A 56,723-nucleotide genomic window follows, 5' to 3' on the forward strand; every position below is an offset into this window, starting at 1 on the left:
GCAAGGCGAGGTCTACCAGATCAACCTGACCATGCGCCTGCAGGCGCCGATGTCCCATGGGGCCACGCCCCCGGGGGCAGGCACAGAGCACCCCACCGAGCCTCCCCGCACAGAGCCGCCCACCACCGAGGGCCTGCAGGCCTGCTTCGAGGCCTTGCGGCGCAGCCAGCCGCTGGGCTACACCGCTTTCCTGGACGCCCGGGCGGCCACCCGAGGCCCTGGCGCCGTGTTGAGCGTGTCACCTGAACTGTTTTTTGACTGGACAGGCCCTGCCCAAGGCGGCGTGCTCACCACCCGGCCCATGAAAGGCACCGCACCCCGCCTGCCCGACCCCCTGGCCGATCAGGCCCAGGCACACCACCTGACGGCCAGCGACAAAGAACGCGCCGAAAACCTCATGATCGTGGACCTGCTGCGCAACGACGTGGCCAAGGTGGCCAAGGTGGGCAGCGTGAAGGTGCCCTCGCTGTTCGATGTGCAGGCCCTGCCCACCGTGTGGCAGATGACCTCGACCGTGCAGGCGCACACCCGCGACGGGCGGCGCCTGAGCGAGGTGATGGGGGCGCTGTTCCCCTGCGGCTCGGTGACCGGAGCCCCCAAACGCCAGGCCATGCACCACATTGCACGCATGGAGCGCGCACCGCGGCATGTGTACTGCGGTGCCGTGGGTCTGATGCGCCCGGGCGGGCATGTCACCTTCAACGTGCCCATTCGCACCGTGGCCGTGCACACGCCCCCACCCGATGCGCCCTGGACCGCCCACTGCGGCGTGGGCAGCGGCATCACGCTTGACGCCACCCCCCAGGCCGAATGGCAGGAGTGGCAGCACAAGCAACGCTTCCTGGCGCGTGCCGTTGCGCCTTTCGAGCTGCTCGAATCGCTCCGCCTGGAAAACGGGCAACTGGCACGCCTGCCCCTGCACCTGGCCCGCCTGGCACGCGCAGCGGCACATTTCGGCCACCCCTTGCGGCTGGACGAAGTGAACGAAGCGCTGCGGCACCTGTGCCAGCAGCACCCCACCGGCGTGTTCAAGGTTCGCCTGCGGGTCGACGCCTCGGGCCAGGTGCTGGCCGAAGCCGCCCCCTTGCCGCTCCCCCCCGCCGACTCGGCCTTTCGTCCGGTTGCCCTGGCCACCCAGCCGATGCCGCCAGCCGATGATTTCGTCTGGCACAAGACCACCTGGCGCCCTCACTACGAGGCCTTCAAGCCGCCCTCGGACGCCTTTGACACCCTGCTGTTCAACGCGGCGGGCGAGCTCACCGAATTCACCATCGGCAACGTCGCCCTGCAACTCGGCGGCCGCTGGCTCACACCGCCTGTGCACTGTGGCCTGCTGCCCGGGGTGATGCGTGAACAACTGCTGGCGGAAGGCCGGCTGCACGAGCAGGTTCTGCAGGTGGCCGATCTGGCCCACGCCGAAGGGCTGGCCCTGCTCAACAGCGTGCGCGGCTGGGTGCCGGTTCGGCTGATCAGCGCAGCGTCAAGCGCCTGATCAGCGCGCGTCCAACCCGATCGACCCTGTCCTCCCTGGACAGGGGGACGTGAAGTATTCCCGCCAAAAGACTCCTTGGGCACAATAAATACCGTTCAGTATTTTTCTGAACATACAAGTGCATTCATAGGAGAAAGACCATGCGCAAGACCTTCACCGCACTGGCCGTGGCCAGCCTCTCGTTCCTGGGTGCAGTGGGCTCGGCCCAGGCCCAGGTCAACCTCAAAAACTACGTGCAGTGCCGCTCGACCGAGCTGGTGCAGTTCCAGGGCACCCTGGTCGATGCCGCCATCGCCACGCCCGAACTCAGCACCCTGACCAACCTGGTGGTGGCAGCCAACCTGGTCGGCGCCCTGTCGGGCCCAGGCCCCTTCACGGTGTTCGCACCCACCAATGCCGCCTTCGCCAAGGTGCCGGCGCCCCTGCTCAGCCTGATCGGCAGTGACACCGGGCTGCTGACCTCGGTGCTGACCTATCACGTCACCAAGGGCCATGCCGACCCGCGCAAGCCCATCACCCCCGTGCAGTTCAAGACCCTGCAAGGTCAGACCCTCTACGCAGGCTATGACGCCGACGGCGCCTCGGTGAACCAGTCGGTGGCCGCCTGCAAGGGTGTGCAGACCAGCAATGGCACCGTGTGGCTGATCGACAGCGTGCTGCTGCCCCAATTCAAGTGATCCCAAACTGATGGGCCCTGGCACCGGCCCATCATCACTTTCTGAAACAGTCTCGGGCGCCGCCATCGGTCACCGATCGCGGCACAATGCCCGGGCCTGCATCAGTTTCCTGTCTGCATGACCTCTTCGGTGCCCACGCTCTCTGTGACCGGTCTGAGCCACCAGTGGCCAGGTCAGCATCAACCCATGTTGAATGTGCCCACGTTGGCGCTGGCCCCGGGCGAGACCGTGTTCCTGCACGGCCCCAGTGGCTGTGGCAAAAGCACCCTGCTGGCTCTGTTGGCCGGCGTGCTGCCTGTGCAACAGGGCCAAGTGCTCTGGCAAGGCCAACCACGCCCTCAAGGGCTTGACGCCTGGCGCGGTCAGCACCTGGGCCTTGTGTTTCAGCAGTTCAACCTGCTGCCTTACCTCAGCGCCCTCGAAAACGTCTTGTTGCCCTGTCGATTGTCGGCGCCCAGGTTCCAGCAGGCGCAGGCAACCGCCGGCTCTGCCGCCGCCCAAGCCCGGGCGCTCCTGCGCGGCATGGATTTGCCAGCCGCCTTGCACACGCGGCCAGCGGCCCAACTGTCCATCGGGCAGCAACAGCGCGTGGCCGCTGCCCGCGCCCTGATCGGTGGCCCCGCCCTTGTGCTGGCCGACGAACCGACCTCAGCCCTGGACGAAACCACCCGCGACCTCTTCATGCACACCTGGCTCAGCCAGGCCCGTGAGGCGGGATCGGCCATGCTCTTTGTCAGCCACGACCTGCGGCTGGCTGCGCATTTCCAGCGACAGCTCACATGGCAAGACCTGCAGGGAGGCCTCGCATGAGCTGGTGGCCCCTGATCTGGCAAAGCGCCTGGCACCGCAGGCAGGTGCTGTGGCTCACCGTGATGTCGGTGGCCCTGTCGGCCGCCCTGCTGCTGGGCCTGGAGCGCCTGCGCGCCGATGTGCGCCAAAGCTTTGCCCAGGCGATCTCCGGCACCGACCTCATCGCAGGGCCCCGCACCGGTTCGGTCGAACTGCTGCTGTATGCCGTGTTCCACATCGGCCAACCCAGGGCCAACCTGCCTTGGGCCGCCGTGGAGCAACTGCGCGCCAACCCCGACGTGGCCTGGGTGATCCCGATTGCATTGGGTGACAGCTTCCGGGGCTTTCCGGTGGTGGCGACCGACGACAGCTTTTTCACGCACTTCCGGCATGGGGAACAACAAGCCTTGCATTGGCAAAGCGGCCAGGCGTTCGCGGGTGACAGCGAGGTGGTGCTCGGCGCCGAGGTGGCTCGGAGGCTGAATCTGCAGGTGGGTGACGCCGTGATCCTGGCCCACGGTGACGGCGCCATGGCTGAACACGACCACAGCGATCACCCCATGACCGTGGTGGGCGTGCTGGCCCCCACCGGCACCCCGGTGGACCGCGCCCTGCATGTGTCCTTGCAAGCCATGGCGTCCCTGCATGCGCATGGCAGCCTGGGCCCGGTCGATGGCCAAAGTGCCGCGGACATGCGCCAGCAACTGCAAGCCCTGATGCGGGCACCGGAGCAGCCCACCGCAGAGCCAGAACGCGCTCATGACCATGACCATGACCATGACCATGACCATAACCACGACCACGACCACGACCATGGTCGCGACGCTCGGCCCTCCTCCCACACCCAGGCAGCACCAGGACAAGCCGTGACCGCCGCCCTGGTGGGGCTGCACCAGCGCACCCGTGTCTTTGCCGTGCAGCAGCGCTTCCAGCAACAAGGTGACGGACGCTGGATGGCCGTGCTGCCGGGGGTGGCACTGGACGAACTCTGGGGGGTGATCGACCTGGCCGAACGCGCCCTGCAGGTGGTGTGCGTGCTGGTGGCTGGCGTGAGCCTGATCGGGCTGAGCGCCACCATCCTGGCTGGGCTGCAAGCGCGTCGACGCGAGCTGGCGGTGCTGCGTGCAGTGGGCGCCTCACCCCGACAGATCGCGGGCCTGATGGCCCTGGAAGGCGGCTTCATCACGGCCCTGGGCGTGGCCCTGGGCACAGCCCTGGGCTGGCTGGCCTTGTGGGCACTGAGCCCCTGGCTGCAGCGCCAGCACGGTCTGACCGTGCAGGCCCTGATCGAACCTGCACAATGGCAATGGCTGGCGCTGGTGTGGGCCGCTGGCTGGGCCGTCAGCCTGCTGCCCGCATGGCAGGCCTACCGCTGGTCCGTGCAAGATGGGCTCAACCCGGGCGCCTGACGCCCCCCCAACATCTCACACCATGCGCAGCACCCCGCCTCGCTCCACGTCAAGGCCCTCGCCCTTCATGCCCTGGGCGCCGACCCCATGGCTGCACCGCACAGTCCGCCACAAAGTCCGCCGCACAATCCGCCACGCAATCCGCCGCACCCTGGCGTTTGCGTTCACGGCCTGCATGGTGGGCGTGCTGCCCGCCACGTCATGGGCCCAGGCGACGTCGGCAAGCCCGGCCCCGCGTGCCAGTGCCACCGCACCTCGGCACCTGCTGTGGACCGATCTCACCCCGAAGGACTGGGACCCAGGCAAGCTGATGCGCGAGCGCTTCAAAGGCCAGAACTTCGATCTGCTCAGCGACGATGACCCCAAGGTTCAGGCCCTGATGGACGCCATGCGCGAACTGTGGGATGCCGCCCCGGTGAACGACGCCATGAATGGCGTGAGCGGTCGCCTGCCGGGCTACATCGTGCCGCTGGAAGAAAGCGCCAAAGGCCTCAAGGAATTTCTGCTGGTGCCTTACTACGGCGCATGCATCCACTCCCCCCCGCCACCGGCCAACCAGATCGTGCACGTGCGACTGGCCCAGCCCGTCAAAGGCTTTCGCACCATGGACACCGTGTGGGTGCACGGCACCCTGGAGGTGGCGCGCAGCAAGTCAGACATGGGGGTCAGTGCCTACCGCATCGACGCACGCAAGGTCGAGGCCTACACCCGAGAAAAGCCCCAGCCCGCACGCTGATCAGCGAGACTGGCAGACTGTGGCGCTGAATTCGCACCCTCCACCACACGACCACACATGCGCATCCTCCACACCATGCTCCGCGTGGGCAACCTGCAGCGTTCCATCGACTTCTACACCCAGGTCATGGGCATGAGCCTGATCCGCACCACCGAACGCCCGGAACAGCAATACACGCTGGCCTTCCTGGGCTACGGGCGCAACCCCGAGCACGCCGAGCTGGAGCTGACCTACAACCACGGCGTCGAGCAGTACGAGCTGGGCACGGCCTACGGCCACATCGCCATCGGTGTTGACGACATCGTGGCCACCTGCAACGCCGTGCGCGACAAGGCCGCCACGCTGGGTGGCGGCATCACCCGTGAACCCGGCCCGGTCAAAGGCGGCAACACCCTGATCGCCTTCATCACGGACCCCGACGGCTACAAGGTGGAGTTGATCCAGAGCGGCACGCTCTGAGCTTCACGCTGGCAGCCTGAAGCTCGACACGGCCTCGGCCAGCACCAGCGCCTGCTGGCGCAAGCCCTGAGAGGCTGCTGCGCTTTCTTCCACCATGGCGGCGTTCTGCTGGGCGTCGCGGTCCAGGTCGGACATGGCCTGGCCAACCAGGCCCACCCCTGCGCTCTGTTCGTGCGAGGCCTGCGCAATTTCCGACAACAACTGATTGATGCGCTCTGCGTGCTGCACGATGTCACCCATGGTGGCGCCGGCCGCCTCCACCACCGTGGTGCCACTGCCAATGCGCGCCACGCTGTCGGTGATGAGCCCCTTGATCTCGCGGGCGGCACTGGCACTGCGCTGGGCCAGTGCACGCACCTCGCTGGCCACCACGGCAAAACCTCGCCCCTGCTCGCCCGCTCGGGCCGCTTCCACCGCGGCATTGAGCGCCAGGATGTTGGTCTGGAACGCAATGCCATCGATCACATTGATGATGTCCGAGATCTTGCCCGAGGCGCCCTGGATCTCGCGCATGGTGCTGACCACCTGCCCGATCACCTCGCCACCATGCACGGCCACACCCGCGTTCTGGCGGGCCAGTTCGGCCGCGCTGCCCGCATGGCCTGCCGTGTTCTTCACGGTCGACCCGATTTCTTCGATGCTCGACGCCGACTGCTGCAGGTTGGCTGCAGCGTTTTCCGTGCGCACCGACAGGTCCTTGGCCGCATCGGCCATCTCCATGCTCGAGTTCACGATGGTGTCGGCCGAGGCCCGAACCTGCTGCACCAATCGGCGCAGCGACTGCTGCATGTCGGCCAAAGTGCGCATCAGACTGGCTGCCTCGTCGCGCCCCCAAGGGTTCGGTGAGGTGGTCAGGTCGCCCTCGGTCATGGCCTCCAGGTGCAGGCGCACTTCGTCCAGGCCGCCCTTGGTGACCATGTAAAAGCATTTGAGCAGGTAGCCCGCCAGCAACAGACAGCTGAGGGTCAGCACACCAGCGGCGGTCATGGCCTGCTGCGTGGCACGCTGACGCTCGGCCAGCAAACCGTCCAGGGTGCTCAACCCTCGCTGCATGAAGGCATCGGCCGCCGCTGCGGCGGCATCGCCCTGTGCAGTGAAGGCAGAGGCCTCCTGACCCACGCGTTCATCGGTCAGTGCCTGCACGGCCGGCTGCAACTGCGCCTGCACCGCCTGCTGCAGCTCACGCAAGGGCAGCGACTTGAGCACATCCGGCTCGGCACCGCCTGCTTTGCGCACCGACACCTCGATCTGTGCCATCCGGCGCTGCAGCAAGCGCACTTCGTCCTGCACCGCCATCCAGCCCTTGCGGTCCATCTGGCCTTCCATGGCCGCGGTGGACAACAAGGCTCGCAAGCGCCCTGCAGCCACGTACAGCTCAGGTGACGCCAGCACCGAGGCATCCATCAGGTAATAGCTGGCAATCTCTGGGTCCAGCGTCAGGCTGGACGTGTCCGCCACCCATTCCAGCAACTGCGTCAAGTGCGACAGGGTGAGGGTGTAGGCCTCGAAAATCTGCCGAGCGTCGTCGGTTTTCAGGGTTCGTGCCGCTTGCCAGGCGCGCGTGGCTTCGGCGTGCAGTGCATGGGTCTGCAGGGCGCCGCCCACTTCCTTTTGAGCCAGGGCCAGTTCAGCCCACAGCCCATCGGACTTCTGGCGCCAGGCCGGCAGGTCCGGGGCGGGTTGCCCACGGGCCTGGCGCCGGGCCTGTTGCCGCTCGTTGGTCAGGGCCACCATCAGGCCCATCAGCGGCTTGGCGTACCGGGTGCCCGCACGCTCCTGGGCCACGAACGTGGCCTGGTCTGTTTGGGCGCGCCAGAACGACACCCCCAGCACCAACAGCGGCAACAGGAAGGCCAGCGAAATGATGGCCGCCTTGGCCGGAAACCCGAGCTTGCGAAACAAGCGCACACCTGGCGCCCACACGCCGTGGTAGCGAAAAAATCCACCGAGGCCACGGTCCTGACCACGGCGGGTGGACACGGTGGTGGCAAGGGGCCCTGTCTGCGGCCCAGCACTGCGGGCCGATGCTTCCAGCGATGACATCGAGATCCTCCATCCAGGCGCCGCTCGGCACAGGGCCGGCCGAACAGGCAAGAATCAACACAGCCTTGCGGGCCGTTCAATTCCGAATTGGATCAGGGGGACATCGGCGACAAACCCGTGAACAAGGCCACGGATCCGGCCACTTGCAGGCGATGCACCATCATGAGACTGACCGCCGATCATGCCCATGACGCTGGCTGGTCAAGGCCTGATCAACACACCAATATGGTGCGTGATCCAGGCTTCCCGAAGCTCAGCCCCGGCGGGCGATGTCTGGGGTGGTCACTTGCACGTCACCGCATTGGGCGCGGTGGCGCAGCGCGTGGTCGATCAGCACCAGGGCCAGCATGGCCTCGGCGATCGGGGTGGCGCGGATGCCCACGCAGGGGTCATGGCGACCAAAAGTTTCCACCGTGGCCGGGTCACCGTTCAGGTCGATCGACGGGCGAGGCAGTCGGATCGAGCTGGTCGGCTTGATGGCCATCGACACGCGGATGTCCTGCCCGGTGGAGATGCCGCCGAGCACCCCACCCGCGTGATTGGACGTGAAGCCTTCGGGCGTGAGCGCATCACCGTGCTCGCTGCCCTTCTGGGTGACGCAGCCAAAGCCTGCACCGATCTCGACGCCCTTGACGGCGTTGATGCCCATCATGGCGAAAGCGATGTCCGCGTCGAGCTTGTCGAACAGCGGCTCGCCCAGGCCCACCGGCACGCCGGTGGCTTCGACATACAGGCGTGCGCCGATGGAATTGCCTTCCTTGCGCAGCGCGTCCATGTAGGTTTCCAGCGCTTCGATCTGCGACACATTGGCCGCAAAGAAGGGGTTCTGGTGTACGTGGTCCCAGCCTTCGTGCTGGATCACGACCTCGCCCAGCTGGGTCATGCAGCCGCGCACCTCGGTGCCGAACTGCTCGCGCAGCCATTTCTTGGCCACGGCGCCTGCGGCCACCATGGGGGCTGTGAGGCGGGCCGACGAACGGCCACCGCCGCGCGGGTCACGGATGCCGTACTTGTGCCAGTAGGTGTAGTCGGCATGGCCCGGGCGGAAGGTCTGCAGGATGTTGCCGTAGTCCTTGCTGCGCTGGTCGGTGTTGCGGATCAGCAGGGCGATGGGTGCCCCCGTGGTCTTGCCTTCGTACACACCCGACAAGATCTCGACCGCATCGGGCTCGTTGCGCTGGGTGACGTGGCGCGACGTGCCGGGGCGGCGGCGGTCCAGGTCACCCTGGATGTCGGCCTCGGTCAGGGCCAGGCCCGGGGGGCAGCCGTCGATCACGCAGCCGATGGCCGGGCCATGCGACTCGCCGAAATTGGTGACGGTGAAAAGCTGTCCGAAGGTGCTGCCGGCCATGTCAGAAGGAATGCGAACGGTCAAAACCCGTATTGTCCCCCAAGCGCCGCCCAAAAGCACCAACCCGGCCGAAGCCGGGTTGACAGGAGGGTGCAGGGCCAGGGGCACCAAGGCCCATGGCGCCTGAGATCAGAGCAGCGCCTGGCGCTCGCCTTCTTCGGCCGGCCAGTCGCGGATGTAGGCCTTGAGCATGCGGTTTTCGAAATCCTGACCATCGACCACGGCCTTGGCCACGTCGTAGAACGAGATCACACCGGCCAGCGTCTTCTGGTTCAGCACCGGCATGTAGCGCGCATGGCGTTGCAGCATCATGCGGCGCACCTCGTCGATCTCGGTGTCGGGGGTGCAGGTCATGGGGTGGTCGTCCATCACCGAGCGCACCGCCTGAACGCCAAAGGCGCCGCCATTGCGCACAGTGCCCTGGATCACTTCGCGGAAGGTGAGCATCCCGACCAGGTCGCCATGCTCCATCACCACCAGCGAGCCGATGTCGTGGTCGGCCATCGTGCGCGCAGCCTCGGACAGAAGGTCGTCAGGGCGCACGGTGAACAGGGTGTTGCCCTTGACGCGGAGGATGTCACTGACTTTCATGAAAGATTCTCCAGACGTTCGGAATGGGACACGGGGAATGACCGGATGCACAAGAGCGTGACCCCCGGTGTCATGCTGCAGGTCAATATACCCCCTTGTTTGAGGTGCACACAACGGAAAACACACACCCCAGGCCAGTCTTTGGCTGGGGTTTTACCCCTACAGCGCTTCACCGGGCGGCTGGCGGCACACCGTCGAGCACCTCGGCCAGGGTCAGGTGCTCGACGCCAGCCTGTCGCCAGAAACCGCGCGACCACGCGTCCGGGTGCAACAAGGTGCGGGCCACCAGCGGGGCCACGGGCACCTGGGCCGGATCGCACAACATCACGAACCGTCCGCCCTCATGCTGGTGGGATTCATCCAGCCGCCCAACCCAGCCCAGCGACTGCAACACGTCCAGCAAGGGCTCGATCTGGAGCGGGTCGGTGCGCAGCACATCCGACAGCGCGTGCGAGGTCAGCCCCACCCCCTGCCCTTGTCGGGCCTCGCGCAGCCGCGCCAGCAAGGCCAGGGCCAGCTGGAACCGATGCCCCGGCACATCGGGCCAACGCTGCACCCGCGCCAGCAGGCTCGGCGCATAAGCCGCCACCACCGCACCGGCCAGCACGATCAGCCAGCTCAGGTAGATCCAGACCAGGAAAATCGGAAACGCAGCGAAGGCACCGTAGACGGTGGCGTAGGCCGGTACCTTGGTGAGGTACAGGGCCATGCCACGCTGGGCCACCTCCAGCCCCAGGGTCACGAACAGCGCGCCCGCCCAGGCGTGCTCCCACTTCACATGCGTGTTGGGCACATAGCGGAACAAGGCGGCAAAACCGCCGGCCTGCAGGGCAAACACTAGCATGGACAGCAGCAGCCCGACGCCACCGGGCAAATCATCGACCCACCCTCTCGAGGCTGACAGCAGGTAGGAACTGAGCCACAGGCTGGCGCCCAGCATCAACGGGCCCAGGGTCAGGGCAGCCCAGTACACCAGCACCCGCTGCGCGATCGGCCGTGGCGTGCGCACGCGCCAGATGCCATTGAGGGTGCGGTCGATGGTCAGCATCAGGAACATGGCCGTCAGGCCCAGCACGATCAGGCTGACGCCACTGAGCTGGCTGGCCTTGCCCGCAAAGCGGGTCAGCACCAGCATCACCTGCTTGGCGATGAGCTCAGGCACCATTTCGGCCAGAAACTGCGTCTCCAGGGCCTTGCGAAACCGGTTGAACACCGGGAAGGCGCTGAACAGGGCCAGCATCATGGTCAGCAGGGGCACCAGCGCGATGGTGGTGGTGAAGGTCAGGCTGCCTGCGATCACGCCCAGGCGGTCTTCGCGAAAGCGCAGGCGCAGTGTCCTGAACGTGTTCATCCAGGGCCAATGCTGAAGAGAAGCCATCCAGTTCCGGTACCAGGTCATGGCGGCTATCATGCCAGCCTCTGCGCCCACTCCCAGACACCTTGCGGTGTTCTGCACCGGGCGTCCGCCCCTCCGCACAGCCCTCCGCACATGCCCGTTCAACCCATCGATGCCCCGGCTGCCGACCACGCCGTCCTGGGCAGCCACCCACCCGAGCGCCTGGCGCGCATCCGGGCTTTGCGCAACCTGTGCCTGGGCTGCGTGATCGGTCTGATCGTGCTGGGCATGGCGTGGGAACTGGTGCTGGCGCCTCTGAAAGGCGGCACGGGCGCCCTGGCCTGGAAGGTGTTGCCCCTGACCTTTGCGCTGGCCGGTCTGCTCAAGCACCGCATGTACACCTTCCGTTGGCTGTCGATGCTGATCCTGCTGTACTTCACCGAGGGCGTGGTGCGGGGCACCACCGAAGGTGGCATGTCACAGGCTCTGGCCTGGATCGAAACAGCCCTCAGCCTGGCCGTGTTCGTGGCCTGCTCGGTGTACGTGCGCTTGCGCCTGAAGGTCAAGAAAGAAGCCGATGCGGCCAGTCAGCAGCCGCATGCCCAGGCATGACCCTGTCTCGCCAGCCCGCCCTCGACGCACTGGCGCAACGGCTGGGGCCCCAAGGCCTGTGGCAGCGCCCAGGCGCTGAAGCCTCCACGGGCGCCGCACCCGCCTTCGACGGCTGGCCCGCCCACGAGCAAGACTGGCGGGGCCGCTACCGAGGTCGAGCGCTGGCCATTGCACGCCCGGCTTCGGTGGACGAAGTGGTCTTTGTGGTCCAGGTGTGTGCCCAGGCCGGGATTCCTGTGGTGCCACAGGGCGGGAACACCTCGCTGGTGGGTGGCTCGGTGCCCGACGAGACCGGCCTGCAACTGGTGCTGAGCCTGCAGCGAATGAACCAGGTGTTCGCTGTCGACCCTGTCAACCTGTCGATGACCGTGCAGGCGGGCTGCCTGCTGGCAACAGTGCAGGAATCGGCCCGTGCACAAGGCCTGCTGTTCCCGCTGAGTCTGGCCGCCGAAGGCAGCTGCACCATCGGCGGCAACCTGGCCACCAACGCGGGCGGCACGCAGGTCCTTCGCTACGGCACGGCACGGGAGCTGTGCCTGGGCCTGCAAGTGGTCACAGCGCAGGGCGAGGTGCTCGACCAACTCACGGCCCTCCGCAAGAACAACACCGGGTACGACCTGCGTGATCTGTTCATCGGCAGCGAAGGCACCTTGGGCGTGATCACAGCCGCCACCCTGCGCCTTCACCCCTTGCCCCGCGGCTCAGCCACCTGCCTGCTCCCCTGCACCACCCTGGCCGCAGCGGTGGCCGCACTGACCAGTGCACGCGAGCATCTCGATGCGGGCCTGACCGCCTTCGAAGTCATGGGCCAGTTGCCCCTGCAGCTGCTGCAAGCGCACGCCCCTCAGGTGGCGGCCCCCTTGAGCGCCTGGGCGGGCAGTGCCACCCTGCCCCCCTGGGTGCTGTTGATCGAGCACCAGAGCGCCACATCGGCCGACATGGCTCAGCAGCAGCTCACGCAGTGGCTGTGCGGCCCCGCCGCCGGGTTGTCAGGCCTGCACACCGAGCAGGCCGTGGTGGCCCATGCCGAAGCGCAAGCCCAGGCCTTGTGGGCCGTGAGAGAGCACATCCCCCTGGCAGAAAAAGCCGAAGGACTGATGGTCAAGCACGACATCGGCCTGCCCACCTCGGCCATCCCGGCGTTCGTCGAAGCCATGCAGCAGGTCATTCCGGCGCGCTGGCCGGGCGCGCGCATCGTGTGTTTCGGGCACCTGGGCGACGGCAACCTGCACTTCAACGTGCAGCCACCAGAAGGGCAGCGCCATGCAGAAGGCATGGCGGCCTTCGAGCCCGAAGTCAATGCCCTGGTGTTCGATGCCGTCTGCGAGCGAGCCGGCACGATCTCCGCCGAACATGGCATCGGGGCCCTGCGGGCCCAGGAACTTCAGCGGCGCACGTCCCCAGTGGCCTTGCGCCTGATGCGCGCCATCCGGCAGTCGATCGACCCCCAGGGAGTGTTCAACCCAGGTCGGCTGCTGCCTTGAACCAGGCTCCGAAACGGCGAGGAATGGCCCTCATCACCCCAGATCTCACTGCAGGGTGTCCTTGCTGACCTTGGGCAGAGGCATCGTCATCACGTCGATGCCCTCTTCCTTGAGTGCTTCACGCTCTTCGTCCGACGCCTGCCCGCGAATGCCGCGCTCTGGCGCATCGCCATAGTGCATCTTGCGGGCCTCGTCGGCGAACTTCTCGCCCACGTCTTCGGTGTTCTCGATCACCTTGCGGGCAGCCTCCAACCAAGTCTTCTGGATGGCCTTGAGCGCCTCATGCGCACGCGCGGTTGCCTCGTCCATGTCGACCGCCTCCATGGGCACCGCTTCGGCAGCCCCACGACCGGACACCGCACCGTTCGCCCCAACGGCCGTGGTGACCTTGGCCGCTGACGCCCCGTGCGCGGACGATGCCCCGTGTAGCGAGCCGGGTGTCGACACCCGGTCGACTTGCCGGCTCACACCCCGGTTGATGTGTGCTGCCGATGGCAGGCGCTGCACCTGCGCACTGTTGCAAACGGGGCAGGTCAGCAAACCACAGGACTGTTGCGAGGCCAGGTCGTCGGCCGAACCGAACCACCCTTCGAAGCGGTGCCCCGCTTCGCACACCAGATCCACCACCAGCATGTCAGTCCACCACGGTCCAATCGGGTTGGAACGCTCCCGACTGCCACTTCTGCAGCCACATCATGCCCACGATGGTCTTGGCATCGGTCAGCTGGCCCTTCAGCATCCACTGTGAAAGCTCGCCTGCCTCGGCCGCGAACACATCCAGGAACTCGCCATCGTCGAGCTGCCGCTCACCGGCGGTCAGCTCATCGGCCAGCCACACTTCAATCACCTCGGTGGCATAACCGATGGTCGGGTGCAGCACACCGGCCTTGGCCCAGCGGCGGGCGCGGTAGCCGGTTTCTTCGAACAGCTCACGCTGCGCACAGGCCAGGCCGCCCTCGCCGTGATCTAGCTTGCCCGCAGGGAACTCGATCATGGTCATGCCCACGGGGTAGCGGAACTGGCGCTCCATCACGAACCGACCATCGGGCAGGCGGGCCACGATCATCACGGCACCAGGGTGCACCACGAACTCGCGGCGGGCCTCGCGGCCATCGGGCAGTCGGACCAGGTCACGGCACCATTGCAGGAACATGCCCTGCTCTGTCACCTCGCGCGCGATGCAGGTTTCGCGCAGGTGCAGGTCAGACAGCGGCGAGTCGCTCACGCGCCGCCTCGGCGCAGGTAACGCCAGACAAAGCCGGGCGATGCCAGCGTGAGGAACACGCAGGCCCACACCGCATAGAACTCCCAGCGCTGTGACGCCACCTGGCCAACGTGGCCTTCGAGCAGGCGCCCCGCGGCAGTGACCACGGCGCACCAGAACACCAGTTCCAGCAAGCGCACCCAGGTCGCCTTGGGCTGCAGGCGCGGCCCCAGACCCAGCACACGCTGGTTCAGGAAGGGCAAATTGGCGGCCACCAGGGCCGCCAGGAGCAGGCTGTACACAGCCCAGGAAGGAACCAGCCCGCTCATGCGATCACCCCGCCAAGGCCTGGGTGATGGCGCGACCACACAGCGCCATCAGACCGCTGGGCAGCAGGCCCAGCACCAGCACGGCACCGGCATTCACGGACACCAGCAGCGTGGCTTCGCCTGCCGGCAACACGGGGTTCGTGTCCACCGGCTCGTCGAAGTACATGGTCTTGACGATGCGCAGGTAGTAAAAAGCGCCAATCAGCGACAGCACCACGGCCACCACCGACAGCTGGATCAGCAGCGGCGAGTTGGTCGTGATCAGCGACTGCAGCACAGCCAGCTTGGCATAGAAGCCCACGGTCGGCGGGATGCCAGCCAGCGAGAACATGAACACCGCCATGGCCGCGGCCAGGGCCGGGCTGCGCTTGGCCAGACCGGCCAGGTCAGAGATCTGCTCCGACTCGAAGCCTGGGCGGGCCAGCAGCATGATCAGGCCGAAGGTGCCCAGCGTGGTCATCACGTAGGTGAGCACGTAGAACAGGGCCGAGCCGTAGCCGTTGGCAGCCGACACGGTGTTGCCCGCCACCACGGTGGGCACAAAGCCCAGCAGCATGAAGCCCAGCTGGGCAATGCCCGAGTAGGCCAGCATGCGCTTGAGGTTGGTCTGGGCAATGGCGACCAGGTTGCCGATGGCCATCGACAGCACAGCCAGGATCATCAGCATCTGTTGCCAGTCGTTGGCCAGGCTGATCAGGCCCTCCACCAGCAGGCGCACGGTGATGGCGAATGCAGCCAGCTTGGGCGCACCCGCCACCAGCAGCGTGGCGGCGGTGGGCGCGCCCTGGTAGACGTCAGGCACCCACATGTGGAAGGGCACCACGCCCAGCTTGAACGCCAGACCCGACACAATGAACACCAGACCAAAAGCCAGCACCTGCTTGTTGATCGTGCCGGCCAGCGTGGCCTTGTACACCTCGGCAATGTCCAGCGAACCGGTGGCACCGTACATCATGGACAGGCCGTACAGCAGGAAGCCCGACGCCAGGGCACCCAGCACGAAGTACTTCATGGCCGCTTCGGTGGCTTGGGCATGGTCACGGCGCAGCGCCACCAGGGCGTACAGCGACAGCGACATCAGTTCCAGGCCCAGGTAGATGGCCAGGAAGTTGTTGCCCATGATCATGATGCTGATGCCCAGCAGCGCGAACATGCTCAGCGAGAACAGTTCACCCTTGAGCAGGTCACGCGAGGCGGCATAACCCTGTGCGTACACCAGCGTGCCCATCACGGCCAGCGCGGCACTGAAAGCCAGCAGGTGGCCCATCGGGTCGGTCACCACCATGCCTTGCATGGCGTAGCCCGAGGCATTGTTGTTCAGGTAACCCACGTGCAGACCGGCATAACCGGCCAGGCTCAGCAGGGTGAGCCAATAGGTGGGGCGGCGCTTCGGGCAGGTGACGAACAGGTCGACCATCGCCACCAGGCACGCCATGGCCAGCAGGAAGATCTCCGGGGCCACCGCGATCCAGTTGAGGTTTGTCATGTCAGTTGGGCCCTCAGTTCAGCTTGCTGATGTTGACGTGCTTGATCAGCTCGGTCACCGAGACGTGCATCACGTCGGTGAACGGCTTGGGCTGGATGCCCATCCACAGCACGGCCACGGCCAGAACGGCCAGGATCAGGAATTCACGGGCATTGATGTCGTTCAAGGCGCGCACGTCGTCGTTGGCCACGTCACCGAAGTAAACGCGCTTGTACATCCACAGCGTGTAGGCCGCACCGAAGATCAGTGCGGTCGCCGCCAGGATGCCAATGAGGAAGCTGTGTTCGATGGCACCCAGGATGACCATCCACTCGCCCACAAAACCAGCCGTGCCCGGCAGACCGCAGTTGGCCATCGAGAACAGCAAGGCGAACGCCGCCAGCTTGGGCATGGTGTTGACCACGCCACCGTACGAGGCAATTTCGCGCGAGTGGACACGGTCGTACAGCACGCCGATGCACAGGAACATGGCGCCCGACACGAAACCGTGGGCGATCATCTGCACCAGACCACCGGCAATGCCCAGCTCGTTGAAGATGAAGAAGCCCAGGGTGACGAAGCCCATGTGGGCGATCGACGAATAGGCCACCAGCTTCTTCATGTCCTGCTGCACCATGGCCACCAGACCGACGTAGATCACGCCGATCAGGGACAGGGTGATCACGATCGGGGCGTATTCATGCGACGCATCGGGCACGATGGGCAGCATGAAGCGCAGGAAGCCGTAGCAGCCCAGCTTCAGCATGATGGCCGCCAGCACGGCCGAACCACCCGTGGGCGCTTCCACGTGCACGTCAGGCAACCAGGTGTGCACCGGGAACATGGGCACCTTCACGGCGAAGGCCGCGAAGAAGGCCACGAACAGCAAGGTCTGGGCCGTGGCGGCCAGCGGCAGCTTGTGCCAGGTCAGGATGTCGAAACTGCCACCCGACTTGTAGTACAGGTAGACCAGTGCAATCAGCATCAGCAGCGAACCGGCCAGGGTGTACAGGAAGAACTTGAAGGCAGCGTACACGCGACGCGGGCCGCCCCACACACCGATGATGATGTACATCGGGATCAGGGTGGCTTCGAAGAACACGTAGAACAGCATGCCGTCCAGGGCGGCGAACACGCCGACCATCAGACCCGACAGGATCAGGAAGGCGCCGTTGTACATGTGCGGGCGGTCTTCCACCACTTCCCAGCCCGCCAGCACCACGATGACGGTGATGAAAGCGGTCAGGGGCACGAACCACATGGAGATGCCGTCAACGCCCAGGTGGTAGAACACATTGAAGCGTTCGATCCAGGGCGCCTTCTCGACGAACTGCATGGCAGCCGTGGAGGTGTCGAAATCGGTGATCAATGGCAGCGTGACCAGGAAACTGATCACGGCGCCCACCAGGGCGATCCAGCGGGTGACGCCGGCGTTCTGCTGCCGACCGGCGATCAGCAGCAGCAGACCGAAGGCGATCGGCAGCCAGATGGCAAGAGAGAGTGTGTTGGACATGGTTTGCATGGTCTGGTCACCTCGTTCAGTGCTGCAGGAACACGAACCAGGTCATGAGGGCGAACACCCCCAGGATCATGACCAGCGCGTAGTGATACAGGTAACCGGTCTGGAACAGGCGAACGACCGAGCCAATCAGGCCGACCAGCTTGGCCGAACCGTTCACGGCCAGGCCGTCGATCAGGGTCTGGTCACCGATCTTCCAGAAGCCGCGGCCCAGCAGGCGGGCGCCAGCGGCCAGAACGTTCTCGTTGAACCAGTCCAGGAAGTACTTGTTCTCGCCAATGACGATCAGCGGGCGCAGCACCTTGGCGAACATCGCCGGGATCTGCGGAGCCACCATGTAGAACACGAAGGCCGTGACCACACCACCCAGCGCCAGGAAGAACGGCAGGGTCACCAGACCGTGCAAGCCCATCGCGACCGCACCGTGGAAGTGGTGGGCCAGATCAGCCATGGCACCGTGCTTGGCCGCATCGACATGGATGGCGTCCTTGAGGAAGTCGCCGAACAGCAGGCCGTCGATGGTCAGGTAACCGATCACCACCGAAGGAATGGCCAGCAGCACCAGCGGCAGGGTCACCACCCAGGGCGATTCATGCGGGGTGTGGGCGTGGCCATCGCCGTGGTCATCGTGATGGTCGTGCTCGCCAGGGAAAGGCTTGTGATGGAAGTGTTCCTTGCCATGGAAGACCAGGAAGTACATCCGGAAGCTGTAGAAGGCGGTCACGAAGACACCGGCCAGCACCGCGAACTGGGCGAAACCGGCGGCAGGCAGCGTCGAAGCCTCCACAGCCAGAATGATCGAATCCTTCGAATAGAAGCCCGAGAAGAACGGCGTGCCGATCAGGGCCAGCGAGCCCAGCAGCGACGTGATCCAGGTGATCTTCATGTACTTCCACAGGCCACCCATGTTGCGGATGTCCTGGTCATGGTGCATGCCGATGATCACCGAGCCGGCGCCAAGGAACAGCAAGGCCTTGAAGAAAGCGTGGGTCATCACGTGGAACATGGCCACGCTGTAGGCCGACACGCCCAGGGCCACGGTCATGTAGCCCAGCTGCGACAGGGTGGAGTAAGCCACCACGCGCTTGATGTCGTTCTGGATGATGCCCAGGAAGCCCATGAACAGCGCCGTGATCGAGCCGATGACGACGATGAAGTTCAGCGCCACGTCCGACAGCTCGAACAGCGGCGACATGCGCGACACCATGAAGATGCCGGCCGTCACCATGGTGGCGGCGTGGATCAGCGCGGAGATCGGGGTCGGGCCTTCCATCGAGTCAGGCAGCCACACGTGCAGCGGGAACTGGGCCGACTTGCCCATCGCACCGATGAACAGGCAGATGCAGATGGTGGTGATCAGGGGCCAGCCAAAACCAGGAATCTCCGGGCCGACCAGCTCGTTGGCCTTGGCGAAGATTTCGGTGTAGTTCAGCGTGCCGGTGTAGGCCAGCACCAGGCCAATGCCCAGGATGAAGCCGAAGTCACCCACACGGTTGACCAGGAAGGCCTTCATGTTGGCGAAGATGGCCGTGGGCTTCTTGAACCAGAAACCGATCAGCAGGTAGGACACCAGGCCCACCGCTTCCCAGCCGAAGAACAGCTGCAGCATGTTGTTGCTCATCACGAGCATCAACATCGAGAAGGTGAACAGCGAGATGTACGAGAAGAAGCGCTGGTAACCCGGATCTTCTTCCATGTAGCCGATGGTGTAGAGGTGCACCATCAGGGACACGAAGGTCACCACGCACATCATCATGGCGGTCAGGCCATCGACCATGAAGCCGATTTCCATTTTCAGCGTGCCCAGCGTCATCCATTCATAGACGGTCTGGTTGAAGCGCGCGCCGTCCATCACGGCGTCGAGCGTCATCGCCGAAATGATGAAGGACACCAGCACACCGGCGATGGTCAGCACGTGGGCGCCCTTGCGGCCGATCAGCTTGCCGAACAGGCCGGCAGCGATCGAGCCGACCAGCGGCGCCAGGGGCACGGCCAGCAGCGAGTTGAGAGAAAGTTCAGACATGTTGTTGTTTCCCCTGCCTCAGCCCTTGAGCGTGTCGAGCTCGTCCACATTGATCGACGCGCGATTGCGGAAGAGGACCACCAGGATGGCCAGACCGATGGCCGACTCGGCGGCCGCCACGGTCAGGATGAAGAACACGAAGACCTGACCGGCCATGTCGCCCAGGTAGTGCGAGAAGGCCACGAAGTTCAGGTTGACCGCCAGCAGCATCAGTTCGATGGCCATCAGCAGCACGATCAGGTTCTTGCGATTCATGAAGATGCCGATCACCGACATCGAGAACAGGATCGCGCCCAGCGACAGGTAATGTCCGAGGGTGATGCCGGTCATGCCTGGCCTCCTTCCTTGGCGTTGTCAGACGAAGGCTGTTCGACGACAGCGTCCATCTTGACGATGCGCAGGCGGTCGGCCTTCTTGGTGCGGACGGCGACGGCCGGATCGATGGCCTTCGACTCCTTGCGGTTGCGGTGCGTGAGCGCGATGGCGGCGATGATGCCCACCAGCAGGATCACGGCTGCAATCTGCACCGGGTACAGGTAGTTGGTGTAGAGGTCGATGCCCAGTGCCTTGGTGTTGGCCACGTTGGCCAGCTCGGGCGCGAACGGCTTGGCTTCTGACAGCCGGAAGCCGCTCATCAGCACGAAGGCCATTTCCAGCGCGATCACCACGCCGACGAACCCCGCCAGCGGAAAGACCTTCCAGAAGCCCTGTCGCATCGAGTCGATGTTGATGTCCAGCATCATCACCACGAACAGGAACAGCACCATCACGGCGCCCACGTAAACGAGCACCAATGAAATGGCCAGGAATTCGGCCTGCAGCAGCATCCACACGCCAGCGGCGTTGAAGAATGCCAGCACCAGGTGCAGCGCGGCCGACACGGGGCTCTTGGCGGTGATCACGCGGAACGCCGCGAAGACCAGCACAGCCGAGAACAGATAGAAAAGCACGGTCAAGGTATCCATAGGTGTTGCACCCGCAACCGCCAAGCCTGAAGGCTCAGCGGTACTTGGCGTCGGCCTCCTTGTTGGCAGCGATTTCCTTTTCGTAGCGATCGCCCACCGCCAGGAGCATGTCCTTGGTGAAGTACAGGTCGCCACGCTTTTCGCCGTGGTATTCGAAGATGTGGGTTTCGACGATCGAATCCACCGGGCAGCTTTCTTCGCAGAAACCGCAGAAGATGCACTTGGTCAGGTCGATGTCGTAGCGCGTGGTGCGGCGGCTGCCGTCGTCACGCACGTCCGACTCGATCGTGATGGCCATGGCCGGACAGACGGCTTCGCACAGCTTGCAGGCGATGCAGCGCTCTTCGCCGTTTTCATAACGGCGCAGGGCGTGCAGCCCGCGGAAGCGCGGCGACAGCGGCGTCTTTTCTTCCGGGAAATGGATGGTGATGTTCTTCTGCAGGAAGTGCTTGCCGGTCACGGCGAAGCCCTTGACGAAATCCGCCAGCAGGAAGCTCGAGAAAAACTCTTTCAGGGACGTGGACATGTGTAGGCGCCCTCTTATTTCCAGATGTTCCAGGGCGACTGGATCCACAGGCCCACGAACACCAGCCACACCAGGGTGACGGGGATGAAGATCTTCCAGCCCAGACGCATGATCTGGTCGTAACGGAAGCGGGGGAAGGACGCACGCACCCACAGGAACATGGTCACAACCACGAAGGTCTTGATGCCCAGCCAGATCCAGCCCGGGATGAAGTTCAGGAAGGCCACCGGCGCATCCCAGCCACCCAGGAACATCAGCACGGCCAGCATCGACACCAGGATCATGTTGGCGTATTCCGCCAGGAAGAACATGGCGAACGACATGCCCGAGTACTCAATCATGTGACCGGCCACGATTTCCGATTCGCCTTCCACCACGTCGAAGGGGTGGCGGTTGGTTTCGGCCAGACCCGAGATGAAGTAGACGATGAACACGGGCAGCAGTGGCAGCCAGTTCCAGGACAGGAAGTTCAGACCCATCTCGGCGAACTGGCCCTTCTGCTGGCTGGTGACGATGTCGGTCATGTTCAGCGAGCCCGAGGTCATCAGCACGATGACCAGGCAGAAGCCCATGGCGATTTCGTAGGACACCATCTGGGCCGACGCGCGCAGCGCACCCAGGAAGGCGTACTTCGAGTTCGAAGCCCAGCCGGCGATGATCACGCCATAGACTTCCAGCGAGGTGATCGCCATCAGGAACAGCAGACCGGCGTTGACGTTCGCCAGGGCCACTTCGGGGCCGAAGGGGATCACGGCCCATGCGGCCAGGGCCGGCATGATGGTCATGACGGGGCCCAGGAAGAACAGGCCCTTGTTGGCCGCTGTCGGGACGATGATCTCCTTGAAGATCAGCTTGACGGCGTCGGCGATGGGTTGCAGCAGGCCGCCAGGGCCGGTGCGGTTGGGGCCTGGACGGATCTGCGACCAGCCGATGGCCTTGCGTTCCCACAAGGTCAGGTAGGCCACGCAACCCAGCAGGGGCAGCATCAGGGCAATGATCTTGAGCAGGGCCCAGACCACAGGCCAGGCGCCACCCAGGGCCTGGCTGCCAGCGTTGAACAGGGTGTCAATCATGCTTTGGTTCCTTCCCTGTCATCAGGCCTTTTCGACGCGAACCGCGCCGAAGGCAGCACCCAGGGTGGCCGTGGCCGCGTGACCCGCAGGCACGCGGACCACGTTGGCCGGCAGGCTGGCGTCGAGCACGGCGGGCAGCACGGCCGAAGCGCCGTCCTGGCTCACCTTGACCGACGCGCCATCGCTCAGACCCAGCTCGGCCCACAGGGCCTGAGGCAGGCTGGCCACGGGCGCCGCGGCATCGGCCGTGGCCTGCAGGGCCGGCGAGCGGCGCACCAGGGCGTCGGCGCTGTACACCGGCACATCGGCGATGCGCTCCAGGCCACCGGTCGAGGCCGACACGGTGATGGGGGCGCTGGTGGCGTTCGACAGGCGGGCCGGCACGGTGGCCAGGTCGCCCAGGGCGCGGGCCTTGACCTGCTCGGACGTGTCGTACTCGAAACCGGGGATGCCCAGCATCGTGCCCAGCACGCGCAGCACCTTCCAGCCCGGACGGGTCTCGCCCAGGGGCTTGACCACGCCGTGGAAGCTCTGCACGCGGCCTTCGGCGTTCACGAAGGTGCCCGACGTTTCCGAGAACGGAGCGATCGGCAGCAGCACGTCGGCGTAGTCGGTGGCGGCCGTCTTGAAGGCCGACAGGCTGACCACCATCTCGGCGGCATCGACCGCAGCGCGGGCGGCCGACGGGTTGGCGGCGTCGAACTCGGGTTCGGCATGGAACAGCACCGCGGCCTTCAAGGCCTTGCCGTTCAGCATCTGGCCTGCGTTCAGGCCCCCAGTGCGCGGCTGCGCGCCCACCAGTTGGGCGCCCACGGTGTTGGCGGCTTCACCGAACACACCGAATTTGGCGCCGGTGGTCTGAGCGATCCACTGGGCCAGGGCCAGCAGCGAAGAAGCTTGCGGGTGCTGCACGGCGGCATTGCCCAGCAGCACGGCCTTGCGCTCACCCGACAACAGCGAGGCGGCAATGGCCTGCGCAGCGTCGGTGGCGTTGCCAGCGGCCGGTGCGGCCACGTTCAGCTGGGCGGCAATCGCCGAGGCCACATCGGCCAGGGCTTGCACCCAGGCGCTCGGGGCCACGGTCACGCGTTGGGCCACGGGCATCAGCCAGTCGTCGGTGGTGGCACCGATGGCACTGATGCTGCAGCCCTTCTTGGCGGCCTGACGCAGGCGCGAGGCGAACAGGGGGTGGTCCTTGCGCAGGAAGGAGCCGACCACCAGGGCCGATTCCAGGGTGCTCAGATCGGCAATGGGCATGCCCAGCCATTGAGCGCCCTGCCCCGCGGCGAACTCGGTGTGACGCAGGCGGGTGTCGATGTTGTCGCTGCCCAGGCCGCGCATCAGCTCGCCCAGCAGGAACAGCTCTTCCACCGTGCTGTGGGCGGTCGCCAGGGCACCGATGGCGCCAGCGCCATGCTCGGCCTTCACACCCTTGAGGCCGTTGGCCACGTATTCCAGGGCGGTGGTCCAGTCGACTTCACGCCATTGGCCGCCCTGCTTGATCATGGGCTGGGTCAGGCGCTGGTCGCTGTTCAGGGCTTCGTAGCTGAAGCGGTCGCGGTCGGCGATCCAGCATTCATTGACCGACTCGTTCTCCAGCGGCACCACACGCAGCACCTGGCCGTTCTTGACCTGCACGATCAGGTTGGCACCGGTGGAATCATGGGGCGACACGCTCTTGCGGCGCGACAGCTCCCAGGTGCGGGCGCTGTAGCGGAAGGGCTTGCTGGTCAGGGCACCGACCGGGCAGATGTCGATCATGTTGCCCGACAGCTCGGAATTGATCGAACGGCCCACGAAGGTCTCGATCTCGGAATGCTCGCCACGGTTGGACATGCCGAGTTCCATCACGCCGGCAATTTCCTGGCCGAAGCGCACGCAGCGGGTGCACTGGATGCAGCGGCTCATCTCTTCCATCGAGATCAGCGGGCCCACATCCTTGGGGAACACCACGCGCTTTTCTTCGTTGTAGCGCGACTTGCTGCCACCATAGCCCACGGCCAGGTCCTGCAGCTGACACTCACCGCCCTGGTCGCAGATCGGGCAATCCAGCGGGTGGTTGATCAGCAGGAACTCCATGACCGACTGCTGGGCCTTGACGGCCTTGTCGCTCTTGGTGCGCACGATCATGCCCTGGGTCACCGGGGTGGCGCAGGCCGGCATGGGCTTGGGCGCCTTCTCGATGTCCACCAGGCACATGCGGCAGTTGGCCGCGACCGACAATTTCTTGTGGTAGCAGAAGTGAGGAATGAAGGTGCCGTTTTCTTCGGCAGCCCGGATCAGCATGGAGCCTTCCTGGGCTTGGACCTTTCGGCCGTCGATTTCGATTTCAACCATGTGTCTTGCCCAGTTCAGATGTAGGCCGGGACCATGCAGGTCTTGTGTTCGATGTGGTGCACGAACTCGTCGCGGTAGTGCTTGATGAAGCCACGCACCGGCATGGCGGCCGCGTCACCCAGCGCGCAGATGGTGCGGCCCTGGATGTTGTCGGCCACCGAGTTCAGCAGGTCGATGTCTTCCGGACGACCCTGGCCGTGCTCGATGCGGTTCATCATGCGCCACAGCCAGCCCGTGCCTTCGCGGCAGGGGGTGCACTGACCGCACGACTCGTGCATGTAGAAGTAGCTCAGGCGCAGCAGGCTCTTGACCATGCAGCGGCTGTCGTCCATCACGATCACGGCGCCCGAGCCCAGCATGGAGCCGGCCTTGGCGATCGAGTCGTAGTCCATGGTCAGGTCCATCATCATGGCGCCCGGGATCACGGGCGACGACGAACCACCAGGGATCACGGCCTTGAGCTTGCGACCGGTGCGCACGCCGCCCGCCAGCTCCAACAGGGTGCTGAAGGGCGTGCCCAGCGGGATCTCGTAGTTGCCGGGGCGCTCGACGTCACCAGAGATGGTGAACAGCTTGGTGCCGCCGTTGTTGGGCTTGCCCACGGCCAGGTAGGCCTCACCGCCGTTGCGGATGATCCAGGGGACCGCCGCGAAGGTTTCGGTGTTGTTGATGGTGGTGGGCTTGCCGTACACGCCGAAGCTGGCGGGGAACGGCGGCTTGAAGCGCGGCTGGCCCTTCTTGCCCTCGATCGATTCGATCAGGGCGGTTTCTTCGCCGCAGATGTAGGCGCCGAAACCATGGTGCGCATGCAGCTGGAAGCTGAAGCTGCTGCCCATGATGTTGTTGCCCAGGTAGCCGGCCGCACGGGCTTCTTCCAGGGCCGCTTCGAAGCGTTCGTACACCTCGAAGATTTCGCCGTGGATGTAGTTGTAGCCCACCGAGATGCCCATCGCGTAAGCCGCGATGATCATGCCTTCGATGACGATGTGCGGGTTGTGCATCAGGATCTCGCGATCCTTGGCCGTGCCCGGTTCACCCTCGTCGGAGTTGCAGACCAGGTACTTCTGACCCGGGAAGGCGCGGGGCATGAAGCTCCACTTCAGGCCGGTGGGGAAACCGGCGCCGCCGCGGCCGCGCAGGCCCGAGGCCTTCACTTCGGCGATCACCTGGTCTTGCGTCAGGCCTTCGCCACCATCTTTGCCCAGCAGCTTGCGCAGGGCCTGGTAGCCACCGCGGGCTTCGTAGTCCTTGAGGCTCCAGTTCTTGCCGTCAAGGCCGGCGTAGATCTGGGCACCGATGTGGCGGCCGTGGAAGCAGGTTTCCGCGCCGCTCGATTGGAATTGGCTGAGATCGATCATCGCTCTGCCCTTTACTTCGCGTTGGACTTCAGATGAGCCAGCAGCTGATCCAGCTTCTCATTGCTCATGAAGCTCAGCATCTGACGGTCATTGACCAGCATGACGGGGGCGTCAGCGCAAGCGCCCAGGCATTCGCTGGGCTGCACGGTGAACACGCCGTCGGCGGTGGTGCCATAGGGCTCGACGCCCAGCTTGCTGCACACGTGCTGCAGGGCCTTCTCACCGTCGCGCAACTGGCACGGCAGGTTGGTGCACACGTTCAACTTGAACTGGCCCACCGGCTTCTGGTTGTACATGTTGTAGAAGCTGGTGACTTCGTGCACGGCCATGGGGGCCACGCCCAGGTAGTCGGCCAGCTCCTGCTCGCTTTCGGGCGACACCCAGCCGCGCTCCTGCTGCAAGATGGCCAGGCAGGCCATCACGGCAGAGATGCGCTGGTTGGCCGGGTACTTGGCCAGTTCGCGGTCGAACCGCGCTTTCGTTTGTTCGCTCAACATGGTGTGTTTCGCTGCTGTGTTCGGGGTGCTCGGCTCAGCGGTCGATCTCACCGAACACGATGTCCATCGTGCCGATGATGGCCACGGCGTCGGCGATCATGTGGCCACGGCCCATTTCGTCGAGGGCGGCCAGATGCGGGAAGCCAGGGGCACGGATCTTCAGGCGGTAAGGCTTGTTGGCACCGTCGCTGACCAGGTAGATGCCGAACTCGCCCTTGGGGTGTTCCACGGCGGCATAGGCCTCGCCTTCGGGCACATGGAAGCCTTCGGTGAAGAGCTTGAAGTGGTGGATCAGCTCTTCCATGGAGGTCTTCATCTCCAGGCGCGAAGGCGGGGCCACCTTGTGGTTGTCGGTGATGACCGGGCCGGGGTTCTTCTTGAGCCAGTCCACGCACTGCTTGATGATGCGGTTGGACTGGCGCAGTTCTTCCACGCGCACCAGGTAACGGTCGTAGCAGTCGCCGTTCTTGCCGATGGGGATGTCGAAGTCCAGCTCGGAATAGACGTCGTAGGGGCGCTGCTTGCGCAGGTCCCAGGCAATGCCGGAGCCGCGCAGCATGGCCCCCGAGAAGCCCAGGTTCATGGCGCGCTCGGGGCTCACCACGCCAATGCCCACCGTGCGCTGCTTCCAGATGCGGTTGTCGGTCAGCAGGGTCTCGTATTCATCGACCAGCTTGGGGAAGCGCTGGGTGAAATCCTCGACGAAATCGAGCATCGTGCCCTGGCGGTTGCGGTTCAGCTCGGCGATGGCGCGGCCGTTCTTGAGCTTGTTGACCTTGTACTGCGGCATGCTGTCCGGCAGGTCGCGGTACACGCCACCCGGACGGAAGTACGCCGCGTGCATGCGGGCGCCCGACACGGCTTCGTACAGGTCGAACAGGTCTTCGCGCTCACGGAAGCAGTAGATGAAGATGTTCATCGCGCCGCAGTCCAGACCGTGCGCACCCAGCCACATCAGGTGGTTCAGGATGCGGGTGATCTCGGAGAACATCACGCGGATGTACTGCGCGCGCTTGGGCACCTCGATGCCCAGCATCTTTTCGATGGCCAGGCAGTACGCGTGCTCGTTGGACATCATCGACACGTAATCCAGCCGGTCCATGTAGGGCAGCGACTGGATGAAGGTCTTGCTCTCGGCCAGCTTTTCGGTGGCGCGGTGCAGCAGGCCGATGTGGGGGTCGGCACGTTGGATCACTTCGCCGTCCAGCTCGAGCACCAGACGCAGCACGCCGTGTGCGGCCGGGTGTTGGGGGCCGAAGTTCAGGGTGTAGTTCTTGATATCTGCCATGACTCAGTCTCTGGGCTCAGTGCAGGCCGCCGTAGTTGTCTTCACGGATCACGCGAGGGGTGATCTCGCGCAGCTCGATGGACACGGGTTGATAGACCACGCGCTTTTGCTCGGCGTCGTAGCGCATTTCGACGTGACCGTTGGTCGGGAAGTCCTTGCGGAACGGATGCCCGATGAAGCCGTAGTCGGTCAGGATGCGGCGCAGGTCTTCGTGGCCGTCGAACACGATGCCGAACAGGTCAAACGCCTCGCGCTCGAACCAGTTGGCGCTGCTCCACAGCGGGGTGACCGAGGCCAGCAGCGGGAAGTCATCGTCGGTGGCGAAGGTACGCAGGCGCAGGCGCCAGTTATGGGTCAGCGACAGCAGGTGCGAGACGGCAGCAAAGCGCGGGCCGTCGGTGAACTGCGAAGGCGCGCCGTCCTTGTAGGCCGAGTAGTCCATGCCGCACAGGTCCATCAGCTGCTCGAAACGCAGGCTGGCATGGTCGCGCAGCGTGGTGGCCACCGCATAGTAATCGGCGGCCTTGACGGTCAGGGTGAGTTCACCGAGGGCGCGGTCGAGACGAACGATCTTGTCGCCCAGCACGCTCTTCAGGTTCTGCTCAAGGGTGTCGAGTTTCACGGTCATGGTGTGCCCTGCCCTCAGCGTGCGATGGTGTTTTCACGGCGCACCTTGGCCTGCAGCTGCAGGATGCCGTACAGGAGCGCTTCGGCGGTGGGCGGGCAACCCGGCACATACACATCGACAGGCACGATGCGATCACAACCGCGCACCACCGAATAGCTGTAGTGGTAATAGCCGCCGCCGTTGGCACAGGAACCCATCGAGATCACCCAACGCGGTTCGGCCATCTGGTCATACACCTTGCGCAAGGCCGGGGCCATCTTGTTGCACAGCGTGCCGGCCACGATCATGAGGTCGGACTGACGGGGGCTGGGACGGAACAACATGCCGAAGCGGTCGATGTCGTAACGCGCTGCACCTGCGTGCATCATCTCCACGGCGCAGCAGGCCAGACCGAAGGTCATGGGCCACATCGAGCCGGTCTTGGACCAGTTGATGAGCGTGTCAGCCGTGGTGGTGATGAAGCCTTCTTTGAAGACGCCTTCGATACCCATTTGAAGCTACCTTATTGCTTGCCTGACCTGCGGATCATTCCCAGTCCAGGGCGCCCTTCTTCCACTCGTAGGCAAAGCCAACCACCAGGATGGCCAGGAAGAGCATGATGGTCCAGAAACCGACCGGACCGATTTCCTTCAGGGCCACAGCCCAGGGGAACAGGAAGGCGATTTCCAGGTCGAAAAGGATGAAGAGGATGGCCACGAGGTAGTAGCGCACATCGAACTTCATGCGAGCGTCTTCGAAGGCTTCGAAGCCGCACTCGTAAGGCGAGTTCTTCTGCTCGTCAGGGCGACGAGGGCCGAGCAAGGCACCCAGGACCTGGGGGGCCACCCCCACGCCGATGCCCACCAGGATGAACAGGATGACTGGGAGGTATTGCTCAAGCTGGAACATGAGGTGACCTTGTGCTCGGTTTACAAAAAGACAATAAAAAAGCGCGTTGCGAGTTTAACCGCCGACCCATGACAGGTCAGCACAAACCCTCAACGCGCCCACTTGAGTCTTGCGTACAACAACCACCACTGCCTGAATGCAAGTTGGCGCTGACGAACCCTTGATCAACCTGAACCTGAACTGAACGGCTGATCATGGGTTGGCACGAAGACTCTGTTGGAATTCTCTGGTGCCGACGGCGAGACTCGAACTCGCACAGCTTTCGCCACTACCCCCTCAAGATAGCGTGTCTACCAATTTCACCACGTCGGCAAAACAGCCCGATGTTCAGGCTTGTTCTTCGATTGCTTCGGCTTGCATGAGGCTCGCTCACCGAAGACTCAGATTCTAACCCGAAAAATCGGCACTTCTGTTTGAAACGCCGGATTGTTTCGGTTTGTTGTCCAGCCTGCGTTGTCGAACAGGCGTGCAGCATGTGCACGCCTGCCGATGATCACTTGGCCGGGATCAGGGCAGCGCCCGAAGCTGCGGCCGAGGGGGCCGGGACAGCAGCAGATGCCGCAGACGCAGCGGAAGCCGCGCCGGCCTGGTCCAGAACGGAGGCCTGAGGCGCCATGGTGCGGTTGCTGCCCAGGTAGGCCAGGGCCAGAGTGCACACGAAAAACACCGTGGCTGCGACCGCTGTGGAGCGCGACAGGAAGTTGGCACTGCCGGTGGCGCCAAACAGGCTCCCGGACGAACCACCGCCAAACGAAGCGCCCATGTCGGCGCCCTTGCCGTGCTGCACCAGCACCAGACCGATCATGGCGATCGCCGAAGCAATCTGCGCCATGAGGATCAGCGTGGTCAAGACTTGCATGAAAGAAACTCCTTGAACAGTTCGCGCGCCCGATCAGGCGGCGCGTGCGATGGCCGCAAAGTCGGCCGCCTTGAGGGCTGCGCCGCCGATGAGGCCACCGTCGATGTCGGGTTGAGCGAAGAGCTGGGCCGCGTTGTCGGGCTTGACCGAACCACCGTACAGCAGCGGCACGGCAGCAGCCTCGGCCTGAGCGGCCTTGAGCTGAGCACGCAGGAAAGCGTGAACAGCCTGCGCCTGCTCGGGCGATGCGGTCTTGCCGGTGCCGATGGCCCAGACGGGCTCATAGGCCACCACCACCTTGGCCAGATCGGCACCCAGGGTGTCGATCACAGCCTGGAGCTGACGCCCCACCACGGCTTCGGTCTGACCCGCCTCACGCTCAGCCAGGGTCTCGCCCACGCACACGATGGGCACCAGACCGTGCGACAGCGCAGCCTTGGCCTTGTCGGCCACCAGCTGATCACTTTCGCTGTGGTAGCTGCGGCGCTCGGAGTGACCCACGATGGCGTAGGTCGCACCGAACTCCTTGAGCATCGGGCCAGAGACCTCACCGGTGAAGGCCCCCTGAGCCTGCACGGACACGTCCTGCGAGCCAACAGCGATGGCCGAACCGGCCAGCGCCGCCGCCACATCGGCGATGAAAACGGCGGGCGGGCACACCGCCACATCGGCCTTGGGGGCGGAGACCGACAGATCAGCAGCCAGAAGGCCCTGGATCAGTTCGGCATTCGATGCACGGGTGCCGTGCATCTTCCAGTTTCCGACAACCAGTTTCTTCATGGCCCGATCACTGCTGCTGTTGTTGCTGAGCCTGGCTGTCAGCGCCTTCGGCACCTTCGCCATCGGCCTGCTGCTCGGCACGGGGGGCGCGTTCACGGCGCTCTCCACGGTCGCCACGGTCGCTGCGCTCACGGCGGGGGCGGTCACCACGGTCACCGCGGTCGCCACGCTCACGCTCTTCGGGCATGCCTTCGGGGCGCTCCAGCAGGGCCTTCATGGACAGTTTGATGCGACCCTTTTCGTCGGTCTCCATCACCTTGACCTTCACGACCTGGCCTTCTTGCAGGTAGTCGGACACCTTCTCGACGCGCTCGTGGGCGATCTGGCTGATGTGCAGCAGGCCGTCCTTGCCGGGCAGCAGGTTCACCAGGGCACCGAAGTCGAACAGCTTGGTGACGGGGCCTTCGTAGACGGCACCGATTTCCACCTCAGCGGTGATTTCGTTGATGCGGCGCAGGGCGAACTCGGCCTTGTCGGCGTCGCTGGAGGCCACGGTCACCACGCCATCTTCGGCGATGTTGATCTGGCAGCCGGTTTCTTCGCACAGGCCGCGGATGGTGGCACCACCCTTGCCGATCAGGTCACGGATCTTCTCGGGGTTGATCTTGACGGTGTACAGGCGGGGCGCGAACTGCGAGACCTCGGTGTTGGCCGAGCCCATGGCGCTGACCATCTCGCCCAAGATGTGCAGGCGAGCTTCCTTGGCCTGGGCCAGTGCCACCTGCATGATTTCCTTGGTGATGCCCTGGATCTTGATGTCCATCTGCAGGGCGGTGATGCCACCGGTGGTACCGGCCACCTTGAAGTCCATGTCGCCCAGGTGATCTTCGTCACCCAGGATGTCGGTCAGCACGGCGAACTTGTTGCCTTCCTTGATCAGACCCATGGCGATGCCGGCCACGTGGGCCTTCATGGGCACGCCGGCGTCCATCATGGCCAGACAGCCACCGCACACCGAAGCCATCGACGAGGAGCCGTTCGACTCGGTGATTTCCGAGACCACGCGCACGGTGTAGGCGAACTCGTCCTTGGCCGGCAGCAGCGGCACCAGGGCGCGCTTGGCCAGGCGGCCGTGGCCGATTTCGCGGCGCTTGGGGCTGCCCACACGACCGGTTTCGCCGGTGGCGAACGGCGGCATGTTGTAGTGGAACAGGAAGGTGTCGCGGAAGTCACCGGCCAGGGCGTCGATGCGCTGGGCATCTTGCTCGGTGCCCAGGGTGGCGATGACCAGGGCCTGGGTTTCACCACGGGTGAACAGGGCCGAGCCGTGCACGCGCGGCAGCACGCCGGTGCGGATCTCGATGGGGCGCACGGTGCGGGTGTCGCGGCCGTCGATGCGGGGCTCGCCAGCCAGGATCTGGCTGCGAACGATCTTGGCTTCGATGTCGAACAGCAGGCCTTCGACCTTGACGCCGTCGAACTCGACGCCTTCAGCCGTCAGGGCAGCCTTCACTTCGGCGTAAGCAGCGCGGCAAGCTTGCGTGCGGGCTTGCTTGGAGCGGATCTGGTAGGCGGCACGCAGCTTGTCTTCTGCCAGGGCGTTGACCTTGGCGATGAAGGCTTCGTCCTTGGCGGGGGCTTCCCAGTTCCAGGCCGGCTTGCCGGCGTCACGCACCAGCTCGTGGATGGCGTCGATGGCGGCCTTGCCTTGCTCGTGGCCATAGACCACACCGCCCAGCATGACGTCTTCCGACAGCTGGTCGGCTTCCGACTCGACCATCAGCACGGCCGCTTCGGTGCCGGCAACGATCAGGTCCATCTTCGATTCGGCGATCTGGGCCGGGCTGGGGTTCAGCACGTATTCGCCGTTGATGTAGCCCACGCGGGCGGCACCGATGGGGCCATTGAACGGGATGCCCGAGATGCTCAGCGCGGCGCTGGAAGCGATCATGGCAGCGATGTCGGCCGGCACTTCAGGGTTCAGCGACACCACGTGGATGACCAGCTGCACTTCGTTGAAGAAACCTTCAGGGAACAGCGGGCGGATCGGGCGGTCGATCAGGCGCGAGGTCAGGGTTTCGAGTTCGGAAGGCTTGGCTTCACGCTTGAAGAAGCTGCCAGGGATCTTGCCGGCGGCGTAGGTCTTCTCGATGTAGTCGACGGTCAGGGGGAAGAAATCCTGGCCGGGCTTGGCATTCTTGGCGCACACCACGGTGGCCAGCACGGTGGTGCCTTCGATGTCGAGCATGACGGCGCCCGAAGCCTGACGGGCGACTTCGCCGGTCTCCATGGTGACGGTGCGGCCGCCCCACTGGAAGGTCTTGGTGACTTTGTTGAACATGGTCATGGATGAGTTCCTCTGGGTTGATTGCCCACATGGGCGGTGCCGTCACTCATTCGCGATGCCATTCCAGGGCTGCACAGGGCTGCACGGGGCGGCTGCAAGTGGTGCAGCCTTGGAATGACACAGCGGTCGCTGGTTCGAGTGCTCGGCGTTGAAAAACAAAAAGCCTGTGCTGGAGGAGACCAGACAGGCTTTTTGCGATCATGCAGTGCTTACTTGCGCAGGCCCAGCTTCTGGATCAGGGCAACGTAGCGGTCGGCGTCCTTGGACTTCAGGTAGTCCAGCAGCTTGCGACGACGGCTGACCATGCGCAGCAGGCCGCGACGACCGTGGTGGTCCTTCTTGTTGGCCTTGAAGTGGGGGGTCAGTTCGTTGATGCGAGCGGTCAGCAGGGCCACTTGCACTTCGGGAGAGCCGGTGTCATTGGCGCTGCGAGCATTGCTCTTGACGATTTCTGCGACATTGATGTCTGCGACGGACATGGTGTTTCCTATCAAAACAACGTGCAGACCACAGACCCGGCCAAACATGGCGGCGAGCCGATGGTTTCTGCGGTGAACTTGCGGCACCGGGTGAAACCGACCCAGGCCGTGCGAAATGCCGCCATGCGCAAGCAAAACCCGCAAAGGGCAGCCATTGCATTGCTGGCAAGCCTTGCAGTATAGCAAATCTGGCCACTTGCGACCATGACTGTGCCCGGCAGGCATCGAAACCCCGAGGCGCCGGGGCGGGCACCCATTGACGTTGGCACTGAGCGTGCTAGCGTGAAGGCATGGTCGTCAGTTACTGCCCTCTTCTTGATCGGGGGCTGCTGAGACAGCGGTATGGGGTGACAGCAGAATTCTCCAGCCAATGGCCGGAGGAAGTTGCCCCCGAGTTGCCAGCCCCGGTCATTGTCCGATCCGGCGAAGCCGGTTGCCAGTTGATCAGCGCCCGCCTGGGCTTGCTGCCGCATTGGGTGAGAGACCCGACCGTGGTGCGCAAGACCTTCAATGCGCGCCTGGAGACGGTGCAGGAGCGCGCCATCTTCAAAGACACCTGGCTGCGCGGGCAACGCTGCGTGGTGCCCGCGCTGGCTTTTCACTTGAACCACCCACTCCCCGGTCAGCGCTGGCGGGTGACACCGCACCACCCAGAGGCACAGGATGCACCCACCGTGCTTCACCTGGCAGGGCTGTGGGCCCGCGGCTGGAGCCCGAACGGTGAGGCGCTGATGACCTTCACGCTACTGACCCTGCCCGCCCAGGAAGACCCCGAAGCCTCGCGCCTGCCCGCCCTGGTGCCCGATGACCGGGTGATCGAATGGCTGACCGCCGCGCCCGAGACGGCGGCCTCGGTGCTGAGCCCGCCCGACACCCATCAGGCATGGCAACACACCCAGGAAGCCATTCCGGAGCGGCATGCCGCCACCCGCATCAAGAACACCCCCAAAGACCTGCCTTTCAGGTCACGCGCCCTGCCGCCTTGAGCACACCGGCCGATTCATCGAATTGACACCTTGCTGTGCCTCTTTTTGCAGCAAAGGACCCCATCTCCCTGGGGGAGCGGCCGTTGCCCCAACCTTGCCAACAAGGTTATCCACAGGATGCGGGGATAACTCTCACCTTGCCCAAGCTAATGCGTGCAGGGCAAGCTACCAAAGCACCGCGCAAGACATGCGCTCAATGAGAAACGCCCAAATGAAGCCTACGCACGAAGACAATGAATATCACCTGATCTTCCAAGACGACGGCCCCTACACACTGGAGGTCTTCCAACACGGAAGACCGTTCGGTGGGCTGCCGACAAAGGGCGTTCATGCCGCTGACATCATGAGGCTCATTGACCCAGCCACCGGCAAGTTCAAAAAGGCTTTGTACTTCGATGACCATCTCTTCAAGATCGAGAGCTACTCGATCCACCCCAAATTGATGGAGATCCGGATTCACATTGCACCGTGAGTGGAGCATTCGGGGTGTCCCATTTGTTGAGGTGCCCCATGACGCCGCACCTCAGACGATCCGCACAAACGTACTGCCCATGTACTTGTCTCGCCCGCACTCCATGAACAGGACATGTCGGCCCTGGAGCCGCTGCTTCTTGTTGTCACTGGTCCAAAACCTAGCGATGTGTTCAACCTACCCTGCTGCTTCTGATGCGCCGGGGGTCTAGGCGTGATCACCATGGACATGATCGGCAGAGTCAGGCGGCTGCACAGCCAAGGCAAGTAGACTGCGCGCCCGGCACCACACATGGGTGGCGCAGCGTATCGGCTGGCACTCAAGACACCGAGCGATCTCCGCGGCACCGCCTGTGAACACCTGCCCCTTCTCTGCTCTCAAGCTCCATTTCTCGCCCAGCCAAAGCCCGGCTTCACCATGCCCCTCACCCTTCAACAGTTAGAGCGCCACCTGTTCAAAGCCGCCGACATCCTGCGCGGCAAGATGGACGCATCCGAGTTCAAGGAATACATCTTCGGCATGCTGTTCTTGAAGCGCTGCTCTGATGTGTTCGAGCAGCGCAAAGAACAAGTGGTGGCCCAGCTCAAGGCCCAGGGCCACTCGGATGCCGACGCCCAATTCACCGCCGAGTTGCGCCGCTGGTATGGCGACTCCTTCTACGTACCGCACGAATCAAGCTGGCAATACCTGGTCGACGAGGCCCACCAGGACGTGGGCGGCTTCCTCAACCGCGCCCTGGGCGGGCTGGAAAGCAACAACTCCAGCCTGGCCGAGGTGCTGGAGCACATCGACTTTTCGCGCAAGGTGGGCCAGAGCAAGATCCCCGACATCAAGCTGCGCCAGCTCATCACCCACTTCAGCCAGTACCGCCTGCGCAACGAAGACTTCGAGTTCCCTGACCTGCTGGGCGCGGCCTATGAATACCTGATCGGCGAGTTTGCTGATTCGGCAGGCAAGAAGGGCGGCGAGTTCTACACGCCCCGCTCGGTCGTGCGCATGATGGTGCGCCTGATCAAGCCCGAACAGCACCACAGCGTGTACGACCCCTGCGTGGGTTCAGGCGGCATGCTGATCATGGCCAAGGAATACATCGACGAGCACGGTGGCGACGGCACCCGCGCCGACCTGTGCGGCCAGGAGGCCAACGGCACGGTGTGGTCCATTGCCCGCATGAACATGCTGCTGCACGGCATCAGCAGCGCCGACCTGCGCAACGAAGACACCCTGGCTGAGCCGCAGCATGTGGAGAACGGCGAGCTGATGCGCTTTGACCGCATCCTGGCCAACCCGCCCTTTTCGATCAACTGGGGCACGGCGGATGTGGACCGCACCGGCCAGAGCGTGTGGACGCCCAAGTTCCGCGCCGAGCGCTATGCCTATGGCGAAGTTCCACTGGGCAGCAAGAAGGCCGATTTGATGTTTTTGCAGCACATGGTGGCCGTGCTGCGCGATGGCGGCCAACTGGCCACGGTGATGCCCCACGGCGTGCTGTTCCGGGGCGGTGAAGAGCGCAGCATCCGCGGCGGCATGATCGATGCCGACTTGCTGGAAGCCGTGATCGGCCTGCCCGCCAACCTGTTCTATGGCACCGGCATCCCGGCCTGTGTGCTGGTGATGCGCAAAGGCAAAGGCCAGCGCAGCGGCAAGCCGGCCGAGCGCCAGGGCAAGGTGCTGTTCATCAACGCCGACCGCGAATACTTTGAAGGCCGCGCCCAGAACCACCTGCTGCCCGAGCACATCGAGAAGATCGCCGACACCTTCGATGCCTTTGCCGAAGTGCCGGGCTTCTCCGCCGTGGTCAACAATGCCACCCTGCGTGAGAACGACTACAACCTCAACATTCGCCGCTACGCCGACAACGCCCCGCCGCCCGAGCCGCACGACGTGCGCGCCCACCTGCAAGGCGGCGTGCCAAAGGCCGAGGTGCAGGCCAAGGCCGCCTTGTTCAGCGCCCATGGGCTGGACCCGCAGGCCCTATTTGCCGAGCGCGACGCGGCTTACTTCGACTTCCGCCCCGAGCTGGCAAGCCGTCAGGCGCTCAAGCCCGCCATCGAGGCCAACGCCGGGCTGAAGGCCCGCGAGCAAGCCGTGCTGGATGCCTTCGCCGCCTGGTGGCAAGCCCACAGCCCGCGCATCACCGCGCTGGCGGGCGCCAAGAGCCTGGTGGGCCTGAGGCATGACTTGCTGCACAGCTTCAGCGAAGCGCTGGAGCCCGTGGGCCTGCTCAGCCGCTTTCAGGTGCGCGGCATCGTGGCGGGCTTCTGGTTCGATGCGAAGTACGAGTTCATGACGCTGATGGCACGCGGCGCGAAGGGCGTGGTCGATGCCTGGCGCACCAGCATCCTCACCGCGCTGGGTGACGACCAACACAAGGGCAACCCGCTGGACCACAAGCTGGTGAAGTGCCTGATGGGCGATTTCATCCAGACCATGGCTGAGCTGGAGGCGCGCAAGGCTGAGTTGGATGGGCAGATCAAGGCGGCCACGCCTGACAAGCGCAGCGATGAGGGCGAAGGGGAAGAAGGTGATACCGCCGATGCGGGTGACGAAGCTCCGGCGCTGGACGAGGCCCAGTTCAAGGCCTGGAAGCAGCAACTGGCCGGGCTGAAGAAGCAGATCAAGGCCGAGCAGCAAGGCTTTGCGCATCGCTTGAATGCGGCGGTGGATGCGCTGGATGAGGCTGGGGCAGCTGAGCTGCTCTTGACGGTGATGCAGCGGGATGTGGCGGTGATCTTGGGGCGCTACGTGGCGGCGCAGCGACAGCAGGTGGTGATTGCCTTTGAGGGGTGGTGGGATAAGTATCAGGTGCCATTGACCAAGATTGAAGCGCAACGCGACGATGCCTCGCGCAGCATCAAGGCTTTCCTAAGAGGCCTTGGCTATGTCTGACATCGTGGTGCCCTTTGGATGGAAGCAAACCAGCCTAGCGGCGCTCGCCAGCTACGTGAACGGCTTCGCCTTCAATGATCAGTTCTGGTCGGAAGAGGGATTGCCAATCGTTCGAATCGCGCAGATCACGGGCTCTCAACCTGTGGTGGACAGATTCGATGGTCAGCTTCCCAGTCATTACCGACTCGATGATGGCGATTTGATTTTTTCGTGGAGTGGGACTCTCGCCGTTGTCCGTTGGTCCGGTGGTGCAGCTTGGTTGAATCAGCATTTGTTCAAGGTCGAGCCAAAAGCCGACGTTCACGGCAATCTGCTCTTCCACTTGCTACAGCGCTCTGTCGCTGAGATGGATAAACGCGCTCATGGCAGCACGATGAAACACATCAAGCGCGGCGAGTTGGCAGAGTACGAGGTATTGCTGCCAACAGACCTGAAAGAGCAAGGCGCGCTGACCGAAGTCCTCGACACCCTCGACACCACCATCCGCCAGACTGAGGCCATCATCGCCAAGCTCAAGCAGGTCAAGCAAGGCCTGCTGCACGACCTGCTGACCCGAGGCATCGACGCCAACGGCGAACTGCGCCCACCGCAAAGCGAAGCGCCTCGGAAGTGGCGAATCGAACGCATGGGCACCCTGATGGAAGGTGCGCCACGGAATGGCATCTACAAACCCGCAAGTGACATTGGGGCTGGCACCCTGCTTATCGGGCAAACCGCTTTCACTCCTTCGGGTTCAGTCGATGCGAGCTTGGCAAGGCGTACGCATCTGACCAAGGCAGAGCAAGAGATGTTTAGCCTTCGGCGCGAAGATCTGTTGGTGTCGCGTGTCTTCGCAACTCGGGAAGGCATCGGGCAACCTGTGCTTGTTCCCGATTTTGGAGAGCCCGCGGTGTTCGAGTCCAACATGATGCGCGTCAGGTGCCGCGCGGACTTGATCCGCGCTCCATATCTGTTCCATTGGTTAAAGCACCGAACTTCCAGGGCGTGGTTGATGTCCCGTGCGTTTGCATCCAATCAGGCCAGCATCAACCGTGAGACCTTGTGCGGACTGCCCGTGCATCTGCCGCCAGTGCATGAACAAGATCAGATCCTGTCGATCATCTCTGCGCAGGATGCTAGGTTGGGGTGCGAGGTTGATGAAATGATCAAATTGAAGCAACTCAAATCCGGCCTCATGGACGACCTCCTCACCGGCCGCGTGCGCGTCACCCCCTTGCTCCAAGACCATGGACAATCTCACCCAGAAGGGATGGCCTGACCATGCGCCTGTTGCACTATCTTGAAATCGAGAACTTCAAACGCTTCGGCGCCAAACAGCGAATTGAGTTGGATCATCCTGGTGTTCTGATCGGCCCCAACAACTGCGGTAAAACCAGCGCCATCCAGGCCCTGGCCTTGTGGTCGCAAGCGGTGCGCACCTGGTACGACGCGCGCAAGGCATCGTCTGCCAAAGAGCGCACGGCCACGTCCATCAACCGCCTGAACATCGTGGCCGTGCCGGTGCAGCGCACGCGCTTTTTCTGGCACAACACCCATGTGCGCAAGGGCAACAAGGACATCCCGCTCACCATCACCGTGGGCGTCGAGTTCAAGGGGCAGATCAAACCGCTGCCCATGCGCTTTCGCAACCAGGGCGATGAGTTGGTGTACTGCACCCCCGAGGGTGATGCCGCCGCAGACCTGGAGCTGATCGCCCACGCTGCGTCGTTGCGGGTGGAGTTGCTCTACCCCATGTCGGGGCTGGACACCGAAGAGCCCATCTTGCAGCCGGGGCGCGTGGACGTGCTGCTGGGCCAGGGCCGCACGGCCGACGTGCTGCGCAACCTGTGCCTGTCGGTGGCCAGGTCATCTGAAGACGACTGGAAGCGCATCGTCTCGCTCATGCAGCGCTTGTTCAATGTGGTACTGGATGCGCCCCAAGAGACCGCACGGGGCGGCATCGCTTTGCAGTACCGGCAGCCGGGGGTGAAAGAGGCCCTGGATGTGTCTTCAGCCGGGCGGGGCTTCTTGCAGATGCTGCTGGTGTTTGCCTACCTCTACTCGCACAAGCGCAGCGTGCTGCTGGTGGACGAGCCCGATGCACACCTGGAGATCTTGCGCCAAAAGCAGGTGTACGTGCTGCTGCGTGACATTGCCAGCGAAAACCAGTCGCAGGTGATCATGGTGACGCACTCCGAGGTGATCCTGGATGAAGCGCTGGACAACAACCTCACCTTGCTGCTGGAGGGAAAGACAGACAACCTGGCGAAAAAGCAGGACATCCGCAACAGCCTCAAACACTTTGGCGCCGAGCATTACGTGAAGGCCCGCGAGCGTGGCTATGTGCTTTATGTGGAAGGCGGCACAGACCTGGACATGCTGCGCGCGCTGGCCCAACGCTTGAACCACCCGGTGAGCGCCATCTGGGACGAACGCATCAACTCGTTTTACGTGCAGAACAACTACCCTCTGCAAGATGCGCAAGCCGAGCTGGAGCGGGTGGAAGGCGGCTTTGGCGTGACGCCACGCGAGCACTTCAATGGCTTGCGCAACTTGCTGCCTGAGCTGAAGGGCCTGGCCATTCTGGACAACGACGGGCAGAACCGGCAAGACCGCGACGAGGGGGCACTCAAGCTGCGCTATTGGAAGCGCTACGAGGCCGAGAACTACTTCGTGACGCCCGAGGTGCTGCGCCACTATGCGCTCAGCCAGTATCCGGTGGACGACCTGTTTTCAGCCCAGGCCCACACTGCGGTGGACGAGGCACTGTCGGAGGTGTTGACCGAGATGGTGTTCGATGGCAATGCCGATGATTTCCGACTGTGGAGCGACTCACCCACCGATGCCGCCCGCCTGGTGTGGGAGGCCAAGACTGAGCGACGCAAGCTCAGTGCCGTTGCAGAGGAGTTCTTCCGCCGGCTGGCGCACAAGCTGAGCGTGACCATGCTGCTCAAAAAGGGCGAGTTGCATGCCTTGGTGTCTGGTGCTGTGTTGACCCCGGCTGCTGAGGCAGAGGTACGCGCCAAGCTCGATTTGTTGGTGGAGGTTTTTCAGCTGGCGCAGGCTCACGGTGAGCAGGAGCTTCCACTGGCTGGCCAAGAAGGCCATGAGTCCGAACAGCCAGATTCATTGCCCTGAGATGCCGCCCCGCGAATCACTCACCACCGCCCCCCGCCCGCGCAACCGCACCCTGGCCGACGCCATGAAGCGCGTGGGCATGGTGGAGCGCTCTGGCCGGGGCGTGGACAAGATCTACCGGGGCATGCTGCGCTTTGGCCGACCCGAGCCAGACTACCGCCGCACCGATGTGTACAGCGTGGTGCTCCAGCTGGCCACGGTCGATGCCGACGAGGCCTTCCTGAAACTGGTGATCGAACAAGAGAGCAAGCGCGGCCAAGAGCTGCCCATCGACAGCCTGATCGCCCTGGCCGCCCTGCGCGAGCTCAAGCGCTTGAGCACCGAAAAGCTGGCCACCCACTTCCAGCGCGAAGCCGCCCAGGCCAAGCGCACCCTGGAGGCCCTGGTCGAGATGGGCCTGGTGCAGGCCCACGGTAACGCCCGGGGCCGCAGCTACACCCTGACGGCTGGCGTGTACCAGCTTGACGGCGAAAAGGCTGCCTACACGCGCCAGGTGGGCTTCAGTGCCTTGCAGCATGAGCAGCTGGTGCTGAGCTATGTGCGGCAGCATGGGCGGATCGCCCGGGCCGACGTGGCGGACCTGTGCCGCCTGTCGCCAGACCAATCGGCCAAGCTGCTCAAAAAACTGAAGGAACAGGGCTTGCTGCAGCAACACGGCGAACGCCGGTGGGCCACGTACACCTTCATCTCTATGAGACTTTATGGGTTTCTATGAGCCGCTATGAGCCTGTTTGGGCGCTCAATGCCCATATCATCTCAATGGAATCAATGACTTAACAAGCAGGCTGGGAGGCCTATGGGCTGGGAATTGGATGAAGTCGAACGGCCCTTGGTCGAGCAACTGGTCAAGCAGGGTTGGCAGCATGTGGCCGGCACGCTGGACGACCCGGCCCGCACCGAGCGCGCCGCCTTCTCTGAGGTGGTGCAAGAGGCCGTGCTGCGCCGCCAGCTCCGTGCCCTGAACCTGCACGACGGCCAGCCCTGGCTGGACGCCGAGCGCATCACCCAGGCCGTGGGCGCCCTCACCCGCATCCCCGCCCACAAGCTGATGGAGGCCAACCGCGCCGCCACCGAGTTGCTGCTGGGCGGCATCACGGTGGAGGGCCTGCCCGGTTGGGACGGCGGCCGCCACCAGACCATTCACTTCATCGACTGGGCCCACCCCGAGCGCAACACCTTCACAGTCATCAACCAGTACCGGGTCGATTGCCCGCCGGGCTTCAACCGGGGCAAGGCCTTCATCGTGCCCGACCTGGTGCTGCTGGTGAATGGCATCCCCCTGGTGGTGATCGAATGCAAGAGCCCCTCGGTGCCCGAGCCCCTGGCCGAGGCAGTGGACCAGCTGCGCCGCTACAGCAACCAGCGCAAGGCCAGCGGCGAGGTGGCCGACCACGAGGGCAACGAGCCCCTGTTCCACACCACGCAACTGCTGGTGGCCACCAGCTTCGATGAGGCACGTGTGGGCTCAGTGGGCGCCACCTTCAAACACTACGCCGCCTGGAAGACGGTGGCGCCCTTGACCGAAGAGGCCGTGTGCCAACAGTTGGGCAAGGCCAAGCTCTCAGAACAAGAGCGCCTGGTGGCGGGCCTTTTCACCCCCAGCCACCTGCTGGACGTGCTGCGCCACTTCACCCTCTTCATGAACGCCGACGGTGCCACCGTCAAGGCCGTGTGCCGCTACCAGCAATACCGGGCCGTGAGCCGCGCCATTGAGCGCCTGCGGACCGGCAAGACCCGCCTGCAAGATGGCGAGCACGACCGGCGCGGCGGCATCGTCTGGCACACCCAGGGCTCGGGCAAGAGCCTGACCATGGTGTTCCTGATTCGCAAGCTGCGCACAGACCCCGTGCTGCGCCGCTTCAAGGTGGTGGTGGTGACCGACCGCACCGACCTGGAAAAGCAGCTCTCTGAAACGGCCGTGCTCACGGGCGAAAGCGTGGAGCGCGCCACCACGGCCGACAAGCTCAAGGCCATGCTGCGCATCAAGGGCCCTGGCCTGCTGTTCGGCATGATCCAGAAGCAGCGCACGGGCGACGCCGTGGGCGAGGCAGGCCTCACCGCTGCCGACCTGCCCCAGCGCGGCGCCCCGATCCGCACCAGTGAACCTGAGATGGCCGAGGTGCTCAACGAAGACGACACCATCCTGGTGCTGGTGGACGAAGCCCACCGCGGCCAGTCGGGTGACCTGCATGCCGCCCTGCAAGTGGGCCTGCCCAACTGCGCCCGCATTGGCTTCACTGGCACGCCCATCCTGATGGGCGACAAAAAGCGCACGCACGAAGTGTTTGGCGAGTTCATTGACCGCTACACCATCCGCGAGGCCGAAGCAGACGGCGCCATCGTGCCCATCTTGTACGAAGGCCGCACAGCCCAAGGCGCCATCAAGGACGACGCCAACCTCGACGAACTGTTTGAAGACCTCTTCCGGGATCACACGCCCGAAGAGCTAGAGGCCATCCGCAAGAAGTACGCCACCAAGGGCCAGATCTTCGAGGCGCCTGACCTGATCCGTGACAAGGCGCGTGACATGCTGCGCCACTACGTCACCCACATCCTGCCCAACGGCTTCAAGGCCCAGGTGGTGGCCTACAGCCGCTTGGCTGTGGTGCGCTACCTGGATGCATTGAAGGAGGCCCGTGACGCGCTGGTCACTGAGGCCGAAGCACTGAGCGGCCAAGACAAGGCCATGAGCGACGAAGCCTTGTGCACCCGCCCCGCTGCCGTGCAGGCGCAGGTTCAGGCGTGGCGGCACATCGCCACCCTGCGTGCCATGGAGTTTGCGCCCGTCATTTCTGGCGGCAACAACGACGACCCAGCCTGGAAGACATGGACCGACAGCGCAACTCACGAGCACAGCATCAAGCGCTTCAAAAAGCCAAGCGACCCGCTGGCCTTCCTGATCGTCAAATCGATGCTGCTGACAGGCTTTGATGCGCCCATTGAGGGCGTGATGTACCTGGACCGCCCCATTCGCGAGGCCGAGCTGCTGCAGACCATCGCCCGCGTGAACCGCACGGGCCACGGCAAGAAGTTCGGCATCGTGGTCGATTACTACGGCCTGGCCTATCACCTCAAGCAAGCCTTGAGCGTGTATGCCGACGAAGACATCGACGGCGCGCTACAAAGCCTGAAAGACGAGATCCCGGTGCTGCGCGACCGCCACCTGCGGGTGGTGGACCTGTTCCGCAGCCGGGGCGTGGAATCTTTGTCGGACATTGAAGCCTGTGTGGAGCTGCTGGGCAGTGAGCGCCTGCGCGCCGAGTTTGGCGTGAAGCTCAAGGGCTTCCTGAACCTGCTCGATGTGGTCTTGCCACGTCCAGAGGGCCTGCCCTTTGCCGCTGATGCCAAGCTGCTGGCCTTCATCTACGCCCGCGCCCGCAACCGCTACCGAGACACCCAGGTGCTGGGCAAAGATGTCGGCGCCAAGGTGCGTAAACTGATCGACGACCATGTGATCTCGATGGGCGTGAACCCCAAGATCCCACCCGTGTCGCTGACCGATGCAGACTTTGGCGCCCAGGTCTCCCGCGAGCCCAACGACCGCGCCAAGGCCTCCGAGATGGAGCACGCCATCCGCGCCCACATCCGCGAGCACATCGACCAAGACCCGGTGGCCTACCGCAAGCTCAGCGAGCGCCTGAAGGACCTGCTCGACAAACTGGGCGAAGAGTGGGACGAGCTGGTGAAAGCCTTGACCAGCATGGTGCAAGACATCAAGCAAGGCCATGTCACCCAAGACGATCGGCTGCCAGAGGTGCCTGAGCATTACGGTCCCTTCCTGCGTTTGATCTTGGACACGGCAGTGGGCGAAGGCAGTATCACCGAGGCTGAGCGGCAAAAGTTGGTGGGCCTGACAGTGGAGGTGGTCGACACCATCGCGGCCGAGCTGGTGCCCAACTTCTGGCGTCCCAACCGCCAACCTGCACAAGATGCGCTGGCCACTTCGGTGTTTGAGCGCTTGATGCACTCACGCCTGCTGCCTGCGCCCGAGCTGGACGCCCTGGTGGACAAGCTGATGGCCCTGGCCAGAGCCAACCATGACAGGCTGCTGCAAGCATGAACACCTTGGTGGCTGACGACTTGACCTTTGACGTGAGGCTCAGTGCCGCCAGGCGCACCCTGGGCATCACCGTGGGGCGCATGGGCGACCTGGTGCTGTCATGCCCGCCTGGTGTGCCAGAGGCGCAGCTGCGCGACTTCGTGATGCGCAAACGGGCCTGGGTCTACAAGCAACTGGCCAGGAAAGAAGCCTTGCAGCATGTGGTGCCTCGCAAGGTGTTTGTGGACGGCGAAGGCCTCACCTACCTGGGCAGAACCTACCGCCTGCGCCTGATCGATGGCCCAGCCGGCCCAGTCAAGCTGACCGGGGGAAGATTCGTGATGCCCAAGGCCACGGCCATTGAGGGCAGCACGCACATGGTTCGCTGGTACAGCGAGCGCGCCAAGCCCTGGCTGGAAAGCAAAGTCATTGCCTTTGCCGACCGCATGGAAGCCCACCCCTCAGGCTTGAATGTGCAAGATCTGGGCTATCGCTGGGGCTCATGCGGCAAGGGCGCGCGCCTGTACTTCCACTGGAAGACGATCTTGTTGCCTGCGCGAATCGCCGAATACGTGGTGGTGCACGAGTTGGCCCACCTGCATGAACCCCATCACACGCCAGAGTTCTGGCAGAGGGTGGAGCGCGCCATGCCGGACTACACGCGCCGCAAGGCCTGGCTGGCTGAACATGGCATGAGCGTTGAGGGTTTGCAGGGCTGAGCCCAAGTGTTTTCACAATGACGGGCCGGATGATGGGCGGCCGTATTTCAGGCACACCAAAAGCAAAAAACCCCAAGCGAAACAATCACTTGGGGTTTTTTGACGAATCAGAATTTTGGCGGAGAGAGCGGGATTCGAACCCGCGGTGGGCTATTAACCCACACACGCTTTCCAGGCGTGCGACTTAAACCACTCATCCATCTCTCCGGAAGCCCGAGACTATAACACGAATCGGGCTTTTCAATGCCGCAGCAAGTGCTCAGTTCAGCGCCACGCGCTTGCCACCCTTGTACACGTACAGGGTCATGGCCGGGCTCACCAGTTCGCCGTTGGGCTCGAACTTCACCTTGGCGGTCACACCCTGGTAATCGGTCGATGCCAGCTTGGCCGCGTACACCTTCGGGTCGGTCGAGTTGGCGCGCTTCATGGCGTCCACCAGCACCATGGTGGCATCGTAGGTGTAAGGCGAATAGACCTGGAACTGCCCCGGGAACTTGGCGTCGTAACGGCCGCGCCAGGCTTTGCCCTGGGCCAGCTTGTCGAGCGAGGCGCCACCCACGGCACACACCACATTGCCCAGGGTGCGCGCACCGCTGGACAGCTCGGACAGCTTCTCGGTGCAGATGCCGTCACCGCCGAACACGTAGACCTTGCTCATGCCGAGCTGCTGCATCTGCCGCAGCATGGGGCCAGCTTGCGGGTCCATGCCACCGAAGAAGATGCCATCAGGTTTCTTCGACTTGATGGCGGTCAGGATGGCCGAGAAATCAACGGCCTTGTCGTTGGTGAACTGCTCGCTGACCACTTCCATGCCCAACTGGCGAGCGGTCTTGGTGAAGACCTCGGCCACGCCTTTGCCATAGGCCGTGCGGTCGTCGATGATGGCAACCTTCTTGAGCTTGAGCACATTCTTGGCATGCTGGGCCAGGCCCGCACCCAGGGCGTTGTCGTTGGCCAGCAGACGGAACACGTTCTTGTAACCCAGGGCCGTGAGCTGCGGGTTGGTGGCCGAGGGCGTGACCATGGGCAGGCCGCAACCGTCGTACACCTTGGCCGCCGGGATGGTGGTGCCCGAGTTCAGGTGCCCCACCACGCCGTTGACCTTGCTGTCACACAGCTTCTGGGCAGCGGCGGTGCCCTGCTTGGGGTCGGCCGCGTCGTCTTCGGCCACCAGCTCGAAGCGCACCTTGTTGCCACCGATCTTCACCCCCTGGGCATTGAGCTCGTCGACGGCCAGGCGGGCGCCGTTTTCGTTGTCTCGGCCGTAGTGGGCCTGAGGGCCGGACACCGGCGCCACATGGCCGATCTTGACGACCACATCGGCGGCCACGGCGGGCAGGCTGGATGCGACGGCCAGGGCCACCAGACTCCAGGCGGGGTTGAATTGCATGTCGACTCCTGTGTGTGAGGGGAAAAGATTCATTGACCCTGGCGGCTGCGCTGGCGGGCCACCTCCTGGGCCACGGCACGCGCCACCACGTCTTTCATGGTTTTGCTGAGCTCTTGCCGCAATTCGCGTACCAGCAGTTCGGTGGTGCGGGCCAGCACAGGTGCCATGGCCTCGCGCAGCCGGTACTCGAGCATGCCGTCGATCTGACGCTGCAGATCGGCGTGCACGCGCTGCACGATCTGGGCCTCGTCGATGGCCAGACCACGCACATCGGACGCGGGCCGCGCACCGGCAAGCGCGGCGGACGGCAGGGGTGAAGGCATCGCAGGCGAAGTGCTCGCAGACGGCACCAGACCGGCGTCCGGAGGCGTCAGCGCAGATGGACGCAGAACCGCACGCGGCAGCACCGCGCGGTCTTGCTCGGAAAGCACCGGCGCACTGGCCGCTTCATGGCCCTGCGCAAGGGGCTGCATGTCATCGGCCTGCGCGGCGCGCGGCGTGTCCGGCGCAGGCGTCAGCACAGCGTCTGCCAGCACCAGGTCGGGCACATCGATGCGGCCCACCGACTCCACCACCGCGCCATCCGCCAGGGCCGGCTCGGCCTCAGTTTGGGGCAATGCCAGATCCACCGTCGGTTCAGGCAAAGGTTGCGGCTGCACCTCGATGACCTCGGTGAGGGTGGGCACGTGGCGCGCCACAGTGGGGGCGGCAGGTCGGGGCGGGAAACTCATGGTTCGGAGGATGCCACATGGGCGCGCACGGTCCAGCCCTGCGCCTTGTACGCGCGCCAGCGCTGCCGCCCCAGTTCAGCGTCTTCGGGCTCGCTGGACACCACATCGAAAAAGCGCGCGAAGGGTTCGATACCCACGGGCATGTCGCGCCCCAGGTTGATCAGCACCTGGCGCCCGGCCGGTGCCTGCGCGGGCTGGTCGGTCAGCCAGATGGGCGTTTGATGCAGTCGCTCAGGCAAGGCCTGACCGCCCACGGCGCACACATGGGGCACGAACTCTTCTTCGTCGAAGGTCCAGAGCTGGCGGTCGAGCTGGCGCAAGGTGGCGCTGTCGCCCGTGACCACGACGGTGGCCCCGCTGCGGTAGGCCTTGCGCAGCAGCCGGCAAGCGTAGGCCAGCTTGTCGGGCATGCCGTGGTGAAACTCGACCGTGGTCATGCAGCACGCCCCACTGAATCAGGCCGAAGCCTTGGGTTTGCGCGCACGGCTGGCCGGTGCTACAGCAGGCGAGGCCTTGGGGGCCTTGCTCGCTTTGGCAGCCTTGGCAGCCTTGGTGGCCTTGACGGTCTTGGATGCGGCGACCGGCGCCAGCGCCCCCTCGCCTGCCTGCCCCAGCACGAAGTGGGTCAGCAGCGGCACAGGACGACCGGTACCGCCCTTGGCGGCGCCCGATTTCCAGGCCGTGCCGGCGATGTCCAGGTGGGCCCAGCGGTAGGCCTTGGCGAACTTGCTCAGGAACACGGCCGCCGTGATGGAACCACCAGCGCGCCCGCCCACATTGCCCAGGTCGGCAAAGTTGCTCTTGAGGGCATCGCCATATTCTTCGTCCATGGGCATGCGCCAGGCGGTGTCCTGGGCCGTTTGGCCGGCCTGCAGCAGGGCATGCGCCAGTTCGTCGTCGGCCGAGAACAAGCCGGTGTGGATGTGCCCCAGGGCGATCACGCATGCACCTGTCAGTGTGGCGATGTCCACCACCACGGCGGGCTTGAAACGCTCGGCGTAGGTCAGGGCGTCGCACAAAATCAGGCGGCCTTCGGCGTCGGTGTTCAGCACCTCGATGGTCTGGCCCGACATGCTGCGCACCACATCACCGGGCTTGGTGGCTGTGCCGCTGGGCATGTTCTCGCACGAGGGCACCAGGCCGATCACGTTGACCTTGGGCTTGAGTTCAGCCAGCGCGCGGAAGGTGCCCAGCACCGACGCAGCGCCGCCCATGTCGAACTTCATTTCGTCCATCTCGGCGGCGGGCTTGATCGAAATGCCCCCCGTGTCGAAGGTGATGCCCTTGCCCACCAGGACCACGGGCGCCTGCGACTTGCCTGCGCCTTCGTAGCGCATGACGATGAACTTGGGCGGCTGGGCCGAGCCATTGGTCACCGACAGGAACGAACCCATGCCGAGCTTTTCCAGGGCCGGGCGCTCCAGCACTTCGACCTGGATGTGGCGGAACTGCTTTCCCAGGGCCTTGGCCTCGTTGGCCAGCACGGTGGGGGTGCAGTGGTTGCCCGGACGGTTGGCCAGTTCACGCGCGAAGTTCACGCCGGCACCCAGGGCCTGCCCCTGGGCCAGACCGGCTTTGACGGCCGCCAAGGCATCGGCAGGCACGGCCACCGTGAGCTTGCGCAAGGCTGCGGGCTCAGGCGCCGAGGGCTTGGTCAGGCGGTAGGTGTAAGCGCCCTCTTCCGCGGCCACCGCCAGGGCTTCAGCCTGCGCGGCCGAGCACGACAGGCCGTCGGCCAGTGCCAGCGCCGCATGGGCCACGGTCTGGCCGCGCACCTGCCCCAGCAAACGGCCGACAGCGGCCTTGAACTGACGCACCGACGTGCCCCCCGCCACCGTGATGGCCAGGCGCGGAACCTTGAGCCCTGCCGGGCGGTGCACATACAGCGACTTGCCGTCTTTCAGCTCGAGGTCACCGGCCTTGACGGCTTCGGCGATCAGGGCATCGAGCGCCTGGGCGCCGGTGCGGGACTGTTCGGGCGTGAGGATCAGGAGCAGGGCATCGGCCGAAAGGCTGGAAAGTGCCGAGCCAGAAGCCACCAGGGTGCGGTAGTCCATGCGGTGCGCGTCCATAATGGACGGATTGAGTTGAAGCTGAGTGATGTTATTCGATTCCTCCCTGCGCCGAGAGGCCTGGCGTGGCTTTGTCGGGACGCTGGTGGTGCTGCTGACGGTGGTGCTGACCATGATCCTGATCCGCATGCTGGGTCTGGCCGCCAAAGGCAGTGTGGCCGTGGCCGACGTGAGTCTGCTGCTGGGCTACAGCCTGTTCAATCAGACGCCCGTGCTGATCAGCCTGGCGCTGTTCGCCGCCGCCGTGGGCATGCTCGCCCGCCTGCAGCGCGACAGCGAACTGGTGGTCTGGCAGGCCAGCGGCGTGAAGCTGTCGCGCCTGATCAAACCCTTGTGGCAGATGGCCTGGCCCATCCTGGCCGTGTTGGCCCTGCTGGTGCTGGTGGTGCGCCCATGGTCACAGAACCAGGCGCAGCAGATCAAAGAGCGGTTCGAGCAGCGCTCTGACATCGCACGCGTGGCACCCGGCCAGTTCCAGACCTCGGCCGACGGACGCAAGGTGTTCTTCATCGACAGCCACTCCGACGCCGAGACGGTGGGCCGACAGGTGTTCATCGTGACCACCATCGGCCAGGTTGAATCGGTGATCACCGCCGAAGAAGGCCGCGTGATCACGCGCGACGGCCTGCGCCATCTGGTGCTGCGACGCGGCGAGCGGGTCGAAACCCACCTGGACACCGGCATGAAGTCGCGGGCCAAGTTCGACCAGGCAGAAGTGCTGCTGGGTGATGCACCCGGGGCCATCACCAGCACCGACAAAGCACGCAACAAGCCCACACTGGATCTGGTGACCAGCACGAACCGCACCGACCGCGCCGAGCTGGTCTGGCGACTGGGCACGGTCTGGGCGGCCATGAACCTGGTGCTCATCGCACTGGTCAGCAGCTCCGATCAGGTGCGCCGCGCCAACAGCTGGTCGATGGTGTGGGCCCTGCTGGTGTTCATCGTGTACTACAACCTGCAGTCGCTGGTGCAGTCGTGGGTGGCCAGCGGGCGCATGCGCGAAGGCGTGGGCCTGTTTGCCGTGCATGGGGCCGTGACCTTGGGGGCCCTGGCCTGGCTGTACTGGCGAGACGGCACCTGGCGAGGCCGCTGGCAACCACGAGGGGCCCGCGCATGAAGACCGTCCGCAAACTGCTGTACGGCCAGATCCTGGGCGCGGTGCTGTTCGTCACCCTGGCCTTCCTGGCTCTGTTCCTGTTTTTTGACCTGGTCGACGAGCTGCAGCGGCTCGGCCGCGACGGCTACCGACTGCCCGACGCCTTGCTGAGCTGCGCCTACCAGCTGCCTGGGCACCTGTACGACATCTTCCCGATCACCTTGCTGATCGGCTCGATTTCGGCTTTGGCACGGCTGGCCCAGACCTCCGAATACACCATCTTGCGCACCGGCGGCCTGGGCCCGGGCCGCGCCTTGCGCCTGCTGGGGCTGCTCGGGCTGCTGGCCGCCGCCCTCACCTTTGCCATGGGCGAGTGGGCTGCGCCCTGGGGCGAGCAGCAGCTGGCACGGCACAAGGCGCGCTTCGACGGGCGGGCGGAAGTCACCCTGGGCCGGGGCGGCGCATGGTTGCGAGACGCATCCGATGCGTCCGGACAAGGCCACACGCTGACCGTCAATGTGGGGGCGGCACGCGGCGCCCAGGAATTCCTGGCCGTGCGCGTGTTCGAGTTCAACCGCGAAGGCCGGCTGGTGCGGCGGCTGTCAGCCCAATCGGCGCGCATCGAGCCACTCGGCGAGCAGGCTTCCCGATGGCACCTGCAGGGTGTGGAGCAAACCCTCTGGCACCACGCCACGAAGGCCCGGGAAGACACCGTGGGCGATGTGCTGGCACACACGCGCAAGCTCGACACCCTGGTGTGGGACAGTCGCCTGTCAGGCGACGTGGTCGCGGCCTCCGTGCTGCCGATCGACACCATGTCCACAGCCGCCTTGTGGCAGTACACCCGCCATCTGGCTCGCAACGCCCAGGCCGTGCAGAAGTACGAATTGCAGTTCTGGAAAAAGACCTTCGCTCCGCTGGCCTGCCTGGTGATGATGTCGCTGGCCCTGCCGTTTGCCTACCTGCAGGCGCGCAGTGGCGGCATGAGCCTGAAGATCTTTGGCGGCATCATGCTGGGCATCAGCTTCGTGCTGGCCAACCATGTCAGCAGCCACCTGGGCCTGATCCACCAATGGTCACCCTGGCTGTCCGCCCTGGCGCCCAGCCTGTTCTACACCCTGATGGCCCTGTCGGCATTCGTCTGGCTGGTCCGCAACCGTTGAGGCCCACATGACCCCTGGCATCTTGCTGTTCGCCCATGGCGCCCGTGACCCGAACTGGGCCATCCCCTTCCAGCGCACCCAGGCCTTGCTGGCAGAGCAGCCGACCGCCCACGGCAAGGTGCCGGTCGAGCTGGCCTTTCTGGAGTTCATGCAGCCCGACCTGATCGAAGGCGGCGACAGGCTGGTGAAGGCCGGCTGCACCGAAGTGACCGTGGTGCCGCTGTTCCTGGGTGCCGGTGGCCACGTGCGCAAGGACCTGCCCGAGCTGATGAGCCAGCTTCAGGCCCGACACCCTGACGTGGCTTGGCGACTGGCCCCGGCGGTCGGCGAAACCGACACCCTGGTGCAGGCCCTCGCACGCTCGGCCGCAGAGCTGGCAGGACTGACGCCGAAGGCCTGAGGCACCTGGCTGCCGCCCTGCCCTGAAAGGCTCACGCATGAACCTGCACCAGCTGAGATTTGCCTGGGAAGCGGCTCGCCGCAACCTGAACCTGACCGAGACCGCCAAAGCCCTCCACACCTCGCAGCCCGGCATCTCCAAGGCCATTCTGGAGCTGGAAGAAGAGCTGGGGGTGGACATCTTCGTGCGCCATGGCAAACGACTCAAGCGCGTGACCGAGCCAGGCGAGCAGGTGCTTCAGTCGATCGATGTGATCCTGCGTGAGCTGGCCAACCTCAAACGCATCGGCGCCGAATACGCCAAGCAGGACGCCGGCACCCTGTCGATCGCGACCACCCACAACCAGGCGCGCTACGTGCTGCCCGCCTCGGTGGCCGCGCTGCGCCAGCGCTACCCCAAAGTGTCGATCAGCCTGCACCAGGGCACGCCACAGCAGGTGGCCCGCATGGTGCTGGACGATGTGGCCGACATCGGCCTGGCCACGGAATCACTGGCCGACTTTGCCGACCTGATCACCCTGCCTGCCTACGAATGGCAGCACGTGGCCGTGATGCCGGTGGACCACCCACTGGCGCGGCAGAGCACTCGGATCACCCTGGAACAACTGGCCGAGCAACCCCTGGTGTGCTATCACGCGGCCTTTGCAGGACGCTCACGCATCGACCAGGTGTTTGCGCAACGGGGCATGGCGCCGCAGGTGGTGCTGGAGGCCATCGATGCTGACGTGATCAAGACCTACAGCCGCCTGGGGTTGGGGGTGGGCCTGGTGTCCGAAATGGCCGTGCGCGACGACCCGCTGTTTGGCGTCGGCGGCGACATGGCCGTGCAGCCTTTGGGTCACCTGTTTGGCAGCAACGTGACCCGGGTGGCCTTCAAGCGCGGCACCTACTTGCGCGAGTTTGTGGTGACGCTGGCCGAGCTGCTTTCACCGCGGCTGAACCGGGCCCTGATCAAACAAGCCGTGCAGGCGGGTGAGTCAATGCCGCAGAACGATCACGGAGCACTGTGACCGCGCATGACAGCCGAGGGCGCTGACTCGCAGAGGCGCTGCGCAACCACATCCAAAGCCAGATTCATCGCCTTGAAGGCCCACTGGACTGGTCGGCTGGCGCCAAGGTCATGTTGTCCTCGACAGGCACCACGCCCGGCATGGCTGCGTTGGGCTCGCGCATCTCTGCATCGCGCTGCGCCACATCACCTGCGCCGGCTGGCCGCTCGATGTGGTCGCCAGACAAGTCGTCCAACGAAAGATCCAAGCTGAAACTGGGCCGCGCGTCGGGCGTGGCCTTGACAGGCCGCGTGGCCATCAAGGGCGCCACCGCGGTGGGCTCGTCGAGATCGATATCGGGCACCATGGTCAGGGCCTGAGCCTCACGGGCCAGCAGGTCAACCGCCGGACGGTCTTGAGACTCGCGCTCGGACAGGTCACGCGCGACGGCATACAGGAACAGCAGTTCGCGGTAGGCCGGCAGGTCGAAGGTCTCGACAGTTTCATCGGGCCGCGTCAGAGACTTCTGCAACACGCTCATGGCCTGCGACGGAGAGGACCAAATGGCCTGCAGCCGCTCCAGCACGCCCGGGTATTCGCTCAGGGCGTGACCATGTGACAGGTCGGCGTCCCAAGCAGGCGCGTAGGCATTGAAGCGCTGGTTGAACTCGGCCTGCACACGCTGGTAGTCGTCCTGACGACCCAAGCGCTGGTACATCTCAAGCAACTTGAGGAACGGCAGCGGGCTGGAGCCTGCCGTGTTGTGGATGCTGCTTTCCAGCAATTCGATGGCTGCATCGTCCTGACCCAGCACGCTGAAGAACTCGGCCTGTTGCTCCAGGTCGATGAGCTCTTCAACACTCAGGGCTCGCACGGCCTCGGAAGCTTCCGGGTTGACCGAGCTGATGCTGACGGGCGGCGGCACGACCGGCACGGTGGGAAGCGCCACCGGTGTGCCTGAGTTGGCTGCGGGCATGATCATCGGATCAACCGATGACACGACTGGCGTAGGCTCCTCGAGGGGTGACACAGGGCCAGATGCCACAACCGACCGAACACTCGCTGGCTCCATGGCCACAAACTCAGCGGCGGTTCGGTCCAGTGCAGGCTCGGCCAGCGGGGTACGGGACTCACCATCAGCCGGGGGCGAGGGCTCATCTTCAGGCTGCCACCAAGTGGCCTGAGCTTCGGCCGGCTTTTGCCGTCGAACCACATAGAACAAAGCCGCAGCAAGCAAGGCACTGACACCGGCCAGGCCCATCACAAGGGGCTGAGTGAGCTTGCCTTCCTCTGCCTCGCGCACGCGAGCTTCCAAGGCCAGCACCTTTTCGCGGGCGGCCACCGAATCCTGCTGCAGGCGTGCAAGTCGCTGCTCCAACTCCTGCATGCGGGTGCGATCGCGGGCCAGCTGTTCGGGCGAGGCGTTCATGGCCGCCCACAGAGCAGCAGCGGCGGCACGCCGCTCCTGGGCCTGGGGAGAGTCAACGTCCAGCCCGCCCTTGAGCTCGGACGACATCATCAATGACGGCGCGATGGTGGCGTCGGTCTCGACCGGGTCCAGCACGAGGCGCGACGCCGCCGGACGGGCTGAAGTGCTAGCGTCCAGTCGCGCGGACAACCGGTCTCGGCGGGCTGCAGCCAAACGTTGCTCGACCTTGCTGGACCTGGGGGGCGGCGACTCGGCCGCACGAGACACAGGGGCAGCATCGGCTCCACCCACGGAAGCCGAGGTCGAGGGCCGTACCGCACGAGGAGCACCGGCATCGACATTGGCCGGTGCGGGAAAGCGACCACGGGTGCTGCGCGATTCGTCGCGGGACTCCAGAGGGTGGGCATCGACCCTGGCGCTTCCTCGGGCAACTGCTGAGCCCAAAGGCAACGCGGGAGAGGCCGCGGAGGGCGTGCCGGCAGGAGTGACACTGCCCTGCCCTGCATCGACCACCGACGCGTCCGAAAGGGCGGCCAACTGGGGTGGGTCGGCAAAGGCCACAAATTTCCGGCTGACCTTTGCCGAACAACCTGCAGCCAGGTACAACGTCACCACCGGCTCGTTGACGACCGCTGCGGTGCTGATGCGCACACTGCGCTCGGTGCCTTTGCCCGGCAGCAACTGGGCTTGCACACGGGAAGTTTCGACCTTGTCGTCGCCAAAGTAGACGTCGGCGACCAGGCACTTGTCGTCGAACTCTTCACCTGCCTCGAGTCTCAAAGGCACCGTGGCCTGGAAAGATTCACCGAGGATGGCCCGACTCACGGGACGGCCGAACCCCAGCGACCACGCCGGTGCAGCAATCCCCATGATCAAGACCCCGATGGCGCACACCACCGGCAGTCTGTTGACGTTCTTCATATCTCAGATTTCAGGCCAGAGAATCACTCTATCACGCGGACCTGCTGACTCAGGTCATCATTAGCCCGCAGGCACATGATGAAACCGTAACAAATTTTTGACACCCATGACCACTGAATTACTCACCGAACGCATTGACCAGACACTGCTGATCACGCTGTCGGGGCCAGCCACACGCAACGCACTGTCGCCACAGGTTTACGCCGCTGGTGTGGAGCTGCTGAACGTGTCCGACGCCGATCCCGGCGTGCGCGCGGTGGTGCTGACCGGCAGCGGTGAGCACTTTTGCGGCGGAGGCGACCTGCAGCGCCTGTCACACCTGAGGGTTCACGACCCCGCGCAACAAGCTCGCCATGTCGAGGATTTTCACCGGTGGGTGGAGGCCTTGCGCACCAGCCCCAAGCCCGTGATCGCTGCTGTCGAAGGCGTAGCGGCTGGCGGCGGGCTGTCGCTGGCTCTGGCCTGCGACCTGGTGGTGGCAAGCGACAGTGCGCGTTTTGTGAGCGCCTACAGCCGGGTCGGACTGTCGCCAGACGGTGGTGGAAGCTGGCACTTGACCCGCCAGCTCAGCCGGGGACAGGCACTGGCATGGTTATGGAGCGGCGACGAGCGCAGCGCTCACCAACTGCAGCAAGCTGGCTTGGTGCATGAAGTGGTGCCCTCAGGTACCGCACGCAGCGCAGCGCTCGCGCTGGCCAAGCGTCTGGCCCAAGTGCCTCAGGGCGTGCTGGCCAGCATGAAAGAGCTGGTGAACGACGCCCCCCACCAGCCGCTGGGTGCACAGCTGCAGCAGGAGCAGCATCACTTCATGGACAACCTTCTGA

51 protein-coding genes and 2 tRNA genes (2 of these 53 running past the window's edge) are annotated in these 56,723 nt (G+C 64.6%); 21 read left to right on the forward strand and 32 right to left on the reverse strand.

From position 1 onward, the window contains the following. The 6 genes from EYS42_RS00760 to gloA all read left to right on the forward strand — a co-directional run. Window positions 1-1,492 carry the 3' portion of a chorismate-binding protein gene (locus EYS42_RS00760; RefSeq protein WP_130965968.1) on the forward strand. Its footprint begins 473 nt before the window's first position, so the window shows 1,492 of its 1,965 coding nt (coding positions 474-1,965); its start codon lies off the left edge, out of view; it ends in the stop codon at window positions 1,490-1,492. A gap of 140 nt (window positions 1,493-1,632) precedes the next feature. Then, complete coding sequence (locus tag EYS42_RS00765) at window positions 1,633-2,169, forward strand: fasciclin domain-containing protein (RefSeq protein WP_130965969.1); 537 nt, start codon at window positions 1,633-1,635, stop codon at window positions 2,167-2,169. Window positions 2,170-2,355: 186 nt separating this feature from the next. After that, entirely contained in the window at window positions 2,356-2,979 is a 624-nt protein-coding gene (locus EYS42_RS00770; RefSeq protein WP_245503449.1) for an ATP-binding cassette domain-containing protein, read from the forward strand. After that, entirely contained in the window at window positions 2,976-4,367 is a 1,392-nt protein-coding gene (locus EYS42_RS00775) for an ABC transporter permease (protein ID WP_165456594.1), read from the forward strand. The genes EYS42_RS00770 and EYS42_RS00775 overlap by 4 nt, the downstream gene beginning before the upstream one ends. A 22-nt stretch (window positions 4,368-4,389) precedes the next feature. Beyond that, window positions 4,390-5,103: a DUF3299 domain-containing protein gene (locus tag EYS42_RS00780; protein ID WP_245503450.1), complete on the forward strand. Its 714-nt coding sequence runs from the start codon at window positions 4,390-4,392 to the stop codon at window positions 5,101-5,103. A gap of 57 nt (window positions 5,104-5,160) precedes the next feature. Next, entirely contained in the window at window positions 5,161-5,562 is a 402-nt protein-coding gene (gene gloA / locus EYS42_RS00785; RefSeq protein WP_130965972.1) for a lactoylglutathione lyase, read from the forward strand. 3 nt (window positions 5,563-5,565) lie between these two features. Here the strand turns inward: gloA and EYS42_RS00790 are convergent, their stop codons facing one another. The 4 genes from EYS42_RS00790 to EYS42_RS00805 all read right to left on the reverse strand — a co-directional run bounded on the left by EYS42_RS00790 (window position 5,566) and on the right by EYS42_RS00805 (window position 10,946). Then, a complete protein-coding gene (locus tag EYS42_RS00790) occupies window positions 5,566-7,605 on the reverse strand; it encodes a methyl-accepting chemotaxis protein (protein ID WP_245503451.1) in 2,040 nt (679 codons plus the stop codon). Window positions 7,606-7,858: 253 nt separating this feature from the next. Continuing rightward, a complete protein-coding gene (aroC, locus tag EYS42_RS00795) occupies window positions 7,859-8,956 on the reverse strand; it encodes a chorismate synthase (protein ID WP_130965973.1) in 1,098 nt (365 codons plus the stop codon). A gap of 129 nt (window positions 8,957-9,085) precedes the next feature. Next, window positions 9,086-9,547: a CBS domain-containing protein gene (locus EYS42_RS00800; protein WP_130965974.1), complete on the reverse strand. Its 462-nt coding sequence runs from the start codon at window positions 9,545-9,547 to the stop codon at window positions 9,086-9,088. Window positions 9,548-9,716: 169 nt separating this feature from the next. Continuing rightward, on the reverse strand, window positions 9,717-10,946 hold the full coding sequence (locus tag EYS42_RS00805) for a YihY family inner membrane protein (protein WP_130965975.1): 1,230 nt from the start codon (window positions 10,944-10,946) through the stop codon (window positions 9,717-9,719). A 90-nt stretch (window positions 10,947-11,036) separates the two neighbouring features. Here EYS42_RS00805 and EYS42_RS00810 point away from each other — a divergent pair, with 90 nt between their 5' ends. Together EYS42_RS00810 and EYS42_RS00815 are read left to right on the forward strand one after the other, a co-directional pair. Then, window positions 11,037-11,495: a DUF2069 domain-containing protein gene (locus tag EYS42_RS00810; protein ID WP_207301080.1), complete on the forward strand. Its 459-nt coding sequence runs from the start codon at window positions 11,037-11,039 to the stop codon at window positions 11,493-11,495. Continuing rightward, window positions 11,492-12,979, forward strand: a complete 1,488-nt coding sequence (locus EYS42_RS00815; RefSeq protein ID WP_130965976.1) for an FAD-binding oxidoreductase — start codon at window positions 11,492-11,494, stop codon at window positions 12,977-12,979. Before EYS42_RS00810 ends, EYS42_RS00815 begins: the two co-directional genes overlap by 4 nt. Window positions 12,980-13,024: 45 nt before the next feature. On the opposite strand, the gene EYS42_RS00820 is transcribed toward EYS42_RS00815, so the two are convergent. The 22 genes from EYS42_RS00820 to rpsO all read right to left on the reverse strand — a co-directional run bounded on the left by EYS42_RS00820 (window position 13,025) and on the right by rpsO (window position 33,484). Further along, entirely contained in the window at window positions 13,025-13,612 is a 588-nt protein-coding gene (locus EYS42_RS00820; RefSeq protein WP_130965977.1) for a DUF1178 family protein, read from the reverse strand. A gap of 1 nt (window position 13,613) precedes the next feature. After that, on the reverse strand, window positions 13,614-14,204 hold the full coding sequence (locus EYS42_RS00825) for an NUDIX domain-containing protein (RefSeq protein WP_130965978.1): 591 nt from the start codon (window positions 14,202-14,204) through the stop codon (window positions 13,614-13,616). Next, on the reverse strand, window positions 14,201-14,512 hold the full coding sequence (locus EYS42_RS00830; RefSeq protein ID WP_207301081.1) for a DUF2818 family protein: 312 nt from the start codon (window positions 14,510-14,512) through the stop codon (window positions 14,201-14,203). Before EYS42_RS00830 ends, EYS42_RS00825 begins: the two co-directional genes overlap by 4 nt. Before the next feature lie 4 nt (window positions 14,513-14,516). Then, entirely contained in the window at window positions 14,517-15,998 is a 1,482-nt protein-coding gene (gene nuoN / locus EYS42_RS00835; protein ID WP_130965979.1) for an NADH-quinone oxidoreductase subunit NuoN, read from the reverse strand. A 13-nt stretch (window positions 15,999-16,011) separates the two neighbouring features. Next, a complete protein-coding gene (locus tag EYS42_RS00840; protein WP_130965980.1) occupies window positions 16,012-17,490 on the reverse strand; it encodes an NADH-quinone oxidoreductase subunit M in 1,479 nt (492 codons plus the stop codon). Between the two features lie 25 nt (window positions 17,491-17,515). Then, entirely contained in the window at window positions 17,516-19,519 is a 2,004-nt protein-coding gene (gene nuoL, locus EYS42_RS00845) for an NADH-quinone oxidoreductase subunit L (RefSeq protein ID WP_130965981.1), read from the reverse strand. An 18-nt stretch (window positions 19,520-19,537) separates the two neighbouring features. Beyond that, window positions 19,538-19,849 (reverse strand): NADH-quinone oxidoreductase subunit NuoK, encoded by a 312-nt coding sequence (gene nuoK, locus EYS42_RS00850; protein WP_130965982.1) that lies wholly within the window; start codon window positions 19,847-19,849, stop codon window positions 19,538-19,540. Next, window positions 19,846-20,484: an NADH-quinone oxidoreductase subunit J gene (locus tag EYS42_RS00855; protein ID WP_130965983.1), complete on the reverse strand. Its 639-nt coding sequence runs from the start codon at window positions 20,482-20,484 to the stop codon at window positions 19,846-19,848. The genes nuoK and EYS42_RS00855 overlap by 4 nt, the downstream gene beginning before the upstream one ends. 34 nt (window positions 20,485-20,518) lie before the next feature. Further along, entirely contained in the window at window positions 20,519-21,010 is a 492-nt protein-coding gene (gene nuoI, locus EYS42_RS00860) for an NADH-quinone oxidoreductase subunit NuoI (RefSeq protein ID WP_130965984.1), read from the reverse strand. A 14-nt stretch (window positions 21,011-21,024) separates the two neighbouring features. Beyond that, the gene (nuoH, locus tag EYS42_RS00865) at window positions 21,025-22,083 is read right to left on the reverse strand and encodes an NADH-quinone oxidoreductase subunit NuoH (protein WP_130965985.1); all 1,059 of its coding nucleotides are present in this window, start codon (window positions 22,081-22,083) and stop codon (window positions 21,025-21,027) included. 21 nt (window positions 22,084-22,104) lie between these two features. Then, window positions 22,105-24,420, reverse strand: a complete 2,316-nt coding sequence (gene nuoG, locus EYS42_RS00870) for an NADH-quinone oxidoreductase subunit NuoG (protein WP_130965986.1) — start codon at window positions 24,418-24,420, stop codon at window positions 22,105-22,107. A 14-nt stretch (window positions 24,421-24,434) separates the two neighbouring features. Next, the gene (gene nuoF / locus EYS42_RS00875) at window positions 24,435-25,778 is read right to left on the reverse strand and encodes an NADH-quinone oxidoreductase subunit NuoF (protein ID WP_130965987.1); all 1,344 of its coding nucleotides are present in this window, start codon (window positions 25,776-25,778) and stop codon (window positions 24,435-24,437) included. Between the two features lie 11 nt (window positions 25,779-25,789). After that, complete coding sequence (locus tag EYS42_RS00880; protein WP_130965988.1) at window positions 25,790-26,275, reverse strand: NADH-quinone oxidoreductase subunit NuoE family protein; 486 nt, start codon at window positions 26,273-26,275, stop codon at window positions 25,790-25,792. A gap of 34 nt (window positions 26,276-26,309) precedes the next feature. Continuing rightward, a complete protein-coding gene (locus tag EYS42_RS00885) occupies window positions 26,310-27,563 on the reverse strand; it encodes an NADH-quinone oxidoreductase subunit D (protein ID WP_130965989.1) in 1,254 nt (417 codons plus the stop codon). Between the two features lie 16 nt (window positions 27,564-27,579). Then, the gene (locus tag EYS42_RS00890; protein WP_130965990.1) at window positions 27,580-28,191 is read right to left on the reverse strand and encodes an NADH-quinone oxidoreductase subunit C; all 612 of its coding nucleotides are present in this window, start codon (window positions 28,189-28,191) and stop codon (window positions 27,580-27,582) included. Between the two features lie 14 nt (window positions 28,192-28,205). Beyond that, window positions 28,206-28,682, reverse strand: coding sequence for a NuoB/complex I 20 kDa subunit family protein (locus tag EYS42_RS00895; protein WP_130965991.1), 477 nt, complete (start codon window positions 28,680-28,682; stop codon window positions 28,206-28,208). A 34-nt stretch (window positions 28,683-28,716) separates the two neighbouring features. Beyond that, the gene (locus tag EYS42_RS00900) at window positions 28,717-29,079 is read right to left on the reverse strand and encodes an NADH-quinone oxidoreductase subunit A (RefSeq protein WP_130965992.1); all 363 of its coding nucleotides are present in this window, start codon (window positions 29,077-29,079) and stop codon (window positions 28,717-28,719) included. 227 nt (window positions 29,080-29,306) lie between these two features. After that, window positions 29,307-29,391 (reverse strand) — tRNA-Leu (locus EYS42_RS00905). Window positions 29,392-29,572: 181 nt separating this feature from the next. Next, window positions 29,573-29,938, reverse strand: a complete 366-nt coding sequence (gene secG, locus EYS42_RS00910) for a preprotein translocase subunit SecG (protein WP_130965993.1) — start codon at window positions 29,936-29,938, stop codon at window positions 29,573-29,575. A 33-nt stretch (window positions 29,939-29,971) separates the two neighbouring features. Beyond that, window positions 29,972-30,718: a triose-phosphate isomerase gene (tpiA, locus tag EYS42_RS00915; protein WP_130965994.1), complete on the reverse strand. Its 747-nt coding sequence runs from the start codon at window positions 30,716-30,718 to the stop codon at window positions 29,972-29,974. Between the two features lie 7 nt (window positions 30,719-30,725). Further along, window positions 30,726-33,005 (reverse strand): polyribonucleotide nucleotidyltransferase, encoded by a 2,280-nt coding sequence (gene pnp / locus EYS42_RS00920; RefSeq protein WP_130965995.1) that lies wholly within the window; start codon window positions 33,003-33,005, stop codon window positions 30,726-30,728. Window positions 33,006-33,214: 209 nt separating this feature from the next. Next, on the reverse strand, window positions 33,215-33,484 hold the full coding sequence (rpsO, locus tag EYS42_RS00925; protein ID WP_130965996.1) for a 30S ribosomal protein S15: 270 nt from the start codon (window positions 33,482-33,484) through the stop codon (window positions 33,215-33,217). Between the two features lie 347 nt (window positions 33,485-33,831). On the opposite strand from rpsO, the gene EYS42_RS00930 reads away from it, so the two are divergent. The 8 genes from EYS42_RS00930 to EYS42_RS00965 all read left to right on the forward strand — a co-directional run bounded on the left by EYS42_RS00930 (window position 33,832) and on the right by EYS42_RS00965 (window position 45,706). Further along, on the forward strand, window positions 33,832-34,470 hold the full coding sequence (locus tag EYS42_RS00930) for an SOS response-associated peptidase family protein (protein ID WP_165456595.1): 639 nt from the start codon (window positions 33,832-33,834) through the stop codon (window positions 34,468-34,470). A gap of 211 nt (window positions 34,471-34,681) precedes the next feature. Continuing rightward, a complete protein-coding gene (locus EYS42_RS00935; protein WP_130965998.1) occupies window positions 34,682-34,942 on the forward strand; it encodes a hypothetical protein in 261 nt (86 codons plus the stop codon). Window positions 34,943-35,359: 417 nt separating this feature from the next. Beyond that, entirely contained in the window at window positions 35,360-37,831 is a 2,472-nt protein-coding gene (locus tag EYS42_RS00940; RefSeq protein WP_130965999.1) for a type I restriction-modification system subunit M, read from the forward strand. After that, the gene (locus tag EYS42_RS00945) at window positions 37,824-39,089 is read left to right on the forward strand and encodes a restriction endonuclease subunit S (RefSeq protein ID WP_130966000.1); all 1,266 of its coding nucleotides are present in this window, start codon (window positions 37,824-37,826) and stop codon (window positions 39,087-39,089) included. The genes EYS42_RS00940 and EYS42_RS00945 overlap by 8 nt, the downstream gene beginning before the upstream one ends. A 2-nt stretch (window positions 39,090-39,091) precedes the next feature. Further along, the gene (locus EYS42_RS00950; protein ID WP_130966001.1) at window positions 39,092-40,948 is read left to right on the forward strand and encodes an ATP-dependent nuclease; all 1,857 of its coding nucleotides are present in this window, start codon (window positions 39,092-39,094) and stop codon (window positions 40,946-40,948) included. Continuing rightward, entirely contained in the window at window positions 40,917-41,663 is a 747-nt protein-coding gene (locus EYS42_RS00955) for a DNA glycosylase AlkZ-like family protein (protein WP_130966002.1), read from the forward strand. Before EYS42_RS00950 ends, EYS42_RS00955 begins: the two co-directional genes overlap by 32 nt. Window positions 41,664-41,744: 81 nt before the next feature. Further along, a complete protein-coding gene (locus tag EYS42_RS00960) occupies window positions 41,745-45,008 on the forward strand; it encodes a type I restriction endonuclease subunit R (RefSeq protein WP_130966003.1) in 3,264 nt (1,087 codons plus the stop codon). Beyond that, a complete protein-coding gene (locus EYS42_RS00965; protein WP_130966004.1) occupies window positions 45,005-45,706 on the forward strand; it encodes a M48 family metallopeptidase in 702 nt (233 codons plus the stop codon). Before EYS42_RS00960 ends, EYS42_RS00965 begins: the two co-directional genes overlap by 4 nt. Before the next feature lie 116 nt (window positions 45,707-45,822). Here the strand turns inward: EYS42_RS00965 and EYS42_RS00970 are convergent. The 5 genes from EYS42_RS00970 to EYS42_RS00990 form a co-directional block, all read right to left on the reverse strand. Next, window positions 45,823-45,913 (reverse strand) — tRNA-Ser (locus EYS42_RS00970). Window positions 45,914-45,965: 52 nt separating this feature from the next. Further along, window positions 45,966-47,096 carry a branched-chain amino acid ABC transporter substrate-binding protein gene (locus EYS42_RS00975; protein ID WP_130966005.1) on the reverse strand — a complete coding sequence of 377 codons (1,131 nt, stop codon included), beginning with the start codon at window positions 47,094-47,096 and terminating at the stop codon, window positions 45,966-45,968. A gap of 29 nt (window positions 47,097-47,125) precedes the next feature. Next, window positions 47,126-47,827 (reverse strand): hypothetical protein, encoded by a 702-nt coding sequence (locus tag EYS42_RS00980; RefSeq protein WP_130966006.1) that lies wholly within the window; start codon window positions 47,825-47,827, stop codon window positions 47,126-47,128. Next, the gene (locus EYS42_RS00985; RefSeq protein WP_130966007.1) at window positions 47,824-48,264 is read right to left on the reverse strand and encodes a DNA polymerase III subunit chi; all 441 of its coding nucleotides are present in this window, start codon (window positions 48,262-48,264) and stop codon (window positions 47,824-47,826) included. Before EYS42_RS00985 ends, EYS42_RS00980 begins: the two co-directional genes overlap by 4 nt. An 18-nt stretch (window positions 48,265-48,282) precedes the next feature. Continuing rightward, window positions 48,283-49,884, reverse strand: a complete 1,602-nt coding sequence (locus tag EYS42_RS00990; protein ID WP_130966008.1) for a leucyl aminopeptidase — start codon at window positions 49,882-49,884, stop codon at window positions 48,283-48,285. 43 nt (window positions 49,885-49,927) lie between these two features. Between EYS42_RS00990 and lptF the strand changes: the two genes are divergently transcribed. Genes lptF through EYS42_RS01010 form a run of 4 tightly spaced genes read left to right on the forward strand, consistent with a single transcriptional unit; the run spans window position 49,928 to window position 53,570 of the window. Then, on the forward strand, window positions 49,928-51,019 hold the full coding sequence (lptF, locus tag EYS42_RS00995) for an LPS export ABC transporter permease LptF (protein WP_130966009.1): 1,092 nt from the start codon (window positions 49,928-49,930) through the stop codon (window positions 51,017-51,019). Further along, window positions 51,016-52,161: an LPS export ABC transporter permease LptG gene (lptG, locus tag EYS42_RS01000; RefSeq protein ID WP_130966010.1), complete on the forward strand. Its 1,146-nt coding sequence runs from the start codon at window positions 51,016-51,018 to the stop codon at window positions 52,159-52,161. The genes lptF and lptG overlap by 4 nt, the downstream gene beginning before the upstream one ends. A gap of 7 nt (window positions 52,162-52,168) precedes the next feature. Further along, on the forward strand, window positions 52,169-52,561 hold the full coding sequence (locus EYS42_RS01005) for a sirohydrochlorin chelatase (protein WP_130966011.1): 393 nt from the start codon (window positions 52,169-52,171) through the stop codon (window positions 52,559-52,561). A gap of 37 nt (window positions 52,562-52,598) precedes the next feature. After that, window positions 52,599-53,570 carry a CysB family HTH-type transcriptional regulator gene (locus EYS42_RS01010; RefSeq protein ID WP_130966012.1) on the forward strand — a complete coding sequence of 324 codons (972 nt, stop codon included), beginning with the start codon at window positions 52,599-52,601 and terminating at the stop codon, window positions 53,568-53,570. Between the two features lie 64 nt (window positions 53,571-53,634). Here EYS42_RS01010 and EYS42_RS01015 read toward each other — a convergent pair whose 3' ends face one another. Next, window positions 53,635-55,899: a type IV pilus assembly protein FimV gene (locus EYS42_RS01015; protein WP_130966013.1), complete on the reverse strand. Its 2,265-nt coding sequence runs from the start codon at window positions 55,897-55,899 to the stop codon at window positions 53,635-53,637. A 106-nt stretch (window positions 55,900-56,005) separates the two neighbouring features. On the opposite strand from EYS42_RS01015, the gene EYS42_RS01020 reads away from it, so the two are divergent. Beyond that, window positions 56,006-56,723: the 5' portion of an oxepin-CoA hydrolase, alternative type gene (locus tag EYS42_RS01020; protein ID WP_130966014.1), read on the forward strand. The gene runs 53 nt beyond the window's last position; the window shows 718 of its 771 coding nt (coding positions 1-718); its start codon is at window positions 56,006-56,008; the stop codon falls past the right edge of the window.

The sequence above is a fragment of the Aquabacterium lacunae genome (assembly GCF_004310865.1).
Taxonomy (GTDB): domain Bacteria; phylum Pseudomonadota; class Gammaproteobacteria; order Burkholderiales; family Burkholderiaceae_C; genus Aquabacterium; species Aquabacterium lacunae.

Excerpts from the sequence above, each read along its gene's own strand:
- EYS42_RS00765 (WP_130965969.1), top strand. The coding sequence starts at position 1,633 with ATGCGCAAGACCTTCACCGCACTGGCCGTGGCCAGCCTCTCGTTCCTG.
- EYS42_RS00770 (WP_245503449.1), top strand. The coding sequence starts at position 2,356 with ATGTTGAATGTGCCCACGTTGGCGCTGGCCCCGGGCGAGACCGTGTTC.
- EYS42_RS00775 (WP_165456594.1), top strand. The coding sequence starts at position 2,976 with ATGAGCTGGTGGCCCCTGATCTGGCAAAGCGCCTGGCACCGCAGGCAG.
- EYS42_RS00780 (WP_245503450.1), top strand. The coding sequence starts at position 4,390 with ATGCGCAGCACCCCGCCTCGCTCCACGTCAAGGCCCTCGCCCTTCATG.
- gloA (WP_130965972.1), top strand. The coding sequence starts at position 5,161 with ATGCGCATCCTCCACACCATGCTCCGCGTGGGCAACCTGCAGCGTTCC.
- EYS42_RS00790 (WP_245503451.1), bottom strand. The coding sequence starts at position 7,605 with ATGTCATCGCTGGAAGCATCGGCCCGCAGTGCTGGGCCGCAGACAGGG.
- aroC (WP_130965973.1), bottom strand. The coding sequence starts at position 8,956 with ATGGCCGGCAGCACCTTCGGACAGCTTTTCACCGTCACCAATTTCGGC.
- EYS42_RS00800 (WP_130965974.1), bottom strand. The coding sequence starts at position 9,547 with ATGAAAGTCAGTGACATCCTCCGCGTCAAGGGCAACACCCTGTTCACC.
- EYS42_RS00805 (WP_130965975.1), bottom strand. The coding sequence starts at position 10,946 with ATGACCTGGTACCGGAACTGGATGGCTTCTCTTCAGCATTGGCCCTGG.
- EYS42_RS00810 (WP_207301080.1), top strand. The coding sequence starts at position 11,037 with ATGCCCGTTCAACCCATCGATGCCCCGGCTGCCGACCACGCCGTCCTG.
- EYS42_RS00815 (WP_130965976.1), top strand. The coding sequence starts at position 11,492 with ATGACCCTGTCTCGCCAGCCCGCCCTCGACGCACTGGCGCAACGGCTG.
- EYS42_RS00820 (WP_130965977.1), bottom strand. The coding sequence starts at position 13,612 with ATGCTGGTGGTGGATCTGGTGTGCGAAGCGGGGCACCGCTTCGAAGGG.
- EYS42_RS00830 (WP_207301081.1), bottom strand. The coding sequence starts at position 14,512 with ATGAGCGGGCTGGTTCCTTCCTGGGCTGTGTACAGCCTGCTCCTGGCG.
- nuoN (WP_130965979.1), bottom strand. The coding sequence starts at position 15,998 with ATGACAAACCTCAACTGGATCGCGGTGGCCCCGGAGATCTTCCTGCTG.
- EYS42_RS00840 (WP_130965980.1), bottom strand. The coding sequence starts at position 17,490 with ATGTCCAACACACTCTCTCTTGCCATCTGGCTGCCGATCGCCTTCGGT.
- nuoL (WP_130965981.1), bottom strand. The coding sequence starts at position 19,519 with ATGTCTGAACTTTCTCTCAACTCGCTGCTGGCCGTGCCCCTGGCGCCG.
- nuoK (WP_130965982.1), bottom strand. The coding sequence starts at position 19,849 with ATGACCGGCATCACCCTCGGACATTACCTGTCGCTGGGCGCGATCCTG.
- EYS42_RS00855 (WP_130965983.1), bottom strand. The coding sequence starts at position 20,484 with ATGGATACCTTGACCGTGCTTTTCTATCTGTTCTCGGCTGTGCTGGTC.
- nuoI (WP_130965984.1), bottom strand. The coding sequence starts at position 21,010 with ATGTCCACGTCCCTGAAAGAGTTTTTCTCGAGCTTCCTGCTGGCGGAT.
- nuoH (WP_130965985.1), bottom strand. The coding sequence starts at position 22,083 with ATGATTGACACCCTGTTCAACGCTGGCAGCCAGGCCCTGGGTGGCGCC.
- nuoG (WP_130965986.1), bottom strand. The coding sequence starts at position 24,420 with ATGGTTGAAATCGAAATCGACGGCCGAAAGGTCCAAGCCCAGGAAGGC.
- nuoF (WP_130965987.1), bottom strand. The coding sequence starts at position 25,778 with ATGATCGATCTCAGCCAATTCCAATCGAGCGGCGCGGAAACCTGCTTC.
- EYS42_RS00880 (WP_130965988.1), bottom strand. The coding sequence starts at position 26,275 with ATGTTGAGCGAACAAACGAAAGCGCGGTTCGACCGCGAACTGGCCAAG.
- EYS42_RS00885 (WP_130965989.1), bottom strand. The coding sequence starts at position 27,563 with ATGGCAGATATCAAGAACTACACCCTGAACTTCGGCCCCCAACACCCG.
- EYS42_RS00890 (WP_130965990.1), bottom strand. The coding sequence starts at position 28,191 with ATGACCGTGAAACTCGACACCCTTGAGCAGAACCTGAAGAGCGTGCTG.
- EYS42_RS00895 (WP_130965991.1), bottom strand. The coding sequence starts at position 28,682 with ATGGGTATCGAAGGCGTCTTCAAAGAAGGCTTCATCACCACCACGGCT.
- EYS42_RS00900 (WP_130965992.1), bottom strand. The coding sequence starts at position 29,079 with ATGTTCCAGCTTGAGCAATACCTCCCAGTCATCCTGTTCATCCTGGTG.
- secG (WP_130965993.1), bottom strand. The coding sequence starts at position 29,938 with ATGCAAGTCTTGACCACGCTGATCCTCATGGCGCAGATTGCTTCGGCG.
- tpiA (WP_130965994.1), bottom strand. The coding sequence starts at position 30,718 with ATGAAGAAACTGGTTGTCGGAAACTGGAAGATGCACGGCACCCGTGCA.
- pnp (WP_130965995.1), bottom strand. The coding sequence starts at position 33,005 with ATGACCATGTTCAACAAAGTCACCAAGACCTTCCAGTGGGGCGGCCGC.
- rpsO (WP_130965996.1), bottom strand. The coding sequence starts at position 33,484 with ATGTCCGTCGCAGACATCAATGTCGCAGAAATCGTCAAGAGCAATGCT.
- EYS42_RS00935 (WP_130965998.1), top strand. The coding sequence starts at position 34,682 with ATGAAGCCTACGCACGAAGACAATGAATATCACCTGATCTTCCAAGAC.
- EYS42_RS00940 (WP_130965999.1), top strand. The coding sequence starts at position 35,360 with ATGCCCCTCACCCTTCAACAGTTAGAGCGCCACCTGTTCAAAGCCGCC.
- EYS42_RS00945 (WP_130966000.1), top strand. The coding sequence starts at position 37,824 with ATGTCTGACATCGTGGTGCCCTTTGGATGGAAGCAAACCAGCCTAGCG.
- EYS42_RS00950 (WP_130966001.1), top strand. The coding sequence starts at position 39,092 with ATGCGCCTGTTGCACTATCTTGAAATCGAGAACTTCAAACGCTTCGGC.
- EYS42_RS00955 (WP_130966002.1), top strand. The coding sequence starts at position 40,917 with ATGAGTCCGAACAGCCAGATTCATTGCCCTGAGATGCCGCCCCGCGAA.
- EYS42_RS00960 (WP_130966003.1), top strand. The coding sequence starts at position 41,745 with ATGGGCTGGGAATTGGATGAAGTCGAACGGCCCTTGGTCGAGCAACTG.
- EYS42_RS00965 (WP_130966004.1), top strand. The coding sequence starts at position 45,005 with ATGAACACCTTGGTGGCTGACGACTTGACCTTTGACGTGAGGCTCAGT.
- EYS42_RS00975 (WP_130966005.1), bottom strand. The coding sequence starts at position 47,096 with ATGCAATTCAACCCCGCCTGGAGTCTGGTGGCCCTGGCCGTCGCATCC.
- EYS42_RS00980 (WP_130966006.1), bottom strand. The coding sequence starts at position 47,827 with ATGAGTTTCCCGCCCCGACCTGCCGCCCCCACTGTGGCGCGCCACGTG.
- EYS42_RS00985 (WP_130966007.1), bottom strand. The coding sequence starts at position 48,264 with ATGACCACGGTCGAGTTTCACCACGGCATGCCCGACAAGCTGGCCTAC.
- EYS42_RS00990 (WP_130966008.1), bottom strand. The coding sequence starts at position 49,884 with ATGGACTACCGCACCCTGGTGGCTTCTGGCTCGGCACTTTCCAGCCTT.
- lptF (WP_130966009.1), top strand. The coding sequence starts at position 49,928 with ATGTTATTCGATTCCTCCCTGCGCCGAGAGGCCTGGCGTGGCTTTGTC.
- lptG (WP_130966010.1), top strand. The coding sequence starts at position 51,016 with ATGAAGACCGTCCGCAAACTGCTGTACGGCCAGATCCTGGGCGCGGTG.
- EYS42_RS01005 (WP_130966011.1), top strand. The coding sequence starts at position 52,169 with ATGACCCCTGGCATCTTGCTGTTCGCCCATGGCGCCCGTGACCCGAAC.
- EYS42_RS01010 (WP_130966012.1), top strand. The coding sequence starts at position 52,599 with ATGAACCTGCACCAGCTGAGATTTGCCTGGGAAGCGGCTCGCCGCAAC.
- EYS42_RS01015 (WP_130966013.1), bottom strand. The coding sequence starts at position 55,899 with ATGAAGAACGTCAACAGACTGCCGGTGGTGTGCGCCATCGGGGTCTTG.